The sequence below is a fragment of the Enterobacter sp. BIDMC 27 genome, assembly GCF_000534415.1.
Classification (GTDB): Bacteria; Pseudomonadota; Gammaproteobacteria; order Enterobacterales; family Enterobacteriaceae; genus Enterobacter; species Enterobacter hormaechei_C.
Genome location: NZ_KI973178.1, coordinates 1,586,736 through 1,644,406, shown reverse-complemented (window position 1 = coordinate 1,644,406; position 57,671 = coordinate 1,586,736). Strand labels below are relative to the sequence as shown.

General features: G+C 55.8%; 49 protein-coding genes and 1 riboswitch (2 of these 50 cut by a window edge). Of the genes, 22 read left to right on the top strand and 27 right to left on the bottom strand.

Annotated elements, in window-relative coordinates; genetic code table 11:
• The 18 genes from ftsA to leuO all read right to left on the bottom strand — a co-directional run.
• Positions 1 to 457 carry the beginning of a cell division protein FtsA gene (gene ftsA / locus L463_RS14760; protein ID WP_003856340.1) on the bottom strand. The gene continues 800 nt to the left of window position 1, outside the view, so only the first 457 of its 1,257 coding nucleotides appear in the window; its start codon is at positions 455 to 457; its stop codon lies off the left edge, out of view.
• A complete protein-coding gene (ftsQ, locus tag L463_RS14765; protein WP_003856342.1) occupies positions 454 to 1,296 on the bottom strand; it encodes a cell division protein FtsQ in 843 nt (280 codons plus the stop codon). The genes ftsA and ftsQ overlap by 4 nt, the downstream gene beginning before the upstream one ends.
• Before the next feature lies 1 nt (position 1,297).
• Positions 1,298 to 2,218, bottom strand: coding sequence for a D-alanine--D-alanine ligase (locus L463_RS14770; protein WP_032673120.1), 921 nt, complete (start codon positions 2,216 to 2,218; stop codon positions 1,298 to 1,300).
• Positions 2,211 to 3,686: a UDP-N-acetylmuramate--L-alanine ligase gene (gene murC, locus L463_RS14775; protein WP_003856345.1), complete on the bottom strand. Its 1,476-nt coding sequence runs from the start codon at positions 3,684 to 3,686 to the stop codon at positions 2,211 to 2,213. Before murC ends, L463_RS14770 begins: the two co-directional genes overlap by 8 nt.
• A gap of 59 nt (positions 3,687 to 3,745) precedes the next feature.
• Positions 3,746 to 4,810, bottom strand: a complete 1,065-nt coding sequence (gene murG, locus L463_RS14780) for an undecaprenyldiphospho-muramoylpentapeptide beta-N-acetylglucosaminyltransferase (protein ID WP_017383783.1) — start codon at positions 4,808 to 4,810, stop codon at positions 3,746 to 3,748.
• Complete coding sequence (gene ftsW / locus L463_RS14785; protein WP_006810115.1) at positions 4,807 to 6,051, bottom strand: cell division protein FtsW; 1,245 nt, start codon at positions 6,049 to 6,051, stop codon at positions 4,807 to 4,809. Before ftsW ends, murG begins: the two co-directional genes overlap by 4 nt.
• Positions 6,051 to 7,367 (bottom strand): UDP-N-acetylmuramoyl-L-alanine--D-glutamate ligase, encoded by a 1,317-nt coding sequence (murD, locus tag L463_RS14790; RefSeq protein ID WP_017694517.1) that lies wholly within the window; start codon positions 7,365 to 7,367, stop codon positions 6,051 to 6,053. The genes ftsW and murD overlap by 1 nt, the downstream gene beginning before the upstream one ends.
• Positions 7,368 to 7,369: 2 nt before the next feature.
• The gene (gene mraY, locus L463_RS14795) at positions 7,370 to 8,452 is read right to left on the bottom strand and encodes a phospho-N-acetylmuramoyl-pentapeptide-transferase (RefSeq protein WP_003856353.1); all 1,083 of its coding nucleotides are present in this window, start codon (positions 8,450 to 8,452) and stop codon (positions 7,370 to 7,372) included.
• Positions 8,446 to 9,804, bottom strand: coding sequence for a UDP-N-acetylmuramoyl-tripeptide--D-alanyl-D-alanine ligase (gene murF / locus L463_RS14800; RefSeq protein ID WP_017383785.1), 1,359 nt, complete (start codon positions 9,802 to 9,804; stop codon positions 8,446 to 8,448). The genes mraY and murF overlap by 7 nt, the downstream gene beginning before the upstream one ends.
• Positions 9,801 to 11,288, bottom strand: a complete 1,488-nt coding sequence (gene murE, locus L463_RS14805) for a UDP-N-acetylmuramoyl-L-alanyl-D-glutamate--2,6-diaminopimelate ligase (RefSeq protein ID WP_017694519.1) — start codon at positions 11,286 to 11,288, stop codon at positions 9,801 to 9,803. Before murE ends, murF begins: the two co-directional genes overlap by 4 nt.
• On the bottom strand, positions 11,275 to 13,041 hold the full coding sequence (gene ftsI, locus L463_RS14810; protein ID WP_003856361.1) for a peptidoglycan glycosyltransferase FtsI: 1,767 nt from the start codon (positions 13,039 to 13,041) through the stop codon (positions 11,275 to 11,277). The genes murE and ftsI overlap by 14 nt, the downstream gene beginning before the upstream one ends.
• Before the next feature lie 15 nt (positions 13,042 to 13,056).
• Positions 13,057 to 13,422 carry a cell division protein FtsL gene (gene ftsL, locus L463_RS14815; protein WP_032673118.1) on the bottom strand — a complete coding sequence of 122 codons (366 nt, stop codon included), beginning with the start codon at positions 13,420 to 13,422 and terminating at the stop codon, positions 13,057 to 13,059.
• Complete coding sequence (rsmH, locus tag L463_RS14820) at positions 13,419 to 14,360, bottom strand: 16S rRNA (cytosine(1402)-N(4))-methyltransferase RsmH (RefSeq protein WP_003856366.1); 942 nt, start codon at positions 14,358 to 14,360, stop codon at positions 13,419 to 13,421. The genes ftsL and rsmH overlap by 4 nt, the downstream gene beginning before the upstream one ends.
• Positions 14,361 to 14,362: 2 nt before the next feature.
• A complete protein-coding gene (gene mraZ / locus L463_RS14825; protein ID WP_006810119.1) occupies positions 14,363 to 14,821 on the bottom strand; it encodes a division/cell wall cluster transcriptional repressor MraZ in 459 nt (152 codons plus the stop codon).
• Positions 14,822 to 15,412: 591 nt separating this feature from the next.
• Positions 15,413 to 16,417: a catabolite repressor/activator gene (gene cra / locus L463_RS14830; RefSeq protein WP_003856369.1), complete on the bottom strand. Its 1,005-nt coding sequence runs from the start codon at positions 16,415 to 16,417 to the stop codon at positions 15,413 to 15,415.
• 179 nt (positions 16,418 to 16,596) lie between these two features.
• On the bottom strand, positions 16,597 to 17,088 hold the full coding sequence (ilvN, locus tag L463_RS14835) for an acetolactate synthase small subunit (protein WP_003856371.1): 492 nt from the start codon (positions 17,086 to 17,088) through the stop codon (positions 16,597 to 16,599).
• A 1-nt stretch (position 17,089) separates the two neighbouring features.
• Positions 17,090 to 18,814, bottom strand: a complete 1,725-nt coding sequence (ilvI, locus tag L463_RS14840) for an acetolactate synthase 3 large subunit (RefSeq protein WP_015572665.1) — start codon at positions 18,812 to 18,814, stop codon at positions 17,090 to 17,092.
• 376 nt (positions 18,815 to 19,190) lie between these two features.
• Positions 19,191 to 20,135: a transcriptional regulator LeuO gene (gene leuO / locus L463_RS14845; protein WP_017383788.1), complete on the bottom strand. Its 945-nt coding sequence runs from the start codon at positions 20,133 to 20,135 to the stop codon at positions 19,191 to 19,193.
• A 628-nt stretch (positions 20,136 to 20,763) separates the two neighbouring features.
• Between leuO and leuL the strand changes: the two genes are divergently transcribed.
• The 5 genes from leuL (at position 20,764) to leuD (ending at position 25,623) form a co-directional block, all read left to right on the top strand.
• Positions 20,764 to 20,850 carry a leu operon leader peptide gene (gene leuL / locus L463_RS24715; RefSeq protein ID WP_057979999.1) on the top strand — a complete coding sequence of 29 codons (87 nt, stop codon included), beginning with the start codon at positions 20,764 to 20,766 and terminating at the stop codon, positions 20,848 to 20,850.
• Positions 20,851 to 20,941: 91 nt separating this feature from the next.
• Complete coding sequence (gene leuA / locus L463_RS14850; protein ID WP_032103177.1) at positions 20,942 to 22,513, top strand: 2-isopropylmalate synthase; 1,572 nt, start codon at positions 20,942 to 20,944, stop codon at positions 22,511 to 22,513.
• Entirely contained in the window at positions 22,513 to 23,604 is a 1,092-nt protein-coding gene (gene leuB, locus L463_RS14855) for a 3-isopropylmalate dehydrogenase (protein ID WP_023295916.1), read from the top strand. Before leuA ends, leuB begins: the two co-directional genes overlap by 1 nt.
• A gap of 2 nt (positions 23,605 to 23,606) precedes the next feature.
• Positions 23,607 to 25,007: a 3-isopropylmalate dehydratase large subunit gene (gene leuC, locus L463_RS14860; protein WP_003856382.1), complete on the top strand. Its 1,401-nt coding sequence runs from the start codon at positions 23,607 to 23,609 to the stop codon at positions 25,005 to 25,007.
• 10 nt (positions 25,008 to 25,017) lie between these two features.
• On the top strand, positions 25,018 to 25,623 hold the full coding sequence (gene leuD, locus L463_RS14865; protein WP_023295915.1) for a 3-isopropylmalate dehydratase small subunit: 606 nt from the start codon (positions 25,018 to 25,020) through the stop codon (positions 25,621 to 25,623).
• Positions 25,624 to 25,714: 91 nt separating this feature from the next.
• Here the strand turns inward: leuD and L463_RS14870 are convergent, their stop codons facing one another.
• The 3 genes from L463_RS14870 to sgrT form a co-directional block, all read right to left on the bottom strand.
• Positions 25,715 to 25,867, bottom strand: a complete 153-nt coding sequence (locus tag L463_RS14870; protein WP_010427008.1) for a Hok/Gef family protein — start codon at positions 25,865 to 25,867, stop codon at positions 25,715 to 25,717.
• Between the two features lie 216 nt (positions 25,868 to 26,083).
• Positions 26,084 to 27,262 (bottom strand): sugar efflux transporter, encoded by a 1,179-nt coding sequence (locus L463_RS14875; protein WP_015572661.1) that lies wholly within the window; start codon positions 27,260 to 27,262, stop codon positions 26,084 to 26,086.
• 121 nt (positions 27,263 to 27,383) lie between these two features.
• Complete coding sequence (sgrT, locus tag L463_RS14880) at positions 27,384 to 27,536, bottom strand: glucose uptake inhibitor SgrT (RefSeq protein ID WP_003856388.1); 153 nt, start codon at positions 27,534 to 27,536, stop codon at positions 27,384 to 27,386.
• Positions 27,537 to 27,624: 88 nt separating this feature from the next.
• Between sgrT and sgrR the strand changes: the two genes are divergently transcribed.
• The 4 genes from sgrR to thiQ all read left to right on the top strand — a co-directional run bounded on the left by sgrR (position 27,625) and on the right by thiQ (position 32,700).
• Positions 27,625 to 29,280 (top strand): HTH-type transcriptional regulator SgrR, encoded by a 1,656-nt coding sequence (gene sgrR, locus L463_RS14885; RefSeq protein ID WP_023295914.1) that lies wholly within the window; start codon positions 27,625 to 27,627, stop codon positions 29,278 to 29,280.
• 36 nt (positions 29,281 to 29,316) lie between these two features.
• Positions 29,317 to 29,417: riboswitch (TPP riboswitch) on the top strand.
• Between the two features lie 31 nt (positions 29,418 to 29,448).
• Positions 29,449 to 30,432, top strand: a complete 984-nt coding sequence (thiB, locus tag L463_RS14890; protein WP_017694523.1) for a thiamine ABC transporter substrate binding subunit — start codon at positions 29,449 to 29,451, stop codon at positions 30,430 to 30,432.
• The gene (thiP, locus tag L463_RS14895) at positions 30,408 to 32,018 is read left to right on the top strand and encodes a thiamine/thiamine pyrophosphate ABC transporter permease ThiP (RefSeq protein WP_032103037.1); all 1,611 of its coding nucleotides are present in this window, start codon (positions 30,408 to 30,410) and stop codon (positions 32,016 to 32,018) included. Before thiB ends, thiP begins: the two co-directional genes overlap by 25 nt.
• Complete coding sequence (gene thiQ, locus L463_RS14900; protein WP_032103038.1) at positions 32,002 to 32,700, top strand: thiamine ABC transporter ATP-binding protein ThiQ; 699 nt, start codon at positions 32,002 to 32,004, stop codon at positions 32,698 to 32,700. The genes thiP and thiQ overlap by 17 nt, the downstream gene beginning before the upstream one ends.
• A 28-nt stretch (positions 32,701 to 32,728) precedes the next feature.
• On the opposite strand, the gene L463_RS14905 is transcribed toward thiQ, so the two are convergent.
• Together L463_RS14905 and araC are read right to left on the bottom strand one after the other, a co-directional pair.
• Entirely contained in the window at positions 32,729 to 33,496 is a 768-nt protein-coding gene (locus L463_RS14905; RefSeq protein ID WP_017383796.1) for a DedA family protein, read from the bottom strand.
• Positions 33,497 to 33,614: 118 nt separating this feature from the next.
• Positions 33,615 to 34,460, bottom strand: a complete 846-nt coding sequence (araC, locus tag L463_RS14910) for an arabinose operon transcriptional regulator AraC (RefSeq protein ID WP_003856402.1) — start codon at positions 34,458 to 34,460, stop codon at positions 33,615 to 33,617.
• A 337-nt stretch (positions 34,461 to 34,797) separates the two neighbouring features.
• Here araC and araB point away from each other — a divergent pair, with 337 nt between their 5' ends.
• The 6 genes from araB (at position 34,798) to rluA (ending at position 45,022) form a co-directional block, all read left to right on the top strand.
• Entirely contained in the window at positions 34,798 to 36,507 is a 1,710-nt protein-coding gene (gene araB, locus L463_RS14915; protein ID WP_023295911.1) for a ribulokinase, read from the top strand.
• A 10-nt stretch (positions 36,508 to 36,517) separates the two neighbouring features.
• The gene (araA, locus tag L463_RS14920; RefSeq protein WP_015572656.1) at positions 36,518 to 38,020 is read left to right on the top strand and encodes an L-arabinose isomerase; all 1,503 of its coding nucleotides are present in this window, start codon (positions 36,518 to 36,520) and stop codon (positions 38,018 to 38,020) included.
• 86 nt (positions 38,021 to 38,106) lie between these two features.
• A complete protein-coding gene (araD, locus tag L463_RS14925) occupies positions 38,107 to 38,802 on the top strand; it encodes an L-ribulose-5-phosphate 4-epimerase (RefSeq protein WP_023295910.1) in 696 nt (231 codons plus the stop codon).
• Between the two features lie 156 nt (positions 38,803 to 38,958).
• Positions 38,959 to 41,316, top strand: coding sequence for a DNA polymerase II (gene polB / locus L463_RS14930; protein ID WP_032673117.1), 2,358 nt, complete (start codon positions 38,959 to 38,961; stop codon positions 41,314 to 41,316).
• A gap of 127 nt (positions 41,317 to 41,443) precedes the next feature.
• Positions 41,444 to 44,350, top strand: a complete 2,907-nt coding sequence (gene rapA, locus L463_RS14935; protein WP_032103039.1) for an RNA polymerase-associated protein RapA — start codon at positions 41,444 to 41,446, stop codon at positions 44,348 to 44,350.
• Between the two features lie 12 nt (positions 44,351 to 44,362).
• Entirely contained in the window at positions 44,363 to 45,022 is a 660-nt protein-coding gene (rluA, locus tag L463_RS14940) for a bifunctional tRNA pseudouridine(32) synthase/23S rRNA pseudouridine(746) synthase RluA (protein WP_003856412.1), read from the top strand.
• 31 nt (positions 45,023 to 45,053) lie between these two features.
• On the opposite strand, the gene djlA is transcribed toward rluA, so the two are convergent.
• On the bottom strand, positions 45,054 to 45,869 hold the full coding sequence (gene djlA / locus L463_RS14945; RefSeq protein ID WP_015572652.1) for a co-chaperone DjlA: 816 nt from the start codon (positions 45,867 to 45,869) through the stop codon (positions 45,054 to 45,056).
• Between the two features lie 239 nt (positions 45,870 to 46,108).
• Between djlA and lptD the strand changes: the two genes are divergently transcribed.
• The 6 genes from lptD to apaH are packed head-to-tail and all read left to right on the top strand — an operon-like array spanning position 46,109 to position 52,838.
• A complete protein-coding gene (lptD, locus tag L463_RS14950) occupies positions 46,109 to 48,460 on the top strand; it encodes an LPS assembly protein LptD (RefSeq protein ID WP_017383802.1) in 2,352 nt (783 codons plus the stop codon).
• 53 nt (positions 48,461 to 48,513) lie between these two features.
• On the top strand, positions 48,514 to 49,800 hold the full coding sequence (gene surA, locus L463_RS14955) for a peptidylprolyl isomerase SurA (RefSeq protein ID WP_017383803.1): 1,287 nt from the start codon (positions 48,514 to 48,516) through the stop codon (positions 49,798 to 49,800).
• Positions 49,800 to 50,786, top strand: coding sequence for a 4-hydroxythreonine-4-phosphate dehydrogenase PdxA (pdxA, locus tag L463_RS14960; RefSeq protein ID WP_015572650.1), 987 nt, complete (start codon positions 49,800 to 49,802; stop codon positions 50,784 to 50,786). Before surA ends, pdxA begins: the two co-directional genes overlap by 1 nt.
• Positions 50,783 to 51,604 carry a 16S rRNA (adenine(1518)-N(6)/adenine(1519)-N(6))-dimethyltransferase RsmA gene (gene rsmA / locus L463_RS14965; RefSeq protein ID WP_003856423.1) on the top strand — a complete coding sequence of 274 codons (822 nt, stop codon included), beginning with the start codon at positions 50,783 to 50,785 and terminating at the stop codon, positions 51,602 to 51,604. The genes pdxA and rsmA overlap by 4 nt, the downstream gene beginning before the upstream one ends.
• A 3-nt stretch (positions 51,605 to 51,607) precedes the next feature.
• On the top strand, positions 51,608 to 51,985 hold the full coding sequence (apaG, locus tag L463_RS14970) for a Co2+/Mg2+ efflux protein ApaG (RefSeq protein ID WP_003856425.1): 378 nt from the start codon (positions 51,608 to 51,610) through the stop codon (positions 51,983 to 51,985).
• Positions 51,986 to 51,989: 4 nt separating this feature from the next.
• Positions 51,990 to 52,838: a bis(5'-nucleosyl)-tetraphosphatase (symmetrical) ApaH gene (gene apaH / locus L463_RS14975; protein WP_015572649.1), complete on the top strand. Its 849-nt coding sequence runs from the start codon at positions 51,990 to 51,992 to the stop codon at positions 52,836 to 52,838.
• Between the two features lie 39 nt (positions 52,839 to 52,877).
• On the opposite strand, the gene folA is transcribed toward apaH, so the two are convergent.
• From folA to kefF, 3 genes are all read right to left on the bottom strand, one after another.
• On the bottom strand, positions 52,878 to 53,357 hold the full coding sequence (gene folA / locus L463_RS14980) for a type 3 dihydrofolate reductase (RefSeq protein WP_003856431.1): 480 nt from the start codon (positions 53,355 to 53,357) through the stop codon (positions 52,878 to 52,880).
• Between the two features lie 114 nt (positions 53,358 to 53,471).
• Entirely contained in the window at positions 53,472 to 55,337 is a 1,866-nt protein-coding gene (gene kefC, locus L463_RS14985) for a glutathione-regulated potassium-efflux system protein KefC (protein WP_023295908.1), read from the bottom strand.
• Positions 55,330 to 55,860, bottom strand: coding sequence for a glutathione-regulated potassium-efflux system oxidoreductase KefF (gene kefF / locus L463_RS14990; RefSeq protein ID WP_017383806.1), 531 nt, complete (start codon positions 55,858 to 55,860; stop codon positions 55,330 to 55,332). Before kefF ends, kefC begins: the two co-directional genes overlap by 8 nt.
• 371 nt (positions 55,861 to 56,231) lie before the next feature.
• Between kefF and L463_RS14995 the strand changes: the two genes are divergently transcribed.
• A protein-coding gene (locus L463_RS14995; RefSeq protein ID WP_180255695.1) for an autotransporter family protein crosses the window boundary here: on the top strand, positions 56,232 to 57,671 show its start. 1,572 nt of this gene lie beyond the right edge of the window; only the first 1,440 of its 3,012 coding nucleotides appear in the window; its start codon is at positions 56,232 to 56,234; its stop codon lies beyond the right edge, outside the window.

Genomic DNA, 57,671 nt, shown 5'->3' with positions numbered 1-57,671 from the left:
GCACGCCCGACAGACCGACCGGATTCTTGATGCCTTCCTGGTAGTCGATCGCGTATTCCTGCGGGATCACATGCAGCACACGGTGCTCGTCGCGAACACGCACGGATTTCGCCGTGTGGACAACGTTCTCAACGTCTTCCTGCGTCACCTCTTCTTCAGAAATCGGCACCATACCGATTTCATTCTGGCAGCTGATGTGCTTACCAGACAGGGCCAGATAGACAGAGGAAATCTGGCAATCTGCCATCAATTCAGCCTGGTCGATGGCGCGCTGAACGCATTTCACCACCGACTCAAGGTCGTTTACCCCACCTTTATCCATACCACGGGAGGGGCAGCTGCCCACGCCAATGATATTGACCATACCGTCGGGCAGAACTTCCCCTACCAAAGCGGCAACCTTCGCGGTGCCAATCTCCAGTCCTACTACCAATTTTCTGTCCGTCGACTTGATCATTGTTGTTCTGCCTGTACCTGTGCCTGATTTTGTTGCTGATTAGGTTCCTCGACCGGAGCCGGCTCCCAACCGACTGCTGCGCCTGAGTCATAGCGCAAATCAACGTAGCTTATCCGTTTGCCATCCGTCTGCGCCTGCTGCTGTAAAACCGGGTAAAGTTCTACAAAACGCGCCAGACGTTTCATTGTGTCGCCGCGGCCAAGATTGAGCTTAATGCCATTCGTTAGGGTCAACTGCCAGGAACGGCGCGCCGTCATCGCAGCATCTTTTAACGTAAAGCGATCCTTAGCCAGCACCTGCCCCATCTCACGAAAACCCTGCAATACTTCGTTTTCGCTGCCTTCCGGGCCATACAACATCGGTAAATTCTGCTTGTTGACACGATCGCTCGGGACGCTGAACGAATTTCCGTCTACGTCAACCATATGCTGATCATTCCAACGCGCAATCGGCACATATTCAACCAGATGAATCTTCAATTCATCTGGCCATTGTTTTCTGACACTCGCCTGTTTTATCCACGGCAGACGTTCAATCTGACTCTGGATAATGTTGACGTCCTGCGTCATAAAGGTGCCAGGCGACCCAAGCGCCAGAATCGACTGGCGAATGTCATCGTTACGCGTGTAGTGTCGCTCCCCGGTCACCACCAGCTTCGACAGCGGCAACCGCTGCGCGTCTTCCATCCAGCCCAGCACCATCCAGCCGCTGATAAACACGGTGCACAGCACCCCGAGCAGGAAGATGATCCCTGCAAGACGCGTTCCATTACTCCGGCGCGAAGAGGAATATTCTTCTTCGTCATCGCGGTTGCGCGTGTTCAATGCAGCCTGAGACATATCAGCCCGCCAGGTCCAGAATACGTACGACTAACTGCGAGAAGCTCATTCCCGCCTGACGCGCCGCCATCGGCACAAGGCTATGGCTGGTCATACCCGGAGACGTGTTTGCTTCCAGCAGATAAAATTGCCCGTCACCGTCAAGCATCACGTCAATGCGTCCCCAGCCACGACATCCCAGCACATTCCAGGCTTTAAGCACCAGAGACTGTAATTCGGCCTCACGCTCTGCTTCAAGACCCGCTGGGCAGAAATATTGCGTCTCATCAGAGAGATACTTCGCCTCATAATCATAGAAGACTCCGGCGGGTTGGATGCGAATTGACGGTAAAATTTCTTCGCCAAGCATCGCGACGGTAAATTCCGGCCCGCTAAGCCATTTTTCAATCAGAACTTCTTCATCATGTTGAAATGCCAGTGCTAAAGCGTCAGCCAAATCTACAGCTTTATCGACTTTAGACATTCCCACGCTCGACCCTTCACGGCTCGGCTTCACAATAACCGGTAAGCCCAGTGCCGCAATGCGTGTATTAACGCTGTCCGACAGACCCATTTCATATTCACGACGCGTCAGTGCAACCCATGGCGCAACGGGCAGGTCCGCCCCCTGCCACAGCAGTTTGCTGCGCAGTTTATCCATGGAGATGGCGGATGCCATCACGCCGCTGCCGGTGTACGGCATACCGATCAGCTCCAGCAGCCCCTGCAACGTGCCGTCTTCACCGCCGCGACCGTGCAACGCGATAAAGGCTTTATCGAAGCCCATCGCTTTCAGCTGCGTGACGTCCACCTCTTTCGGATCAACCGGATGCGCGTCCACGCCACCTTCACGCAGGCCCGCCAGCACGGCAGCGCCCGAATTCAGAGAAACCTCGCGTTCGGCGGAAGTGCCGCCAAACAGGACAGCAATCTTATCAGCCATGACGCTCGTCCTCCTGAGTTTGCGGCTTCAGTTTGATTTCAGCTAAGGTACGGGCGATTTTGCCGATATTTCCCGCGCCCTGAATCAGGATCAGATCGTTACCCGTCAGGACCGGGGCAAGCATTTCAGCCACCTGAGCCGGGTCGGGAACCAGAATAGGATCCACTTTACCGCGTCCACGGATGGTACGACATAAAGAACGACTGTCCGCACCCGGAATCGGAGTTTCACCCGCTGCATAAACATCCAGCATCAGCAGGGTATCGACCTGCGAAAGGACGTTGGCAAAATCGTCATACAGATCGCGGGTACGCGTGTAACGGTGCGGCTGGAAGATCATGACCAGATTCTTTTCCGGCCAACCCGCGCGTGCCGCTTTGATGGTTGCGTCCACTTCCGTCGGATGGTGACCGTAGTCATCCACCAGCATCGCAGACCCTGGCTTACCGTTTACCGGCTCCAGCGGGAATTCACCGAGGAAGTCGAAGCGACGGCCCGTCCCCTGGAAGCTCTCCAGTGCGCGCAGGATCGCTTCATCGTCAATGCCTTCTTCTGTCGCAACAGCCACCGCCGCTGCCGCATTCAGGGCGTTGTGACGTCCCGGCGCGTTCAGGGTGACATGCAGCAGATCCTTATCCTGACGCGCCAGGGTGAAATGCCCCTGCGCACCGATCTGCTTGTAATCTTCTACGCGTACATCCGCGTCTTCGCTGAAGCCGTAGGTCGTAATTTGACGCCCGACGCGCGGCAGCAGTTCGCGAATAACCGGATCGTCCACGCACATCACCGCACGGCCATAGAACGGCAGGTTGTGCAGGAAGTTAATAAAGGTCTGCTTTAAGTTCTCGAAGTCGCCCTGGTAAGTGTCCATATGGTCAGCTTCGATGTTGGTGACGATCGCCACCATCGGCTGTAGATGCAGGAACGACGCATCGCTCTCATCCGCTTCCGCAATCAGATAACGGCTGTGGCCCAGACGCGCATGCACGCCAGCGGCTTTCACCAGACCACCGTTTACGAACGTCGGGTCGAGACCCGCTTCCGCATAAATGCTGGAGACCATCGCTGTTGTGGTGGTTTTACCGTGCGTACCGGCCACCGCAATGCCGTGACGGAAACGCATCAGTTCCGCCAGCATTTCCGCGCGACGGATCACCGGGATGCGCGCCTCATGCGCCGCAACGATTTCCGGGTTATCCGCGGAGATAGCGCTGGACACCACAACCACGCTCGCATCGCTCACGTTTTCCGGGCGATGATTGAAATAGATAGTCGCCCCCAGCGATGCCAGCTGCTGCGTAACAGGGTTTGGCGCCAGGTCAGACCCGCTGATCTGATAGCCTTCGTTAGCTAACACTTCGGCAATACCGCCCATGCCAGCACCACCGATGCCGACAAAGTGAATGTGCCGGACGCGACGCATCTCGGGCACGATAGAACGCAGTTTTGCCAGTTGTTGTGTATTCATTCTCTAAACGCCATCGACTACTTCAAAAAAATCGTGCAGCGCAACACGCACTGCGAGAATTATGCCTGGGCTGCCAGGCTCACTTCTTTTGCCACCCGTTCCGTTGCATCCGGGATAGCGGTCGCGCGTGCGCGTTGCGCCATCTCCAGTAATACATCCCGGTTCCAGCCCGCCAGGGTAGTGGCGACCGCATCAGCGGTAAATTGTGGCTGCTCAAAAATCTTCGCTGCGCCCGCTTTCTCAAGCGGCAGCGCATTCCAGTACTGCTGTCGGTCTTTGTGCTGGAACGGCACAAACAGCGCCGGTAAACCGGCGGCGGCGATTTCGCTCACCGTCAGCGCGCCCGAGCGACAGACCACAACATCGGCCCAGGCATAGGCTGCGGCCATATCATCAATAAATTCAGTCACTTTATGCTGCGGCTGACCTTCCTGCACGTAGGCCTGCTCAACGGTCTGCTGAGCGCCCTTCCCGCTCTGGTGCCAGATGGTCACCGCATCACCCAGTTTTGCCGCAACCTGCGGCATCGTCTGGTTTAAAATACGTGCGCCCTGGGAACCGCCGACGACCAGCACGCGCACCGGCCCTTCGCGACCCGCCAGACGCGTATCTGGCAGCGGCAGCGCCAGCACGTCCACACGTACCGGATTCCCTACGACATCCGCTTTCGGGAATGCCCCGGGGAAGGCCTGCATAACTTTGGTGGCGATTTTTGCCAGCCATTTGTTGGTCAACCCGGCAATACCGTTCTGCTCATGCAGAACAACGGGGATGCCCAGTGACCACGCCGCCAGTCCGCCCGGACCGGAAACGTAACCGCCCATGCCCAGAACGACGTCAGGCTTAAAACGCTTCATAATGGCGCGCGCCTGACGCCAGGCATTGAAAATGCGCACCGGCGCCAGCAGCTGCGCCTTGATCCCTTTGCCACGAAGGCCAGAAATACGAATAAAGTCGATCTCGATACCGTGTTTAGGTACCAGATCGGCTTCCATGCGGTCTGCGGTTCCCAGCCAGCGTACCTGCCAGCCCTGTTCCATTAAATGGTGCGCAACCGCCAGTCCCGGGAACACATGTCCACCGGTACCGCCTGCCATCACCATTAACCGCTTCGGTTGATTCATCGTGAACCTCGTGTAAACGCCTGAGCTTTCTCCAGACGCGTTTCATAATCTATGCGTAACAAAAACATGATGGCCGTCGACATGATCAACAGACTCGAACCACCATAACTGATCAACGGCAACGTCAGACCTTTGGTCGGCAGCATACCCGCTGCCGCCCCAACGTTTACCAGCGCCTGGAAGCTAAACCAGATACCAATTGAGCAGGCCAGGAAACCGGAGAAGCGGTGATCGATCTCCAGCGCTTTCCGGCCAATCGACATGGCGCGGAAAGCGACGAAGAATACCATTAATAGCGCCAATACCACACCGATATAACCCAGTTCTTCCCCAATAATGGAGAAGATGAAGTCGGTGTGCGCCTCCGGTAAATACTCCAGTTTTTGTACCGAGTTGCCCAGGCCTTGACCCCAGACTTCGCCGCGGCCAAACGCCATCAGCGACTGCGTCAGCTGGTAACCGCTGCCGAACGGATCTTCCCATGGGTTCCAGAACGAGGTCACACGGCGGATACGGTAGGGCTCGGCGAGGATCAGCAGCACCACCGCCGAAATCCCCATCCCGATGATGGCAATGAACTGCCACAGTTTTGCGCCCGCCAGGAACAGCATCGCCAGCGTAGTGACAAACAGTACGACTACCGTACCGAGGTCGGGCTGCGCCAGCAGCAGGATCGCGAGGACCAGAATCACGCCCATCGGTTTTAAGAAGCCACGAAGGTTGTTACGAACTTCGTCAACTTTACGCACCAGGTAGTTAGCCAGGTAGCAGAACAACGACAGTTTGGTGAACTCCGCGGGCTGAATACGCAGTGGGCCAAAGGCAATCCAGCGTGATGCCCCGTTAACGGAGCTCCCGACAACCAGAACGATCAACAGCATGATGATTGAGGCGATGAGCATGGCTGTACTGTGCCGCTGCCAGAACGACATCGGCAGGCGTAAGGTGATCATTGCCAGGCAGAACGCGAGAATGATGTACAGCCCGTCACGCTTGGCAAACAGGAACGGGTCGTTTGCCAGACGCTGTCCGACAGGCATTGACGCCGAGGTGACCATAATAAAGCCGATCGCCGCCAGCCCCAGCGTGAGCCAAAACAGCGTGCGGTCGTACATGATCAGGCTGTCGGAATCTTTATCCCGGGAAGCCATCACCCAGCCTTTCAGCGCCGTAAACAGCCATACCAGGATACCAAATCCTGGCAGGCGCGGCATTTTCAGGCGAGGGAGAGATAAACGCATCAGCCTAACTCCTTCGCCAGGCGGGTAAAGACATCACCCCGCTGTTCGAAACTCTTGAATTGATCGAGGCTGGCACAGGCTGGTGAGAGCAGTACCATATCGCCGGGCTTCACGCGTGGGGCGATGAGGCGCATCGCCTGCTCCATGGTCTCGGTTTGCTCGGCGACTTCAGGACGCAACGCTGCCAGCTCGCTGCCATCGCGGCCAAAGCAATACAGGCGCACGTTATCACCGTTGAGGTACTGCTTTAGCGAGGAGAAGTCAGCCGATTTACCGTCGCCGCCCAGCAGCAGGTATAGCGTGCCATCAACGTGCAAACCGTTCAGTGCCGCCTCGGTGCTACCCACGTTGGTCGCTTTGGAATCATTAATCCAGCGTACGCCGTTGTGCTCCAGCGCCAGCTGGAAGCGGTGCGCCAGGCCGGTAAAGGTGGTGAGCGCCTTCAGGCTTGAAGATCGCGGCAGGCCAACGGCATCCGCCAGCGCCAGCGCCGCCAGAGCATTGGTGTAGTTATGCTGGCCGGAGAGCATCATCTCTTTCACGTTCAGCACTTTCTCACCTTTCACGCGTAGCCAGGTTTCGCCCTGCTGACGATTAAGGTGATAGTCACCCATGTTAATACCGAAGCTAATGCAGCGTTCGTCTGCGCCGCGCACCGGCATGGTGAGTGCATCATCGGCATTCACTACGCAAACTTTGGCATTTTCATAAACGCGCAGTTTGGCCGCACGGTACTGCTGCAAGCCGAACGGGTATCTGTCCATATGATCTTCGGTGACGTTTAGGATCGTCGCCGCCGCCGCATGCAGGCTTGAAGTGGTTTCCAGCTGGAAGCTGGAAAGCTCAAGGACGAACAGCTCACACCCTTTATCAAGCAGCATCAGAGCGGGCAGACCAATGTTACCGCCCACGCCGACATTTTTGCCCGCCGCCTTCGCCATTTCCCCCACCAGCGTGGTGACGGTGCTTTTACCGTTTGAACCGGTAATGGCGACGATCGGGGCCTGCGCCTCCCGGCAGAACAGTTCGATATCGCCGACAATCTCAACGCCCGCATCCGCGGCGGCGCTCAGGGAAGGATGCGCCAGCGCCATACCGGGGCTGGCAACAATCAGATCGGCGGCCAGCAGCCACTCATCATTCAGACCACCCAGGTGGCGTTCAACCTGCTCCGGCAGCTTGTCCAGACCCGACGGAGAGACGCGCGTATCCATCACGCGCGGCGTCACGCCACGCGCAAGGAAAAAGTCCACGCAGGAGAGGCCGGTGAGGCCTAACCCGATGATAACGACTTTTTTGCCCTGGTAATCTGCCATGATTAACGTACCTTCAGCGTTGCCAGGCCAATCAGCACCAGCATCAGCGAAATAATCCAGAAGCGCACAATGACGCGCGGCTCCGGCCAGCCTTTCAGTTCATAGTGGTGGTGAATCGGTGCCATACGGAAGATGCGCTGACCGCGCAGCTTGAAGGAACCGACCTGCAAAATCACCGACAGCGTCTCAACCACAAACACACCGCCCATGATCACCAGCAGGAACTCCTGACGCAGCAGCACGGCGATAATGCCCAGCGCGCCGCCCAGCGCCAGTGAACCGACGTCGCCCATAAAGACCTGCGCCGGATAGGTGTTAAACCACAGGAAGCCCAGCCCCGCCCCGACAATCGCCGTACAGACGATCACCAGCTCACCCGCATGTCGCAGGTACGGGATGTGCAGGTAGTTTGCAAAGTTCATGTTACCGGTCGCCCACGCCACCAGCGCGAAACCGCCCGCGACAAACACGGTTGGCATGATGGCCAGGCCGTCCAGACCATCGGTCAGGTTGACGGCATTGCCGGTGCCGACGATCACAAAGTAAGCCAGCAGAATGTAGAACAGCCCCAATTGCGGCATCACGTCTTTGAAGAACGGCACCACCAGCTCGGTGGCCGGGGTGTCTTTTCCTGCCAGATAAAGCGCGAAGGCCACGCCCAGCGCAATCACCGACATCCAGAAATACTTCCAGCGGGCGATCAAACCTTTGGTGTCTTTGCGCACGACTTTGCGGTAGTCATCAACAAAACCGATGATCCCATAGCCAACCAGCACGGTCAGCACGCACCAGACGTAGGGGTTAGACGGATAGGCCCACAGCAGAACGGACACCACAATCGCGGTCAGGATCATGATCCCGCCCATGGTCGGCGTACCGCGCTTGCTGAAGTGCGATTCCGGACCATCGTTGCGTACAACCTGGCCGAAAGAGAGTTTTTGCAGACGGGCAATCATGCGCGGGCCCATCCACAGCGAGATGAACAGCGCAGTCAGCAGGCTGACGATGGCGCGAAACGTCAGATAGGAAAAGACGTTAAAGCCTGAGTAATATTTGACCAAATGTTCGGCCAGCCAAACTAACATGTCCCGTTCTCCTGTAATGCGTGCACAACCTCTTCCATGGCGGCACTACGTGAACCTTTAACTAAAACAGTCACAATCTGTTTTTCTGTAATCAATGCCTTCAGGCGTTCGATCAGTGCAGATTTATCGGCAAAATGTTCGCCAACTTCACTGGCATCGGAAATGGCCTTGCTCAGCGTGCCTGCGCTCAATACGCGGTCAAGCCCGGCGGCTTTCGCCGCTTCACCCACCTGAACATGGCAGGCTTCGCTTTCATCACCCAGCTCGGCCATATCGCCCACAACCATCACGCGATAGCCCGGCATCTCAGACAAGACCTGCACGGCCGCCGTCATGGAGCCGACGTTAGCGTTGTAGGAGTCATCCAGCAGAAGTTTGTTTTCAGCCAGCTGGATCGGGAAAAGACGCCCCGGCACGGCTTTTAAATTTGCCAGACCTGCTTTGATCGCCGCGTGTGAGGCACCTACCGCCATTGAGAGCGCTGTCGCAGCAAGCGCATTGGCAATGTTATGACGACCGGGCAGGGGCAGCAGCACCTCGATGTCGCCCGTTGGGGTCGTGAGGGTGAACTCGGTGCCGTGTGACGTCACATGAATGTTGGTCGCCGAAAAATCACTGTTTGCCGCATTCGGTGAGAAGCGCCAGGTTTTGCGTGAACCAATGATGCTCTGCCAGTTCAGCCAGTCGTTGTTATCGGCGTTCATAATGGCGATGCCGTCATCCGGCAGTCCGGTATAAATTTCACCTTTCGCTTTCGCCACACCGGCCAGCGAACCAAAACCTTCAAGATGTGCCGCCGCCAGGTTATTCACCAGCGCAGCTTCCGGACGCGTCAGGCTCACGGTCCAGGCGATTTCGCCCTGATGGTTAGCCCCTAACTCAATCACCGCATATTCATGCTCGTGGGTCAGGCGCAGCAGCGTCATCGGTACACCGATGTCATTATTAAGGTTGCCCGCCGTATAAAGCGTGTTACCGCACTGGCTAAGGATCGCCGCCGTCATCTCTTTAACGGAGGTTTTACCCGACGAGCCCGTCAGCGCCACGACGCGTGTTGGCACCTGCTGGCGAACCCATGCCGCCAGCTCGCCAAACGCCAGGCGCGTATCTTTCACCACAATCTGCGGCAAATCGATATCGAGCTTACGGCTGACCAGCAGCGCGCCCGCGCCGTTATCTTTAGCCTGTTGCGCAAAATCGTGGGCGTCAAAACGCTCGCCCTTCAGCGCCACAAACAGGCAGCCCGCCGTCACCTTACGGGTGTCGGTGGTCACAGCCTCAATGGTTAGATCCTGACCATGCAGCATCCCCTGCAATACCGCAGCGGCCTGGCTTAACGTAATGCTAATCATGCCACCACTCCCAGCAGACGCGCTGCCGTCACGCGGTCGGAGTAATCCAGACGACGATTGCCGACGATCTGATAATCTTCATGACCTTTACCGGCCAGCAGAACCACATCGTTCTCCTGCGCCTGCATAATGGCGTTAGTCACGGCCTCCGCACGGCCTTCGACCACGCGCGCACGACCCGCATCCAGCATGCCCGCCAGAATGTCATTGATAATGGCCCGCGGCTCTTCGGTACGCGGGTTGTCATCGGTTACCACGGGAATATCCGCGAACTGCTCAGCTATGGCGCCCATCAGCGGACGTTTGCCCTTGTCGCGATCGCCACCGCAGCCAAACACGCACCAGAGCTTGCCTGCGCAGTGCAGACGCGCCGCTTCCAGCGCTTTTTCCAGCGCATCCGGCGTGTGTGCGTAATCCACGACCACCGTCGGCTTGCCCGGCGCGCTGAACACTTCCATGCGGCCACAGACCGGTTGCAAACGCTCAGACGTTTTCAGCAGATCCGCCATCGGGTAGCCCAGCGCCAGCAGCGTCGCCAGCGCCAGCAGCAGGTTACTGACGTTAAAGGCCCCCATCAGGCGGCTTTCAATTTCACCTTCGCCCCAGGTGGAAGCGAAGCGGATCGTCGCCCCACTATCGTGGTAGTTCACCTCGACCGCCTTCAGCCAGCGGCCGCGGCAGTTCGGATTAATGCGATCTTCCATCGACACCGCCACCGCATCCGGCAGTTTTTCCAGCCAGCGGCGACCGACTTCGTCGTCGGCGTTAATGATCGCCTGCCCGTGGTGGTGAGTGGAATAAAGCAGCCATTTCGCCGCTTCGTAGTGCTCCATATCACCATGATAATCAAGGTGATCGCGGCTCAGGTTAGTAAAGACAGAGGCAGCAAATTTCAGGGCCGCCACGCGATGTTGTACCAGACCATGGGAAGAGACTTCCATCGCAGCGAAGGTCGCCCCCTGCTCAGCGAGGCCCGCCAGCACACGCTGCACGTCAACCGCCGAGCCTGTAGTGTTTTCCGTCGGGCTTACTTTGCCCAGAAGACCGTTCCCCACCGTGCCCATGACGGCACCGGCTTCGCCCAGCAGCTGCGCCCACTGCGCCATCAGCTGAGTGGTGGTGGTTTTTCCGTTGGTTCCTGTCACGCCAACCAGCTTTAACTGGTCGGAAGGTTCGTTGTAAAAACGTCCTGCCAGCGCGGAGAGACGCTCATTCAGCTGGCTGAGATAGATGACCGGCACGCCGTGCATTTCACGGATCTCACCGTCTGTTGCCTCATCTTTGGCCTCAGCAATAATGGCAGCAACACCTTGCGCAATCGCCTGCGGGATATAACGACGCCCGTCCGCCTGATGACCCACTACTGCCACAAAAAGATCGCCAGAAGCCGCTACGCGGCTGTCCAGTACCATCTCTCGCAGTGCTCGCGCAGGTAGCATAGGCACCCACGGAGCAAGAAGGTCGCGCAAATTACGATCTGCCACCTGTTCCCTCGCCTTGATTAATTACAAATTCACTTTTTTCGCCCGTCGCCAGCGCATCCGGTTCAATGTTCATGGTGCGCAACACGCCGCCCATAATAGCCCCGAACACAGGCGCGGAGACGGCGCCGCCGTAGTATTTACCCGCCTGCGGATCGTTGATGACGACCACCAGCGCAAAACGCGGATTGCTTGCAGGCGCTACGCCTGCGGTATAGGCAATGTATTTGTTGATATAGCGGCCGTCCGGCCCCACTTTTTTCGCTGTACCGGTTTTAATGGCGATACGATAGCCCTTAATTGCGGCCTTCACGCCGCCACCGCCAGGTAACGCGACGCTTTCCATCATATGCACGACGGTACGAACGATAGATTCCGGGAAAACACGTTCCCCCGGAACCGGTGGATCAACTTTGGTGATCGACAGCGGACGATAAATGCCATAGCTGCCAATCGTTGCGTAGACTCGCGCTAACTGTAAGGGAGTTACCATTAGCCCGTAGCCGAAAGAGAAGGTGGCCCTCTCTATGTCAGACCACCGTTGTTTTTGAGGATATAAGCCACTGCGTTCTCCGACCAACCCCAAATTGGTCGCCTTTCCCAGCCCAAAACGTGAGTAAGTATCTACTAACGCTGAGGACGGCATCGCTAACGCCAGTTTTGACACACCGACGTTACTCGACTTCTGTAAGACCCCGGTCAGGGTCAGTTCGCTGTAACGTGCCACGTCTTTGATTTCGTGACCGTTAATTCGATAAGGGATCGTATTCAGAACGGTATTTTCGTTGACGATGCCTCGCTGTAGAGCCGTCATCACCACCATAGGTTTTACGGTTGAGCCGGGTTCAAACACATCGGTGATGGAGCGGTTACGCATTGCATCTTTTGCTGTACCGGCAAAATTATTCGGGTTGTATGAGGGGCTACTGGCCATCGCCAGCACTTCACCTGTCGCCACATCCACCAGCACGGCGCTGCCCGATTCCGCCTTGTTAAACGCGACGGCGTTGTTCAGCTCACGATAGACCAGCGCCTGCAAGCGTTCATCAATACTCAGGGCCAGGTTGTGCGCGGCCTGGCTGTCTGTCGAGGAAATGTCTTCAATGACGCGACCATAGCGGTCTTTACGCACGATTCGCTCGCCAGGCTGGCCGGTAAGCCACTTGTCGAAGCTTTTTTCAACGCCCTCAATCCCCTGGCTATCCACGTTGGTAAAGCCAATCAGGTGCGCGGTGACTTCGCCCGAAGGATAGTAACGGCGGGATTCTTCCCGCAGATGAATGCCCGGCAGCTTCAGTTTCTTAATGTAGTCAGCCATGTCAGGGTTCACCTGACGGGCAAGATAGATAAAGCGCCCTTTCGGGTTGGCGTTAACGCGCGACGCCAGCTGATCCAGCGGCATTTTCAACGCGTCTGACAGCGCCTTCCAGCGGTTATCAAGGGTGATCCCGCCTGCATCGTGTAACTCTTTCGGATCGGCCCAGATCGCCTTCACCGGCACGCTCACCGCCAGCGGACGGCCGGAACGATCGGTGATCATCCCACGAGAGGTAGAAACTTCCTGCACGCGCAGAGAACGCATATCACCCTGACGTACCAGCATGTCAGGCGCGATGATTTGTAGCCACGCCACGCGTCCCAGCAGGAAACCCAGCGCCAGTAAAATGCAGCCGCAAAGCAACGCAAAACGCCAACTGACAAAGTTGGCCTGTTCTTCCTGGCGTTTTGGTTTTAGCGTTTTTGCCGCTGCTTTCATGCGTCGCGTTTTCCCTTATTTTTGTACTACGATATTTTCCTGCGAAGGATCAACATGCTGTAATTGCAGTTTTTCCGTTGCGATCCGCTCAACCCGGCTGTGATCGCCGAGCGCGTTTTCTTCAAGGATCAGATTTCGCCATTCAATATCCAGCGCATCGCGTTCCAGTACCATCTGTTCGCGCTGCGCAGTCAATAAACGGGTATGGTGAGCGGTGGTGACCACCATGACTGCCGTCACAATGATGCAAATGAACAAGCAGAGTGGCAGCTTCCCAAACCGCAAAAGATCGTCGCAGATCACGCCAGGCAAAGCATGGCGCTCGTTGCTTCCTAACGATCCCTTAACTTTGCTTAGGGTTTCTGTCACTCTGCTGATCATGCGTTCGTCCTCTCTGCAATACGCAGCACTGAACTACGGGCACGTGGATTCTCTGCCACCTCTTCTTCGCCCGGCATCAACTTGCCTAATGCTCGCAACTGACGGCCTCCCAGCTTTCTGAGTTGTTCTTCCGTCATCGGCAGCCCAGCTGGAACCTGCGGACCGCGGCTCTGTTCACGCATAAAGCGTTTTACGATGCGATCTTCCAGCGAATGGAAGCTGATGATGGATAACCGCCCACCCGGGGCCAGCACGTCGAGCGAGCTTTTTAGCGCCAGCTCTATTTCCTCCAGTTCACTGTTTACCCAGATACGAACCGCCTGGAAGGTACGGGTCGCAGGATGTTTGTGCTTGTCCTTCACCGGCGTTGCCGCCGCGATGACTTCTGCCAGCTCTTTGGTACGGGTCATTGGCTCAACGCGGTTGCGCTCCACGATGGCGCGCGCAATACGTTTGCCAAAGCGTTCTTCACCGAAGGTTTTGATTACCCAGGCAATATCCGCTTCGTCAGCAGTTTGTAACCATTCAGCGGCAGACTGGCCACGAGTGGGGTCCATACGCATATCCAGCGGCCCATCACGCATAAAGGAGAAGCCGCGTTCTGCATCATCAAGCTGTGGTGAAGAGACGCCAAGATCGAGGAGAATCCCGTCGATCTTGCCGGTCAGGCCGCGCTCAGCGACATAATCCGCAAGCGCAGAGAAAGGTCCATGCACGATGGAAAAGCGAGGATCATCGATGGTTTGCGCAACGGCAATCGCCTGCGGATCGCGGTCAATTGCCAGCAGGCGTCCTTCCGCTCCAAGCTGGGAGAGGATCAAACGCGAGTGACCACCGCGACCAAAAGTGCCATCAATATAGATGCCGTCTGGACGAATATTCAGGCCGTTAACGGCCTCATCCAGCAGCACCGTTGTATGTTTATAATTTTCCATCATATTTATAGAGACAAGTCCCGCAGCCGTTCCGATAATGTTGCGGAATCAGACTGCTCAGCGTCGATATCTTCCTTGACCTGTTGATACCAGGTCGTTTCGTCCCACAGTTCAAACTTGTTGAACTGCCCGACCAGCATCACTTCTTTAGTCAGACCGGCATGTTGTCGCAACACAGGCGCAATCAATAATCGCCCGGCGCTATCCATCTGACATTCACTGGCATGTCCCAATAACAACCGCTGCACGCGGCGTTCTTGCGGGTTCATGCTCGACAGTCGCGACAGCTTTTGCTCAATGATTTCCCATTCAGGCAAAGGGTAAAGCAGCAGGCAGGGGGAGTTGATGTCAATGGTGCAAACCAGTTGACCCGAAGCGTTCTCAATCAGCTGGTCGCGGTATCGGGTTGGTACCGATAAACGACCTTTGCTGTCGAGATTGACTAACGTTGCTCCACGGAACATGCCAGCCTCACCCCTCCTCACCACTTTAACCCACAAATTCCCACCTGAAGGAGTTTACGGAGCGAGGGAAAAGCTTGTCAAGCCAGGACTCTCTCTATACCGGCGCGAAAGCACCGTATTTACAGAGCAAGAGTGACCTGGCTAATAACTACACAACTGGCGAGGCAAAATTAACGTTATGAATATTTGTAAGAAAAAAACCGAATATGCACACGAGCGTTAAGACTCACTCAATATCATCGCAGGGAAATATAAAGTGTCAGTTTGCGACGCGGGCAGCATTTTAAGGCATATCGCCGGGGGATAACAGCACCAGATTAAGCGCAAGGCAATATGGATTCGTTCGTGTACATTGAGGGCTAAAGGGGAGAGTAAAAAATGGCTGAATATTCATCGGCTGGCGGCTGTTTGTAACAAAACAATACAAAAGAATGCCCGTTAAAAAATATAATTGCGCTTTTTAACGCCAAAACGGATTCAGAAAAATAGCCGGCTACGAATCTTAGAGATAAATCCTAATTTTTATCCGGGAATTATTTCCCGCAATAAATGCGCCGCAAAAGGGGCAGTTTTACCGCCCCTGTGGAAATATTAATGGCGGCTCAAAATCCCGCGCCGATAGAGATTACGTTTGATACGCGTAAGCCCGGGTTTCGGTTTGCGAGGTTCATCCAGGCTTGCCAGAACAATCTCAAGCACGCGCTCGGCGACGTCGCGGTGACGCTGAGCCACGGCCAGCACCGGACATTGCAGGAAGTCGAGCAGTTCGTTATCGCCGAAGGTCGCAATCGCCAGATCGGATGGCAGCTTGCCATCGCGACGTAACGTCACGTCCATCACCCCCTGCAACAGGGCAAACGAGGTGGTAAACAACGCCTGCGGCATCGGGTGCGTTTCCAGCCATTTCTCGAACAGCTGAGCAGCCGCTTCGCGCTCATAGCTGTTGGCATACAGATAATGAACGTCACGCGGATCGTCTTTCCACGCCGTACGGAACCCTTGTTCACGCAGGAAGCTCACGGATAGTTCAGGCAAAGCGCCAAGATAGAGCACCGTTTCCGCCGGGAAGGTACGCAGCTCGGCAGCCAGCATTTCTGCATCGTCCTGATCGGCACCTACGACGCTGGTGAAATGTTCACGATCCAAAGCACGATCCAGCGCCACAATCGGGAATGGATCGTTCGCCCAGCGCTGATAGAAAGGATGCTCGGGTGGTAAAGAGGTCGACACGATGATGGCGTCAACCTGACGTTGCAGCAGATGCTCAATGCAGCGCATCTCGTTGTCGGGCTGATCCTCGGAGCAGGCAATCAACAGCTGATAGCCCCGCTGACGAGCCTGACGTTCAAGATAGTTGGCGATGCGGGTATAGCTGGTGTTTTCCAGATCCGGGATCACCAGGCCAATCGAGCGGGTGCGTCCGGCACGTAAACCTGCGGCGACAGCATTCGGATGGTAATTATGCTCACGAACGACTGCCATCACTTTCTCAACGGTCTTATCGCTGACACGATACTGCTTTGCTTTACCGTTAATCACATAGCTGGCCGTGGTTCTCGACACGCCGGCGAGCCGGGCGATTTCATCCAGTTTCACAATTGCCCCTCAAAAAAAGAAAAAAGTCCATGGCCCTGTCAAGGTTATGGTTAAATATTTTAACATCTAAACGCAGAATAGCTTTCACGGCAACCGCTTTTGTCCGCGTTGTCGGCGGATTACGCAAAAAAAAGCCCGGCTTTGGCTACCGGGCTGAAAGAGGCGAACCTTTTGCGCAACTAACGCATGATTTTATCGCCGCGCGAGAGGCCAACAACGCCAGAGCGCGCAACTTCAACAATTTTTGCCACATCCCTGACGGAGGCCAGGAACGCATCCAGCTTATCGCTCGTTCCGGCAAGCTGCACAGTATATATAGAAGGCGTGACGTCAATGATCTGCCCACGGAAAATATCCGTGTTACGCTTGACCTCTTCACGGCCATAACCGCTGGCCTGAATTTTCACCAGCATCACTTCACGTTCGACGTAAGCCCCCTGCCCCAGCTCGCTGACGCGCAACACGTCCACCAGCTTGTGCAATTGCTTTTCGATCTGCTCAAGCACTTTCGCATCGCCGACAGTCTGGATCGTCATGCGGGAGAGCGTTGGATCATCGGTCGGCGCAACGGTCAGGCTTTCAATGTTGTATCCGCGCTGCGCAAAAAGCCCAATGACGCGTGACAGTGCGCCCGACTCATTTTCCAGTAATACAGATAATATCCGGCGCATATCAGGTTCTCTCCGTTTTGCTTAACCACATTTCATCCATACCACCGCCACGGATATGCATCGGATAAACGTGCTCTGTGCCGTCGACGATGACGTCCATGAAGACGAGGCGATTGTTTTTAACGTGCTCAAGCGCTTCGCCGAGCTTCGCTTCCAGCTCTGACGGATCGGTTACCCGCATGCCAATATGACCATAGGCTTCAGCCAGACGGACAAAGTCCGGAAGTGACTTCATATAAGACTGAGAGTGACGGCCGGAATAAATCATATCCTGCCACTGCTTCACCATACCGAGGTAACCGTTATTCAGGTTAAGCACCAGCACTGGCAACTCATATTGCAGCGCAGTAGAAAGCTCCTGAATATTCATCTGTATACTGCCATCACCCGTTACGCAGATAACCGTTTCGTTCGGCAACGCCAGCTTCACCCCCAGCGCGGCGGGCAGACCAAAGCCCATCGTGCCAAGCCCGCCTGAGTTGATCCAGCGACGCGGTTTATCAAACGGGTAATACAACGCAGCGAACATCTGATGCTGGCCTACGTCAGAAGTGACATACGCCTCGCCTTTGGTCAGATGCCAGATCGTCTCGATCACCGCCTGCGGCTTGATGTTTTCACTCTGCGTGTCGTATTTAAGGCACTGACGGCCGCGCCATTGTTCGATTTGCTGCCACCAGTCACGGATCTCATCCAGCGGTTGAGAGGCGGTCTCCTGCGCCAGCAGTTCCAACATTTGATCCAGCACCTGTCGTGCGTCCCCCACGATGGGCACATCCGCCGGCACCGTTTTAGAGATAGAAGTAGGATCGATATCAATGTGTAGCACCGTCGCATTCGGACAGTATTTCGCCAGGTTATTGGTGGTGCGATCGTCAAAACGTACGCCGACGGCAAAAATCACATCAGAATGGTGCATCGTCATATTGGCTTCATAGGTGCCATGCATACCCAGCATGCCCAGCGCCTGACGGTGGGTAGCCGGGAATGCCCCCAGCCCCATCAGCGATGACGCGACAGGAAGATTCAGCTTCTCAATCAGTTCGCGTAGTTGCGTTTCACAGGCTGCATTGACGGCGCCGCCCCCCACATAGACTACGGGCTTTTTCGCAGCCAGCAGCGTTTGCAGCGCACGCTTAATCTGGCCTTTGTGCCCTTGCGTCGTCGGATTATACGAACGCATGCTCACCGACTCAGGCCACAGGTAAGGCAGTTTATTCGCGGGATTGAGAATATCTTTTGGCAGATCGACAACCACTGGCCCAGGACGACCGCTGGCGGCCAGCCAGAAGGCTTTTTTCAGCACGCCCGGGATATCTTCCGTTTGCTTAACCAGAAAGCTGTGCTTCACCACGGGGCGTGAGATCCCCACCATGTCGCATTCCTGAAACGCATCATAGCCAATCAGTGACGTCGCCACCTGTCCGGAGAGAATGACCAGTGGAATAGAGTCCATATACGCAGTCGCAATGCCGGTGATGGCATTGGTCGCTCCCGGCCCCGAAGTGACCAGCACTACACCCACTTCTCCCGTGGCGCGGGCCAGGCCGTCAGCCATATGCACAGCAGCCTGTTCATGACGAACCAGAACATGATCAATACCGCCTACCGTGTGCAGCGCGTCATAAATATCGAGAACCGCGCCTCCGGGATAGCCAAACACTTGTTTCACGCCCTGATCGATAAGCGATCGGACGACCATTTCCGCGCCAGACAACATCTCCATGCTTTGCCTCCAGGCTTTTGTTATAGACGGTCAACAGAATTCATTTCCGCGCCGACTTCTGACAGGGTAAACCCATCTTATAATGTGCAGAGTGAGGGATACCTTAACCGCTCGTTATGAGGCAGGCAATTAGCAAACGGAATGCGGGAATGGGCAATAAAAGCAGAAAAAATAGCTGTCAGACACGAATATGGTGAATTCGTCTGGTATGAGGGGAGACGCTAATAATTCATCTCTTAAAAAGAGGATGGATCAGGAAATCATCTATTTTTAAGCCGCCCTGAGCGTCTGAAAAAATGCGCACAGAACAAAATATTGCCTGCATAAAAAATCACAGAATAAACCGCATGTCACCATGCGGTTTATTCACCCTGACTTATCGACGACAAATATTGATCAGCAACTCTTCCATCCACTGGTGCCCTTTATCCCGCCCCGCCGCTTCATGCCAGGAAAGATAACAGGTACGGCTATTCAGCTTGAGCGGCAGAGGTAAAATTTGCAGGCTCAGCGAATCGGAGAACTCTTCAGCAAGCCAGCGCGGTGCAATAGCGACTAGCTGCGTCTGAGAAACGACATTTAAAACGCTGACCATCGCCATCCCCTGATAGGCCACGCTGGCTTGTTTATCGGCAGTGTCATACCACGGCTGACTGAACGAAGCATATCTGTCCAGAGCAACAACGGCATGCTGCTCGCTGTAAACATCGCTTTCACGCAGCGGCGAATTCATGCGTGGATGTTTTTTGCTGGCGACTAACACCATTTCATCTTTAAACAACGGAACACAGGCAAACTCTGGACGGCGAAACTCTTCGTAGCCCAGAACGAACTCCGTTTCCTGATAACGAAGCTGGTGCTCAGTGTTTTGATTTAAAGATGATTTAAAAACGAGATGAATATTAGGAGCAATCTGTTCAACTTTATTATATATAACAGACGTCAAATAATTGTCTAACGGACTGCAAACACAGAGATGGAAAACCCGCTCACTGCTTAAAGGTTCAAACCCTGAGCCAGGAAGCTCATTTTGAACCAGCTGTAGCGCCTGACGAATCGAACCGAATAGCTGGAATGCACGCGCCGTGGGCTGGATACCTCTTCCATACCGGACGAATAACTCGTCGTTAAACATCACCTTAAGTCTGGCTACGGCATTACTCACGGCAGGTTGAGACATTCCCAGAGATTGCGCTGCTCGCGTAATATTCTGCTCCTGCATAACTGCATCAAATACAGTTAACAGGTTGAGATCCACTGTGCGTAACTGAGGCTTAACCCCATCATAAGGCTGTGGTTGGTTAATATTATTTTCTGGCATTTCTGACTCCACTGTCACGCTAAATTCCCTTTGCCAAAGTACAGTAATAACTTCGAAAAATATGATTTACCATGCATATACAACAAGCGAAAGGAAATTATTTAAAATTCAGAATATATAAAGAACCCTCATTCAAGAGATGCCATTAAGCATCCCCTGAATGAAGAGCTAAAAATCGTTCAAATGATATCTAAAACTTTAATGCAGGCATGAAACCATAAAGCTGGCAAATACACAATCACCGCCTTAGTTAATAATAACTTAAGTATTATTAAACTATGAAGGGCATACACCACGATTTCATTAACAAAATGATATCAATATTGATAACTTTCCCGCCCATGATTCATTCATAGAACTTATAACTCAATGAAATAAAACGCATTCCATTTCACAGCACATCGGTAAAAATACTGTGTTCAATTGCTACCAATTATATTCAAATTATTCCAGAGATGAATCTCAAGTCCAATAATAGACAATTAAATCGGTTAACAGCGTAAAAACCAGCACAATTAGCTAATGTGTTTATCCTGCGCTGAGTGGCCGTTTTGCCTGAGAGGGGTTGACATGAGTCAGCGTATCCAGTACCACTAAAAGCATATCGCATTCATCTGGAGCACGATTCATGATTCGCACCCTTCGTTTCACCGGTCTACTACTACTAAACGCATCCACTGTGCGCGGTAGACTGGCGGGCGAAATTCAGCGTTGAATCGTCTTCAGTAAAACTAAAAACCCGCGCCACTGCGCGGGTTTTTTTATGCTCGTAGCAAGGCGCCCTAAGACTGACAAGGACCTAACCCATGAGCCAGCAAGTCGTTATTTTCGATACTACTTTACGTGACGGTGAACAGGCATTACAGGCGAGCCTGAGTGTTAAAGAAAAACTGCAAATTGCGCTGGCCCTCGAACGCATGGGTGTAGACGTAATGGAAGTCGGCTTTCCCGTCTCCTCGCCGGGTGATTACGAGTCAGTACAGACCATCGCCCGCACCATCAAAAACAGCCGCGTATGCGGTCTGGCTCGCTGCGTTGAGAAAGATATTGATGTGGCCGCGGAATCCCTGAAAGTTGCAGAAGCCTTCCGTATCCATACATTCATTGCCACCTCCCCCATGCACATTGCAACCAAGCTGCGCAGCACGCTGGATGAAGTGATCGAACGTGCGGTGTATATGGTTAAACGCGCGCGTAACTATACTGATGACGTCGAATTCTCCTGTGAAGATGCAGGCCGCACGCCGATTGACGATTTGGCCCGTGTAGTGGAAGCCGCGATTAATGCCGGAGCCAGAACCATCAACATCCCGGATACCGTCGGCTACACCATGCCGTTTGAGTTCTCTAACATCATCACCGGCCTGTACGACCGCGTACCTAATATTGATAAAGCCATCATCTCTGTTCACACCCACGATGATTTGGGTCTGGCTGTGGGCAATGCCATCGCTGCCGTCCACGCCGGCGCGCGTCAGGTAGAAGGGGCAATGAACGGCATTGGTGAACGCGCCGGCAACTGCTCGCTGGAAGAAGTGATCATGGCGATCAAGGTGCGCAAAGACATTATGAACGTACACACTCGCATCAATCACAACGAAATCTGGCGCACCAGCCAGACCGTGAGCCAGATTTGCAATATGCCGATCCCGGCGAACAAGGCGATTGTTGGTACTGGCGCGTTCGCTCACTCCTCCGGTATTCACCAGGATGGCGTGCTGAAGAACCGTGAAAACTACGAAATCATGACTCCGGAATCCATCGGTCTGAACCAGGTTCAGCTGAACCTGACCTCGCGCTCTGGCCGCGCGGCGGTGAAACACCGTATGGAAGAGATGGGGTATCAGGACAGCGATTACAACATGGATCAGCTGTACGACGCATTCCTGAAACTGGCTGACAAGAAAGGCCAGGTCTTCGATTACGACCTGGAAGCGCTGGCATTCATCAACAAACAGCAGGAAGAGCCAGAACACTTCCGTCTGGACTACTTCACCGTTCAGTCAGGCTCAAGTGATATCGCTACCGCCTCCGTCAAGCTGGCCTGCGGCGATGAAATTAAAGCGGAAGCCGCCAACGGTAACGGCCCTGTGGATGCCATTTACCAGGCGATTAACCGCGTCACCGAGTACGACGTTGAACTGGTGAAATATGACCTGACGGCTAAAGGGCACGGTAAAGACGCCCTGGGCCAGGTTGATATCGTCGTCAACTATAACGGTCGCCGCTTCCACGGTGTGGGTCTGGCGACAGATATCGTCGAATCCTCCGCGAAAGCGATGGTGCATGTCCTGAACAACATCTGGCGCGCCGCCGAAGTCGAAAAAGAGTTGCAACGCAAAGCTCAGAATAAAGAGAACAACAAGGAAACCGTGTGATGTCGAAGAATTACCATATTGCTGTGTTGCCGGGTGACGGTATTGGCCCGGAAGTGATGACACAGGCGCTGAAAGTACTGGAAGCCGTACGTTCGCGTTTTGCGATGAAAATTACCACCAGCCACTACGACGTGGGCGGTATTGCGATTGATAACCACGGTACTCCCCTGCCGAAAGGGACTGTAGAAGGCTGCGAAAGTGCCGATGCCGTTCTGTTTGGCTCCGTGGGCGGCCCAAAGTGGGAACACCTGCCGCCAGCAGAGCAGCCGGAGCGCGGCGCGCTGCTGCCGCTGCGTAAACACTTCAAACTGTTTAGCAACCTGCGTCCGGCGAAGCTGTACCCGGGGCTGGAAGAATTTTGCCCGCTGCGCGCGGATATCGCGGCCAACGGTTTCGACATCCTGTGCGTGCGTGAGCTGACCGGCGGCATCTACTTCGGTCAGCCAAAAGGTCGCGAAGGCAGCGGTCAGCATGAGAAAGCGTTTGATACCGAGGTCTATCACCGTTTTGAAATTGAACGTATCGCCCATATCGCGTTTGAGTCAGCGCGCAAACGCCGCCGTAAAGTGACCTCGATTGATAAAGCAAACGTGCTCCAGTCGTCCATTTTGTGGCGCGAAATCGTCAGTGAAGTCGCTAAGCAGTACCCGGACGTTGCGCTGTCGCATATGTATATCGACAACGCAACGATGCAGTTGATTAAAGATCCGTCCCAGTTTGACGTGCTGCTGTGCTCCAACCTGTTCGGCGATATTCTCTCGGATGAATGCGCGATGATCACCGGCTCCATGGGGATGCTGCCATCCGCAAGCCTGAACGAAGAAGGGTTTGGTCTGTATGAACCAGCAGGTGGTTCTGCCCCGGATATCGCGGGTAAAAACATCGCCAACCCGATTGCGCAGATCCTCTCCCTGGCTCTGCTGCTGCGCTACAGCCTGGATGCAGGCGAAGCAGCAACCGCAATTGAAAACGCCATTAACCGGGCGTTAGAAGAAGGCGTCCGTACCGGTGATTTAGCACGCGGCACGGCGGCAGTCAGTACCGATGAAATGGGCGACATCATTGCCCGCTATGTCGCTGAAGGGGTGTAATCATGGCTAAGACGTTATATGAGAAGTTGTTTGATGCGCACGTTGTTTACGAAGCACCAAACGAAACCCCACTGTTGTACATCGACCGTCATCTGGTACACGAAGTGACCTCTCCTCAGGCATTTGACGGCCTGCGCGCGCACAAGCGCCCGGTGCGTCAGCCGGGTAAAACCTTTGCCACGATGGATCACAACGTTTCCACCCAGACCAAAGACATCAATGCATCTGGCGAGATGGCGCGTATCCAGATGCAGGAGCTGATTAAGAACTGTAACGAGTTTGGCGTGGAGCTGTACGATCTGAACCACCCCTATCAGGGCATCGTCCACGTAATGGGGCCTGAGCAGGGGATTACGCTGCCGGGCATGACCATCGTCTGCGGCGACTCCCACACCGCGACGCACGGCGCATTTGGCGCCCTGGCGTTCGGGATTGGCACCTCTGAAGTTGAACACGTTCTGGCGACGCAGACCCTGAAGCAGGGCCGCGCCAAAACCATGAAGATTGAAGTGAAGGGTAAAGCTGCGCCGGGTATCACCGCGAAAGATATCGTGCTGGCGATTATCGGCAAAACCGGCAGCGCAGGCGGCACCGGTCACGTCGTTGAGTTCTGCGGCGACGCTATCCAGGCGCTGAGCATGGAAGGTCGTATGACCCTGTGCAACATGGCCATTGAGATGGGCGCCAAAGCAGGCCTGGTGGCCCCAGACGAAACCACCTTCAACTATGTGAAGGGGCGTCTGCATGCGCCGAAAGGTCAGAATTTTGACGACGCGGTAGCGTACTGGAAAACCCTGAAAACGGACGAGGGGGCAATTTTTGATACCGTTGTGACGTTACAGGCGGAAGAGATCGCCCCGCAGGTCACCTGGGGCACCAACCCGGGCCAGGTGATTTCCGTCAACGACAGTATTCCTGACCCGGCCTCCTTCGCCGATCCGGTCGAGCGCGCCAGTGCGGAAAAAGCGCTGGCCTATATGGGGCTGAAGCCCGGCGTACCGTTGACCGATGTGAGCATTGATAAAGTATTCATTGGCTCCTGTACCAACTCCCGTATTGAAGATTTACGCGCTGCGGCAGAAATCGCTAAAGGCCGCAAAGTGGCGCCGGGCGTGCAGGCGCTGGTTGTGCCAGGCTCCGGTCCGGTGAAAGCCCAGGCGGAAGCGGAGGGTCTGGATAAGATCTTTATTGAAGCAGGCTTCGAGTGGCGCCTGCCCGGCTGCTCCATGTGTCTGGCCATGAACAACGACCGCCTGAATCCGGGCGAGCGCTGTGCCTCCACCAGCAACCGTAACTTTGAAGGCCGTCAGGGCCGCGGTGGGCGCACCCACCTGGTCAGTCCGGCAATGGCCGCCGCTGCGGCAGTCACCGGTCATTTCGCCGATATTCGCAGCCTGAAATAAGGAGACAATCATGGCAGAGAAATTTACCCAACATACGGGCCGGGTTGTCCCGCTGGACGCCGCTAACGTCGACACCGACGCGATCATTCCTAAGCAGTTTTTGCAGAAAGTGACGCGCACGGGTTTTGGTGCGCATCTGTTCAACGACTGGCGTTTCCTCGACGATAAAGGCGAAGTGCCCAACCCGGAGTTCGTCCTGAACTTTCCGGAATACAAAGGGGCATCCATTCTGCTGGCGCGGGAAAACTTCGGCTGCGGATCGTCGCGTGAACATGCGCCATGGGCATTGACCGACTACGGCTTTAAGGTGGTTATCGCCCCGAGCTTCGCGGATATCTTCTACGGTAACAGCTTCAACAACCAGCTGCTGCCGGTGACGCTGAGTGACGAACAGGTCGATGAACTGTTTGCGCTGGTGCAGGCGAATCCGGGGATTGCGTTTGAGGTGGATCTGGAAGCAGAAGTGGTGAAAGCCGGGGATAAGACCTACAGCTTCAGCATTGATGCGTTCCGCCGCCACTGCATGCTGAACGGTCTGGATAGCATTGGCCTGACGCTGCAACACGAAGAAGCTATCTCCGCCTACGAGAAAAAACAGCCAGCATTTATGGGCTAAAGGCAATGGCCCGCAGGGCGCGGGCCATTGATAAGGGTGCGTTGAGGCTCAACCACTCTGGAGAGGCGGGGAAAAACCCCCGCCAATACCGCTAACGTTTTGCTTCGTAAGCCAACACTGCTGCCAGCTCTGTTTTCTCCTGTCTGAAGTGCAGCTCACACAGCGAGTCGCGCACCATCCAGGTGAAGATCAACAGCGTCGTACAGATCAGAAACAAACCTAACAGCAGAGTACGTTTTGGCATTCCAGCCTCCTTATTGCTTTTCGGCAATGAAGAGACTAACCTCGCAATGTGGGTTGTGAAGTTAATCTCCCCATCAGTTTTTTGATGTGGGACTCTCCACTGTTTGCCTCTTGCGAAAGCCTGAGGCAAACAGCCTCAAGCACCCGTCACGCACTCTATGCGCCTTCTCTGTGCCTGTCAGAAAGTCGTTTCATTTCGTGAAGCCGCCTTCCAGAATCAAACGTCTTTTACCCGGCACGTCAGCATCAGCGTGACAAGCGAAATCGCTGCGATCACCCAGTACACGGATGCATGCCCATAGCTTTGCGACAGCGCCCCCTGAATTACCCCTGCCAGAATCACGCCGGTAGAGATACTGTTGGTAAACAGCGTGGTCGCGGAGCCTGCGCGCCCCGGCATTAAATCCTGGAACCAGAGCATGCCTATCCCGGCAACGATTCCGATAAACACCGCGTTAAACAGCTGTAAAGCCAGCAAGGCTTCACGCGAATGGAACAGGATCAGCCCCGCGTAGAACAGTACCCCGGCCGCCACGGCGACGACCATCATCCGACGCTTTCCGAAACGTTTGACGTAGTAACCCGCCAGAATCATCGCCGGGATCTCCAGCCCGGCAGCGGTGCCCATCAGAATACCCGCCAGCTTGTCGGGCAGTCCCAGATCGCTGCTGATCCACAGCGGCATATCAATAATGTACATGGTGTTGCAGGTCCACATCAGCGTGGAGGCGATAAACAACATGCGGACGTTTTTATCCTGCCAGCCGCTCACCTGCGTGATGGGCTTGTCCGTCACCTGCTCTACGCGCGCCACCGATGGCAGCGCAAAGGCTATCAGCGCCAGGCTGATGACAAAAATCCCCGCCGCGATGGAAAACATGGTGGTGAAGCCGTAGTTCAGCGCCAGCATAAACGCCAGCGGCGGACCGATGACCCACGCGAGAGAGAGCTGCGCACGCATCACCGAACTGAACATCACCACTTCCCTCGCCGAGCTGTCGGCGTACTCCCGGGCTAGGGCGAACAGTTGCGGCATGGCGGTGTTCGCCAGAGAGGCCAGCAGCACGCCGCAGGTAATGAGCGTCAGGTAATGGCGGTTGAAGGCAAACAGCAGCGCGTTGCCCACGGCCATGGCGCAACAAAAGAGGATCAGCTTACGGCGATCGCCCTGGCTGTCGGATCGTTTCGCCAGCCACAGGCTGACGAGGATCCCGGCAATGGCGTTGACGGTGTAGAACAGACCCACCCAAAACGGCTGCGCCCCCACCTCGCGGCTGAGAAACAGGCTCAACGTCGGCGCCTGTAGCGCGCCGGCCACACCCATCATGAAGGCCACCAGCATAAAAGCGGCGTACACGCCATTCAGGCGTCGCCCCATCGTCATCAACCAGAGCATGCGCAAGTCCTTATGAAAGCGAATCGAAATTGGGTGAAATAGTAAACGAAAAAAGCCAGCAAAAAACATTTTGCTGGCGGGTGATTAGCACCAATACTCAGTCACACATGATCGAGGCGAGTTAGCGAGAAGAGGTCGGTTTCGTAACGTCCCACTGCATCAGATCTTCCAGTATTCTCAGCCGCTGCTCTGCGCACTGGCGGGCCAGCCAGGACACTCCCTTTGTCGCTGAAAAATAGTGCTGATAAAACTGACGTGCGGTAGACCTCTTCATAATTTACCTCCTCGCTTCATCGAAAAGGATTATTGGCTTAATATAGGGATTAATAAATTGCTGATTTTTTGTCAGGAGTTCCCCTTTTATGCCTTCCGGTCGTCTGCAACAACAATTTATCCGCCTCTGGCAGTGCTGCGAGGGGCAATCGCAGGAGACCACGCTGAACGAGCTGGCCGAGCTCCTCAACTGCTCCCGGCGTCATATGCGCACGCTCCTTAATACCATGCAGCAGCAGGGCTGGCTAAACTGGGAGGCCGAAGCCGGACGCGGCAAGCGTTCGCGCCTGACTTTCCTTTATACCGGCCTGGCGTTACAGCAACAGCGGGCGGAGGATCTGCTGGAGCAGGACCGCATCGATCAGCTGGTCCAGCTGGTGGGCGACAAAGCCGCCGTGCGCCAGATGCTGGTCTCGCATCTGGGACGCAGCTTTCGTCAGGGACGCCACATTCTGCGGGTACTTTACTACCGCCCAATGAAAAATCTGTTGCCCGGTACGGCGTTACGTCGCTCTGAAACCCACATGGCCCGGCAGATTTTCAGCGGCCTGACGCGGATAAATGAGGAAAACGGGGAACTGGAAGCGGATATTGCCCATCACTGGCAACAGGTGTCTCCGCTGCACTGGCGCTTCTTTCTACGCCCCGGCATTCATTTCCACCATGGACGCGAGCTGGAGATGCGCGACGTTATCGCCTCTTTAGAGCGCGCCCGCACGCTGCCGCTCTATTCGCATATCGCACGGATCCACTCTCCAACGGCCTGGACGCTGGATATTGAGCTTTCGCAGCCGGACAAATGGCTTCCGTGGCTTCTGGGCTACGTGCCATCAATGATCCTGCCTGCCGAGTGGCGCTCCCTGAACAATTTTTCCAGCCAGCCGATTGGTACGGGCCCCTACTCCGTTACACGAAATAACAGTAATCAGCTGAAGATCCGCGCCTTTGATGATTACTTTGGCTATAGGGCGTTGATCGACGAAGTGAACGTCTGGGTGTTACCGGATCTCAATGAAGAGCTGAGCGCAGGCCTGACCCTGGAAGGACCAACAGCCGGTGAAAAGGCGTTCGAAAGCCGCCTGGAGGAGGGCTGCTACTACCTGCTCTTTGATGGCCGCAGCCATCGCGGGGCAAACCACGACGTCCGCAGGTGGATAAGCCATATTCTGGCGCCCGCTAACCTGATTTATCACGCAGAGGAGCAATACCAGACCTGGTGGTTCCCGGCCTATGGCCTGCTCCCACGCTGGCACCATGCGCAGCCCGTCCGCAGTGAAAAGCCTGCCGGACTGGAGACCATCACCCTCAGCTACTATCGCGATCACATTGAGCATCGTTTTCTGGCGAGGATCATGAGCACGCTGCTGGCAGCCGAAGGCGTGACGCTGGCGATACAGGAAGTCGATTATGATGAATGGCATCGCGGAGACGTCATCAGCGATATCTGGCTCAACAGCGCAAACTTTACGCTGCCGCTTGATTTCTCGCTCTTTTCTCACCTGTACGAAGTGCCCCTGATTCAGCACTGTATCAACCGGGACTGGCAGCAGGACGCCGCGCGGTGGCGCGCGGGAGAAATGGATCTGGCCGCCTGGTGTCAGGAATTACTGACCGGGCAGACGATCGTACCGCTGATTCACCACTGGCTGCTGATCCAGGGGCAACGCAGCATGCGCGGCCTGCGGATGAATACCCTCGGCTGGTTTGATTTTAAATCCGCCTGGTTTGCGCCGCCGGAGCCATAACGCTTTCGTAATATTCACCAAATCATTACAATAGCGCCGTTCTCAACGGGGTGCTGCATCACTGATGTGCGCTGAGATAATACCCGTCGAACCTGATCCGGATAACGCCGGCGAAGGGATTTGAGGCTGTCTCTCAAAATCCTTTGCCACTCAACCCTGAGGTGCAAAGTGTTAAAAAACGTTCTTCCTCTGCTGGCGCTGTTTGCGCTGCCTGTTTTTGCTAAGCCCGTTCTGACGGTCTATACCTACGACTCCTTCTCCGCCGACTGGGGCCCCGGCCCGGTGGTAAAAAAAGCCTTTGAAGCCGACTGCAACTGCGAGCTGAAATTCGTGGCGCTGGAAGATGGCGTCTCGCTGCTCAACCGTCTGCGCATGGAAGGCAAAAACAGCAAAGCCGACGTGGTGCTCGGGCTGGATAACAACCTGCTGGAAGCCGCCACCCAAACCAGACTGTTCGCCAAAAGCGGTTTGGCGGCAGATGCCGTCAACGTACCGGGCGGCTGGAAAAACGACACCTTCGTTCCCTTTGATTACGGTTACTTTGCGTTTGTCTACGATAAAAACAAGCTGAAGAATCCGCCCAAAAGCCTGAAAGAGCTGGTCGAAAGTGACCAGAAATGGCGCGTAATTTATGAAGATCCGCGTACCAGCACCCCGGGTCTGGGGCTGCTATTGTGGATGCAGAAAGTCTACGGGGATAAAACGCCGGAAGCGTGGCAGAAGCTGGCCGCGAAAACCGTTACCGTCACCAAAGGCTGGAGCGAAGCCTACGGCCTGTTCCTGAAAGGCGAAAGCGATCTGGTGCTGAGCTACACTACCTCTCCGGCCTACCACATTATCGCCGAGAAAAAGGATAACTACGCCGCCGCGAACTTTGCTGAAGGGCATTATTTGCAGGTGGAAGTGGCCGCCCGCACCGCCGCGAGCAAACAGCCGGAGCTTGCCGAAAAATTCCTGAAATTTATGGTCTCCCCGGCATTCCAGAATGCTATTCCGACAGGAAACTGGATGTACCCGGTCACTGACGTTGCGCTGCCGGCAGGCTTTGAGCAGCTAAACAAGCCGCAAACCTCACTGGAATTTACGTCGCAGCAGGTTGCCGCCCAGCGCGCCGCATGGATTAGTGAATGGCAACGCGCCGTCAGCCGCTGATCCCCGGCTGGTTAGTTCCCGGGCTGCTCGCCGCCATACTGATGGTGGTCGTCAGCCTGGGTGCATTCCTTGCGCTGTGGTTTAACGCGCCAGAGAGCGATCTGCTCGCCCTCTGGCACGACAGCTATCTCTGGCACGTCATCCGTTTCTCCTTCTGGCAGGCGTTTCTCTCCGCGCTGCTGTCGACGATCCCGGCCATTTTCCTTGCACGCGCCCTCTATCGCAGACGTTTCCCCGGCAGGCTTGCCCTGCTGCGGCTGTGCGCGATGACGCTGATCCTGCCCGTGCTGGTGGCGGTGTTCGGTATTCTGAGCGTCTACGGTCGGCAGGGCTGGCTGGCATCCCTCTTCAACCTGCTTGGTCTGGAATGGACCTTCTCCCCTTACGGCCTGAAAGGCATTCTGCTGGCGCATATTTTTTTCAATATGCCGATGGCGACGCGCCTCTTTTTACAGGCGCTGGAAAACATTCCCGGGGAGCAGCGTCAGATTGCCGCCCAGCTTGGCATGCGCGGCTGGTCGTTCTTCCGCTTTGTCGAATGGCCGTGGCTGCGACGCCAGATTGCCCCGGTGGCCGCGCTAATCTTTATGCTCTGCTTCGCCAGCTTCGCGACCGTGCTTTCTCTCGGCGGCGGGCCGCAGGCCACCACCATTGAGCTGGCGATCTATCAGGCCTTAAGTTACGACTACGATCCGGGCCGCGCCGCGCTGCTGGCGATGGTGCAGATGGTCTGCTGCCTGGCGCTGGTGTTACTCAGCCAGCGGCTGAGTAAAGCGATCCCCACAGGCAGCAATCACTTGACAGGCTGGCGCGATCCGCAGGACAGCCTGCACAGCCGCGTCGCGGATTTTATGCTGATCGCGCTGGCCCTCCTGCTTCTGCTGCCCCCGCTGCTGGCCGTTATCGTTGATGGCCTGAATCGCAATGTGTTGTCGGTACTGCAACAGCCTGTCCTGTGGCAGGCGACGTGGACCTCATTGCGCATCGCGCTGGCAGCCGGGCTGCTGTGCGTGATCCTGACCATGATGCTGCTCTGGAGCAGCCGCGAGCTGTACGCGCGTCATGCCCGTAAAGCCGGACACGCGCTGGAACTGACGGGTATGCTGATCCTGGCGATGCCGGGTATTGTGCTGGCGACCGGATTCTTTTTACTGTTCAACAGCACCATCGGCCTGCCGGAAAGCGCCGACGGCATCGTCATTTTTACCAACGCACTGATGGCTATCCCTTACGCGCTCAAGGTGCTGGAAAACCCGATGCGCGACGTCAACAGCCGCTACAGTTTGCTGTGTCAGTCGCTGGGCATGCAGGGCTGGCAGCGTCTGAAGGTGGTCGAACAGCGCGCGCTAAAGCGTCCGCTGGCTCAGGCGCTGGCGTTTGCCTGCGTGCTGTCGATTGGCGATTTTGGCGTTGTGGCCCTCTTTGGCAACGAGGATTTCCGCACGCTGCCGTTCTGGCTTTATCAGCAAATTGGCTCCTATCGTAGCCAGGACGGCGCCGTCACGGCACTTTTACTGCTGGTGCTGTGCTTTGCGTTATTTACCGTTATCGAAAAACTTCCGGGGCGTGATGTTAAAACTGACTGATGTAACCTGGCTTTATGAGCACCTGCCAATGCGTTTTACCCTCTCCGTTCGTCAGGGAGAGCGAATCGCAGTGCTTGGCCCCAGCGGGGCCGGAAAAAGTACCCTGCTCAATCTGATTGCCGGTTTTTTGCAGCCTGCCAGCGGGTCGATCGTCATTGATAATGGCGAATATACCTACGCTCCGCCGGCTACGCGCCCGGTGTCGATGCTGTTCCAGGAAAACAATCTGTTCAATCATCTTACGGTGTGGCAGAACATCGCGCTGGGTATGGATCCGGGGTTAAAGCTCAGTGTTGCGCAGCGTCAGACGCTGGAGGCGATCGCCGAACAAATGGGCCTGGCTGCGTTTATCAACAGACTACCGGGTGAGCTTTCCGGCGGCCAGCGCCAGCGCGTGGCGCTGGCACGCTGTCTGGTGCGCAAGCAGCCGCTGCTGCTGCTCGACGAACCCTTTTCGGCGCTCGACCCGGCCCTGCGTCAGGAGATGCTCTCGCTGGTTGAGGAGGTTTGCGAGCGCGAGCAACTGACGATGCTGATGGTTTCGCATAGCATCGAAGATGCCGCACGCATCGCGCCGCGATCGGTAGTGATCGCGGAGGGACGTATTTTGTGGGATGGAACAACCGACGCCTTAATGAGCGGGAAAGAAAGCGCGTCAGGATTACTGGGTATAAGACCGTAGGCCGGGCAAACGGAGTGCCGCCCGGCGTTTAACGGCTCACCACCTTCAACAGGATCTCACCGTACACCGGCATCAGCGGGTGGCGAATCAGCGCCACCAGCGCCACGACAGCCACTCCCAGCGTCAGCGGGGCCAGCCAGAGCAGGCGCGTGCGCGGAAGATAGCGCGTCAGGCGATCAACACTGGCTTTCGCGCTGCGCCACAGGCGCCAGCAGAGCCAGACCGCCAGCCACAGCAGGACCGCCGTTCCCAGCAGCAGCCACTTGAACTCGCCGCTTTGCATACCGTCAGGAATATCGATGGCCGCGCCCGCCAGGATCCCCGGCAGGAAGTAGAACGGCGGCCAGAAAACGCAGCCGATGATGTTCGGCACCACAAACTTCGCGACGGGCAGATCCAGCATCCCGGCCACCATCGGCACCAGCGGGCGCGTTGGGCCAACGAAGCGCCCCACAAGGATAGTGAACATGCTGTGCTGGTGCAGCGCGTGCTCGGTTTTATCCAGCAGCGCTTTGTTTTTTTTCATGAACGACCAGCGGTGCAGCGGCTTCTTAAAGCGCCAGCCCAGCCAGAAGGAGATCCAGTCCCCCAGCAAACAACCGATGATACCGGCCATCCACGCCTGCCAGAAATTGACCTCGCCGCTGCCGATAAGCGCCCCAAGCCCCGCCATCATCACGGTGCCGGGCAGGATCAGCCCGACCAGCGCCAGCGACTCCAGAAACGCCACCAGCGCCACGGCGATGAGCGAATACATAACGGACTGGGTAATAAAATGTTCCAGCAATGCCTGCATAACTATTCCGGTCAGAAAACGAATCAGCGATTCTGCTTAGCGCCCTGCACCGCGTCAAGGCATCAATTGTCTGAATAGTTTACAAGATGCGCCTGAAGTTCACCTGAATGTTTACCGATTATTCACATCCCGCACGGAATTCGCTCGGGCTGGCACCGGTGCACTTCTTAAACACGCGAGAGAAATAGAGCTGATCTTCAAAGCCGACGTTACGCCCGACGGTGGCGATAGGCATTCGGGTGGTGCTGAGCAGCAGCTTCGCCTGGCTGATGCGCTGATCCTCACGCCAGCTGAGTACGCTCACGCCAAGCTGCTGGCGGAACAGATGAGAGAGCCGTGACGGCGACAGGCACACATGCTGGGCGACGCTGGCAATATCAAACTGGCTGTCGGCAAGGTGGTCGCTGATGTACTGGCAGGCGTCGCGGACGCGGTTGTCCAGCGGCGGATTAAGCGACTCGTTGATGGCCTCCATGCGGCGCAGCAGCACCTGTTCAAGCAGGTTGATGGCCAGCAGTTCGGCGTAGCGCCCGCCCGCCTGCCCTGCCTCAATAATCTGTGCGAACAGCTCACGGAACTGCGCCAGATGCGCCTCATCCGGGCGATATAAACCGGTATGGGCGAAAATGGCCGGCCACGAGAGCCACTCCTGCCAGTAGGCGCGCGGACGGAAATAGACCCACTGGTGATACCACTCTTTGGCATCCGGATGGCGCCCGTAGTGGTGGATCTCCCCCGGCGGGAACAGCAGCATATCACCGGGGCGGCAGATAAACTGCTGATCCCCGTTTTTGACGACCCCTTCTCCGCGTACGGTCAGGTTGAGGATATATCCCTTCATGCCAAGAGGGCGATCGACGTAAAAATCGAGATATCCCTCGGCCTCAATTGGCGTCAGCCCCGCCACCAGATGGGCGTTAAATGAGTAGCCCGGCAGTAAGGGATCGTTTTGCGGTTCGGCCATAGATTCAGTTCTCCCAAGGGTCCTGAAGGAAACCAATTGTCCATATCGATAAAAGCAGTATAAAAATGGCCCGCGAAAAGATCCAAAAAGCATCACGCCTCTTTTACGTCCGCCATGTTTCAGCCTTTTCCCCTGATTTGTCCGCCAGTACGGGCAGATAAGCAGTAACAAAAGTGTCTATAAGTGCGGCAGAAATGTCCACATAGAATATTTGCACGGCGTCACACTTTGCGTGGCTACAGCAATTTAGTCCATAAGATTAGCGGATCCTGCCTGACGATTTTTGTCCCCAGTCTCTAATGTTCTTCCATACCTGTTTTTTGGATGGAGCAACACCATGGCAATTGCAATTGGCCTCGATTTTGGCAGCGACTCAGTTCGCGCGCTGGCAGTGGACTGTACGACTGGCCAGGAGATAGCAACCAGCGTTGAGTGGTATCCGCGCTGGCAAGAGGGGCGCTACTGCGATGCGCCGAACAACCAGTTCCGCCACCACCCGCGTGATTACATTGAATCAATGGAAGCGGCGATCAAAACCGTGCTGGCGGAGTTGACGGACGCCCAGCGGGCCGATGTCGTGGGGATTGGCGTCGACAGCACTGGCTCAACGCCTGCTCCTGTCGATGCCGAAGGCCGCGTACTGGCGCTGCGACCGGAGTTTGCCGACAACCCGAACGCCATGTTTGTGCTGTGGAAAGACCATACCGCCGTGGAAGAGGCGGAAGCCATCACCCGCTTATGCCATCAGCCGGGCAAAACTGACTACTCACGGTATATCGGCGGAATTTACTCCAGCGAGTGGTTCTGGGCCAAGATCCTGCACGTTACCCGCGCGGACGCGTCGGTCGCACAGGCAGCGGCATCATGGATTGAGCTATGCGACTGGGTTCCCGCCCTGCTCTCCGGTACCACTCGCCCGCAGGATATCCGCCGCGGCCGTTGCAGCGCCGGGCATAAATCGCTGTGGCATGAAAGCTGGGGGGGGCTGCCTCCGGCAACGTTCTTCGATGAACTCGACCCGATCATCAACAAAAACCTGACATACCCGCTGTTTATCGACACCTTCACCGCCGATATTCCGGTCGGCACGCTCTGCGAAGAGTGGGCGAAACGCCTCGGTCTGCCGCAAAACGTGACCATTTCCGGCGGCGCGTTCGACTGCCATATGGGTGCCGTGGGCGCGGGTGCGCAGCCCAACACGCTGGTGAAAGTTATCGGCACCTCCACCTGTGACATTCTGACGGCAGATAAAGCCAGCGTCGGCGACCGCGCGGTGAAAGGCATCTGCGGTCAGGTTGACGGCAGCGTGGTACCCGATTTTATCGGCCTCGAAGCGGGTCAGTCCGCCTTCGGCGATATCTACGCCTGGTTTGGCCGTGTGCTCGGCTGGCCGCTGGATCAGCTGGCAGCCGCGCATCCTGAACTGAAAACACAGATTACCGCGAGCAAAAAACAGCTCCTGCCGCAGCTCACCGAAGCCTGGGCAAAAAATCCGTCTCTCGACCACCTGCCGGTGGTGCTGGACTGGTTCAACGGGCGTCGTACGCCGTTTGCCAACCAGCGTCTGAAAGGGGTGATTACCGATCTCAACCTCGCGACCGACGCGCCCGCGCTGTTTGGCGGCCTGATCGCCGCCACCGCATTCGGCGCGCGCGCCATTATGGAGTGCTTCACCGGGCAGGGCATTGACGTGAACAACGTGATGGCGCTGGGCGGCATCGCCCGTAAAAACCCGGTGATTATGCAGGCCTGCTGCGACGTGCTGAACCGGCCGCTGCAAATTGTGGCCTCCGATCAGTGCTGTGCGCTGGGCGCGGCGATTTTCGCTGCCGTGGCCGCAGGCGTACATGCGGATATCCCGACCGCGCAACAGCATATGGCGAGCGCCGTCGAAAGTACGCTCCAGCCGCAGACTCAGCAGGCACAACGCTTTGAACAGCTTTATCAGCGCTACCAGCAATGGGCAAAAAGCGCCGAACTTCACTATCTCCCTGTCGCCGCCCCGGCCAAAAGCACCGCGGATACTACGGCAACCCTGACACATTAAGGACACGATAATGACCATTTTTAATAATTATGAAGTGTGGTTTGTGATTGGCAGCCAGCATTTGTACGGACCGGAAGCGTTGCAGCAGGTGACGAAACACGCGGAGCACGTTGTGAATGCGCTGAACGCGGAAGCCAAACTGCCGTGCAAACTGGTGCTGAAGCCGCTGGGTACCACCCCGGACGAAATCACCAACATTTGCCGCGATGCCAATTACGATGACAAATGCGCTGGCCTGGTGGTGTGGCTGCACACCTTCTCGCCAGCCAAAATGTGGATCAACGGCCTGGCTATCCTCAACAAACCGCTGCTGCAATTCCACACGCAGTTCAACGCCTCCCTGCCGTGGGACAGCATCGACATGGACTTCATGAACCTGAACCAGACCGCGCACGGCGGCCGCGAGTTCGGCTTCATCGGCGCGCGCATGCGTCAACAGCATGCCGTGGTGACCGGGCACTGGCAGGACGGTCAGGCACAAAAACGCATTGGCTCCTGGATGCGTCAGGCGGTATCTAAGCAGGATACCCGCCACCTGAAAGTGGTGCGTTTCGGCGACAACATGCGCGAAGTGGCGGTCACCGACGGTGATAAAGTGGCCGCGCAGATTAAATTTGGCTTCTCCGTCAACACCTGGGCGGTGGGCGACCTGGTGCAGGTGGTGAATGACATCAGCGATGGCGACGTTAACGCGCTGGTGGACGAGTACGAAAGCAGCTATCGCCTGACGCCTGCGGCACAGGTCAACGGTGACAAGCGCCAGAACGTGCTGGATGCCGCACGTATTGAGCTGGGCATGAAGCGTTTTCTGGAACAGGGCGGCTTCCATGCCTTCACCACCACCTTTGAAGATCTCCACGGCCTGAAACAGCTCCCGGGTCTGGCGGTACAACGTCTGATGCAGCAGGGCTACGGCTTTGCGGGCGAAGGCGACTGGAAAACTGCCGCTCTGCTTCGCATCATGAAGGTGATGTCGACCGGTCTACAGGGCGGCACCTCTTTTATGGAGGACTACACCTACCACTTCGAGAACGGCAACGATCTGGTGCTCGGCTCGCACATGCTGGAAGTGTGTCCATCCATCGCGGTTGAAGAGAAACCGATCCTCGACGTGCAGTACCTCGGCATTGGCGGCAAAGCGGATCCGGCCCGTCTGATCTTCAACACCCGTACCGGCCCGGCCATTAACGCCAGCCTGATTGACCTCGGCGATCGTTTCCGCCTGCTGGTGAACTGCGTCGATGCGGTTGAAACCCCGCATTCTCTGCCGAAACTGCCGGTCGCCAACGCTTTGTGGAAAGCACAGCCTGACCTGCCAACCGCCTCGGAAGCCTGGATCCTGGCCGGCGGCGCGCACCACACCGTATTCAGCCACGCGCTTGACCTGAACGATATGCGTCAGTTTGCCGAGCTGCACGACATCGAACTGACCGTGATTGATAACGACACCCGTCTGCCAGCCTTTAAAGACGCGCTGCGCTGGAACGAAGTCTATTACGGTTCAAAACGCTAAGCCCTGAATGCCCGGTGGCACTTCGTTTACCGGGCCTACGGTTCTGTAGGCCGGATAAGCGCAGCGCCATCCGGCAGGAGACGACAATGTTAGAAGATCTCAAACGTCAGGTACTCGAAGCCAACCTGGCGCTGCCAAAACATAACCTCGTAACCCTGACATGGGGCAACGTCAGCGCCGTTGACCGGGAAAAAGGGGTGTTCGTGATCAAGCCTTCCGGCGTGGATTACACGGTAATGACCGCAGAAGACATGGTGGTGGTCAGCATCGAAACGGGTGAAGTGGTTGAAGGCAATAAAAAGCCCTCCTCCGATACGCCCACTCATCGCCTGCTGTATCAGGCCTTCCCGACCATCGGCGGGATTGTGCATACCCATTCGCGTCACGCGACCATCTGGGCGCAGGCGGGCCAGCCTATTCCGGCCACCGGCACCACCCACGCGGACTACTTTTACGGCACCATTCCCTGCACGCGTCTGATGACCGATGCGGAGATCGGCGGTGAGTACGAATGGGAAACGGGGAACGTGATTGTCGAAACCTTCGAAAAACAGGGAATCGACGCGGCGCAAATGCCCGGCGTGCTGGTGCACTCCCACGGCCCGTTTGCCTGGGGTAAAAACGCGGAGGACGCGGTGCACAACGCGATCGTGCTGGAGGAAGTCGCCTATATGGGGATCTTCTGCCGCCAGCTGGCGCCGCAGCTGCCGGATATGCAGCAAACCCTGCTGGATAAGCATTACCTGCGTAAGCACGGCGCGAAAGCCTACTACGGCCAGTAAACCCTTACCCGGTGACGCTGCGCTTACCGGGCCTGCGGAACCTGTAGGCCGGATAAGCGCAGCGCCATCCGGCGGAACGGGCACTGTATAAAACCCCAGCAAACACCCCTCAACCAGGCTATAATCAGGCCTGGTTTTGTTTTATGGGATATCGGCGTGACGCAGGCGCAAGAAGGCTTTTTACTGACCAGACACTGGCGGGATACCCCTCAGGGTACTGAGGTTGAATTCTGGCTGGCAACGGACAACGGCCCACTAAACGTTACGCTCCCGCCGCAGGAGTCCGTGGCCTTTATTCCTGAAGCTCACGTCGAGAAAGTGAAACAACTGCTACGCGGCGAAAACAACTGGCGCCTTACGCCGCTCCAACTGAAAGATTTCCACCGCCAGCCGGTTTACGGCCTCTACTGCCGCGCCCATCGCCAGTTGATGCGCTATGAAAAGCTGCTTCGTGAAGCAGGCGTGACGCTTTACGAGGCCGACATTCGCCCGCCTGAACGCTTTCTGATGGAGCGATTTATCACCGCCCCCGTCTGGGTAGATGGCACCGCGCAAAACGGCAGGATCGTTAACGCGCGCCTGAAGCCTAATCCGCACTATCGCCCGCCGCTAAAGTGGGTGTCGCTGGATATTGAAACCACCCGCCACGGCGAACTGTACTGCATTGGCCTGGAAGGCTGTGGGCAGCGGGTTGTCTATATGCTCGGGCCGCCGAACGGCGATGCGTCCGCGCTGGATTTTAATCTGGAGTACGTCAACAGCCGCCCGCAACTGCTGGAGAAGCTTAACCAGTGGTTTGCCGAGCACGATCCGGATGTTCTGATCGGCTGGAACGTAGTGCAGTTTGACCTGCGCGTGCTGCAAAAACATGCCGAGCGTTACCGTATCCCGCTGATTCTGGGGCGCGGCAACAGCGAGCTGGAGTGGCGTGAGCACGGTTTTAAGAACGGTGTTTTCTTCGCGCAGGCTAACGGTCGCCTGATTATCGACGGTATCGAGGCGCTGAAATCCGCCTTCTGGAACTTCTCTTCCTTCTCGCTGGAAGCGGTCGCCCAGGCGCTGCTCGGCGAAGGTAAATCCATCGACAATCCCTGGGACCGAATGGACGAGATCGACCGGCGCTTTAATGAAGATAAGCCGGCGCTCGCTACCTATAACCTGAAAGATTGCGAGCTGGTGACGCTGATCTTCCACAAAACCGAGATCATGCCGTTCCTGCTGGAGCGGGCGACGGTGAACGGTCTCGCGGTCGACAGGCACGGCGGCTCGGTAGCGGCCTTCAGCCACCTCTATTTTCCGCGAATGCACCGGGCAGGGTACGTTGCCCCCAACCTCGGGGACGTGCCGCCGCAGGCCAGTCCCGGCGGGTACGTGATGGACTCCCGGCCAGGATTGTATGACTCGGTGCTGGTGCTGGATTATAAAAGCCTGTACCCGTCCATTATCCGCACGTTTCTGATTGATCCGGTGGGGCTGGTGGAGGGGATGGCCCAGCCAGACGATGCGCACAGCACCGAAGGTTTTCTTGGGGCACGCTTCTCGCGGGAAAAACACTGCCTGCCCGAGCTTGTGGGAAACATCTGGCACGGCCGCGACGAGGCGAAACGCCACGGCAACAAGCCGCTCTCACAGGCGCTGAAAATCATTATGAACGCCTTTTACGGCGTGCTGGGTACTAGCGCCTGCCGCTTCTTTGATCCCCGTCTGGCGTCGTCCATCACCATGCGCGGGCACGACATTATGCGCCAGACCAAAGCGCTGATTGAATCCCGGGGCTATGACGTGATTTATGGCGATACCGACTCCACCTTTGTCTGGCTGAAAGCCGCCCATTCGGAGGACGACGCCGCGCAAATCGGCAAAGATCTGGTCGCCTTTGTGAACGACTGGTGGCGCGAAACTTTGCAAAAAGAGCGGTTAACCAGCGCATTAGAGCTGGAGTTTGAAACCCATTTCACCCGCTTTTTAATGCCGACCATTCGCGGAACCGACCAGGGCAGCAAGAAGCGCTACGCCGGGCTGATTCAGGAAGGTGACACGCAGCGGATGGTCTTTAAAGGGCTGGAGACGGTGCGCACCGACTGGACGCCACTGGCGCAGCAGTTCCAGCAGACGCTCTACCTGCGGGTGTTTCGCAACGAGCCGTATCAGGACTACGTGCGCGACACCATCGCCAGCCTGATGGCGGGTGAACTGGATGACCAGCTGGTGTATCGCAAGCGCCTGCGCCGCCCGCTGGCCGAATATCAACGTAACGTTCCTCCCCACGTACGCGCCGCGCGGCTGGCGGATGAAGAGAATGTTCGCCGGGGCCGTGCGCCGCAGTATCAGAACCGGGGTACGATCAAATACGTCTGGACAACTAACGGCCCGGAACCCGTTGATTACCAGCAGTCTCCGCTCGATTACGATCACTACCTGACCCGCCAGCTTCAGCCGGTTGCGGAGGGAATTTTACCGTTCATCAATGACGACTTTGCTACACTAGTGACAGGACAACTTGGGCTATTTTGACGCGTGACGAAACCGTTGCCATCCAGTACCATAGCGCCCTTTCCATTCCCGGACCCATTTTTCGATGACCGTCTTTTTTGACGGGGTCGAACTATTGCCTGCAATTAAAGATTAGAGCCGAACAACTATGCCTTTTACACTTGGTCAACGCTGGATCAGCGATACAGAAAGCGAACTTGGATTAGGAACCGTCGTTGCCGTCGATGCGCGCATGGTTACCCTCCTTTTCCCTGCTACCGGTGAAAACCGCCTGTACGCTCGCAATGACTCCCCTGTTACCCGCGTAATGTTCAATCCGGGCGACACCGTGACCAGCCACGAAGGCTGGCAGCTGAAGGTTGAAGACGTAAAAGAAGAGAATGGACTGCTCGCCTACATTGGAACGCGTCTTGATACCGACGAGACGAATGTTATCCTGCGTGAAGTGCTGCTCGACAGCAAACTGGTTTTCAGCAAGCCGCAGGACCGTCTGTTTGCCGGGCAAATCGACCGAATGGATCGCTTCTCCCTGCGCTACCGCGCGCGTAAGTTCCAGAGTGAACAGTACCGCATGCCGTGGAGCGGCCTGCGCGGCCAGCGTACCAGCCTTATTCCCCATCAGCTGAATATCGCCCATGACGTGGGCCGTCGCCATGCGCCTCGCGTGCTGCTGGCTGACGAAGTGGGCCTGGGTAAAACCATCGAAGCAGGCATGATCCTGCACCAGCAGCTGCTCTCTGGCGCTGCCGAGCGCGTGCTGATTGTGGTGCCGGAAACGCTGCAACACCAGTGGCTGGTCGAGATGCTGCGCCGCTTTAACCTGCGCTTCTCCCTGTTCGACGACGAGCGCTATGCCGAAGCCCAGCACGACGCGGACAACCCGTTTGAAACCGAACAGCTGGTGATCTGCTCCCTGGACTTCGTACGCCGCAGCAAGCAGCGCCTGGAGCACCTGTGCGACGCAGAATGGGATCTGATGGTCGTCGACGAAGCGCACCACCTCGTCTGGAGCGAAGATGCGCCAAGCCGTGAATACATGGCGATTGAGCAGCTTGCCGAGCGCGTACCGGGCGTTCTGCTTCTGACCGCCACCCCGGAGCAGCTGGGTCTTGAGAGCCACTTCGCCCGTCTGCGCCTGCTCGATCCGAACCGATTCCACGATTTTGAGCAGTTTGTTGAAGAGCAGAAAAACTACCGTCCGGTGGCGGACGCCGTCGCGCTGCTGCTGGCCGGTAATCGTCTCTCTAATGATGAACTTAACACCCTCAGCGATCTGATCGGCGAGCAGGATATTGAGCCGCTGCTTCAGGCCGCGAACAGCGACAGCGATAATGCGGGATCTGCGCGTAAAGAGCTGATCGACATGCTGATGGACCGTCACGGCACCAGCCGCGTGCTGTTCCGCAACACCCGTAACGGCGTGAAAGGCTTCCCGAAACGCGAGCTGCACACCATCAAACTGCCGCTGCCGACCCAGTACCAGACGGCGATTAAAGTCTCCGGCATTATGGGCACCCGTAAATCAGCGGAAGATCGCGCGCGCGATATGCTCTACCCGGAGCAAATTTATCAGGAATTTGAAGGCGACACTGGCACCTGGTGGAACTTCGATCCGCGCGTGGAGTGGTTAATGGGTTATCTGACCGCGCACCGTTCCCGGAAGGTGCTGGTGATCTGCGCCAAGGCAGCCACCGCCCTGCAACTTGAACAAGTGCTGCGCGAGCGCGAAGGTATTCGCGCCGCCGTGTTCCATGAAGGCATGTCTATTATCGAGCGCGACCGCGCTGCGGCGTGGTTTAGTGAAGAGGACAGCGGCGCGCAGGTTCTGCTGTGCTCCGAAATCGGTTCTGAAGGCCGTAACTTCCAGTTCGCCAGCAATCTGGTGATGTTCGATCTGCCGTTTAACCCGGATCTGCTGGAGCAGCGTATCGGCCGTCTGGATCGTATCGGTCAGGCGCACGATATTCAGATCCACGTTCCGTATCTGGAGAAAACCGCCCAGTCCGTTCTGGTTCGCTGGTACCACGAAGGCCTGGATGCGTTTGAACATACCTGCCCGACGGGCCGCACCATTTATGACCAGGTGCATAGCGATCTGATCGGTTACCTCGCGGCGCCGGAAAACACCGAGGGCTTTGATGAGCTGATCAAATCCTGTCGAGAGAAGCACGACGCGTTGAAAGCTCAGCTGGAGCAGGGTCGCGATCGCCTGCTGGAGATCCACTCCAACGGCGGTGAAAAAGCGCAGCAGCTGGCCGAAAGTATCGAAGAACAGGACGATGACACCAGCCTGATCAGCTTCTCCATGAACCTGTTCGACATCGTCGGCATTAACCAGGACGATCGCGGCGAGAACATGATCGTGCTGACCCCGTCCGATCATATGCTGGTGCCGGATTTCCCGGGCCTGCCGGAAGACGGCTGCACCATCACCTTTGAGCGTGATGTGGCGCTTTCCCGCGAAGATGCACAGTTCATCACCTGGGAGCACCCGCTGATCCGCAACGGTCTGGATCTGATCCTCTCCGGCGATACCGGCAGCAGCACCATCTCCCTGTTGAAGAACAAAGCCTTGCCTGTGGGCACGCTGCTGGTGGAGCTGATCTACGTTGTGGAAGCGCAGGCGCCGAAACAGCTTCAGCTTAACCGCTTCCTGCCGCCAACCCCGGTGCGTCTGCTGCTGGATAAAAACGGTACGAACCTGGCCGACCAGGTGGAGTTTGAAAGCTTCAACCGTCAGCTGAGCGCGGTGAACCGCCATACCGGCAGTAAGCTGGTGAATGCGGTGCAGCAGGACGTGCATGCCATTCTGCAACTGGGTGAAGCCCAGGCCGAAAAAGCGGCCAGAGTGCTGATCGATGCGGCGCGTAGCGAAGCCGATGAGAAGCTTTCTGCCGAGCTGTCGCGTCTGGAAGCGTTGAAAGCAGTGAACCCTAACATTCGTGACGATGAGCTGGCCGCCATTGAGAGCAACCGCCAGCAGGTGCTGGAAAGCCTGAATCAGGCGGGATGGCGTCTCGACGCCCTGCGTCTTATCGTTGTGACGCATCAGTAAGCGGAGCGCAAGATGGTAATGGAGCCCTACAATCCCCCGATGGATCCGTGGCTGGTCATTCTGTATCAGGACGAGCACATTATGGTGGTTAACAAGCCGAGCGGCTTGTTATCCGTGCCGGGGCGTCTGGAAGAGCATAAAGACAGCGTGATGACGCGTATCCAGCGTGATTATCCCCAGGCCGAGTCGGTCCATCGTCTGGATATGGCGACCAGCGGCGTGATTGTGGTGGCTCTGAATAAAGCGGCAGAACGCGAGCTGAAGCGTCAGTTCCGCGAGCGCGAGCCGAAGAAACAGTATGTCGCGCGCGTCTGGGGCCATCCGGCGCAGGCGGAAGGGCTGGTGGATTTACCGCTGATTTGCGACTGGCCGAACCGGCCAAAGCAGAAGGTGTGTTACGAAACCGGCAAGGCCGCGCAAACCGAGTATGAAGTGCTGGAGTACGCGCCGGATAACACCGCGCGCGTCCTGCTGAAGCCGATTACCGGGCGCTCCCACCAGCTGCGTGTGCATATGCTTGCGATGGGTCACCCCATTCTGGGGGACAGATTCTATGCGCCGCCGGAAGCGCTGGCGTTAGCGCCGCGCCTGCAACTGCATGCGCAGACGCTCACCATCACCCACCCTGCTTTCGGCAACGCCATGACGTTCAAAGCCCCGGTGGACTTCTGAAAAAATGGCCCGACTGTGTCGGGCCATTTTTTTATTTAAAACCTTTCTGCTCTTTAATCAGCTCGTAGGCTTTCTGGATTTCCTGCGCTTTTTGTTTCGCCATCTCCATCATCTCTGGCGGCAGGCCTTTCGCCACCAGCTTATCCGGATGGTGCTCGCTCATCAGCTTACGATAGGCGCGTTTGATGGTCGTAACATCGTCAGACGGCTTCACGCCGAGGACGTTACAGGCATCTTCAAGCGTAGGGCCACGCTGCGCCTGCTGCCAGCCGCCGCCGGACGATTGCTGCTGATAACCGCCGCCAAAGTGCGCGCCGCCCTGCATCATGCGCAGGAACTGATCGAACTGCATGCGGGAAATGCCCAACTCTTCAGCAATCACATACAGGACGTCCCGTTCATTCGGATGCAGAGAGCCATCCGCGAAGGCGGCCTGGATTTGAATTTCCAGAAACATCCGAATTAAATCAAAACGCCCGAAACAGATGCTACGGAACTGCCGCATTTTTTCACGCAGCGGGTAGTGATCTGATTTACCAATCCGAAACGCATTCTGCGCCGCGATGCGGGATTCGCCGTGCAGATTCATGCGATCCATAAAGACGCTGGCCACCTGAATATCGGCTTCCGTTACGCGTCCTTTTGATTTGGTTAAGTGCCCCATCACCTCGAAGGTGGTGGAGAAAAAGAGTGACTGGCGCTCGCGCTGGTTGGCAAACCAGGCCATTTTGCGGCTGCGTGCTTTATCAAACATATGGCCGATAATGAGGCCAAGAACGACACCCCAGAATCCGGCACCCATAATAATTGCGAACGCAACGCCGATTATTTTACCCCAATACTGCATATACTCCCCGAATGGTCATGTTCCTGGCCGACGCAACGCCATCATTACAGTGGTCGCGCCACGGTCAATTGAGGGACATCGCCTATAATTTGCATTATCATACTCGTCATTCGATAGCGAGCCTAACACTCTGGCGCGCAAACGGGCAGGATTAACGCTGGTACTGCGCTGATGAGTAAGATAGTCTCTGAGCGTTTGTAAGCCGTAGCCACTGATGACGGAACAATAAAATACAACGTATGAAAAAACGTATCCCCACCCTTCTGGCCACAATGATTGGCACCGCCCTGTATAGCCAACAGGGGCTCGCAGCCGATCTCGCCTCGCAGTGTATGCTTGGCGTCCCAAGTTACAATCGCCCACTGGTGAAAGGCGATACGAATGACTTACCCGTCACCATTAATGCCGACAGCGCAAAAGGTAATTATCCTGACAATGCGACCTTTACGGGCAATGTCGATATTAACCAGGGAAACAGTCGCCTGCTTGCTGACGAAGTGCAATTGCACCAGAAGCAACCGGAAGGTGCTCAGGCGCCTGTCCGTACGGTGGATGCGCTGGGTAATGTGCACTATGACGACAATCAGGTCATCCTGAAAGGTCCGAAAGCCTGGTCGAATCTGAATACCAAAGACACCAACGTCTGGGAAGGTGATTACCAGATGGTCGGTCGTCAGGGGCGCGGTACCGCGGACCTGATGAAGCAGCGCGGCGAAAACCGCTACACCATTCTCGAAAACGGCACGTTTACCTCCTGTTTGCCAGGGTCAAATACCTGGAGCGTTGTGGGCAGTGAAGTGATCCACGACCGTGAAGAACAGGTTGCAGAGATCTGGAACGCCCGTTTTAAACTCGGCCCGGTGCCCATTTTCTATAGCCCTTACCTGCAACTGCCTGTGGGTGACAAACGTCGTTCAGGTTTCCTGATCCCGAACGCCAAGTACAGCACGTCGAACTACTTTGAGTTCTACCTGCCGTACTACTGGAACATTGCGCCCAACATGGACGCCACGATCACGCCGCACTATATCCATAAGCGCGGTAACATCATGTGGGAGAACGAATTCCGCTATCTGACCAAGGCGGGCGCGGGTCTGATGGAATTTGATTATCTGCCATCAGATAAGGTGTTCCAGGACGAGCATCCGAGCGAAGGTGATAAGCACCGCTGGATGTACTACTGGAAGCACGCCGGGGTATTGGATCAGGTGTGGCGTTTCAACATCGACTACACCAAAGTCAGCGATCCGTATTACTTCAACGACTTTGATTCTAAATACGGCTCCAGTACCGACGGTTACGCCACGCAGAAATTCAGCGTGGGCTACGCCATTGAGAACTTTGACGCGACGGTGTCGACCAAACAGTTCCAGGTATTTGATACACAATCGCGTAGTACCTATGGTGCCGAGCCGCAGCTGGACGTGAACTGGTACCAGAACGATGTGGGTCCTTTCGACACGCGCGTTTATGCTCAGGCGGTCCATTTCGTCAACACCAACTCGGATATGCCGGAATCAACGCGTCTGCATATCGAGCCGACGATCAATCTGCCGTGGTCAAACGACTGGGCGAGCCTGAATACCGAAGCTAAGCTGATGGCCACCCACTACCAGCAGAAAAATCTGGACTGGTATAACAAACGCTATGGCACCGATCTTGAAGAGTCGGTAAACCGTACGCTTCCGCAATTCAAAATGGACGGGAAGCTGATCTTCGAACGTGATATGGGCCTTCTCGCCGATGGATACACCCAGACGCTTGAGCCGCGTATGCAGTATCTGTACGTGCCTTATCGCGATCAGAGCAAAATTCAAAACTACGACTCTTCCTTCCTGCAATCAGACTACAGCGGCCTGTTCCGTGACCGTACCTACGGCGGGCTTGACCGTATTGCGTCTGCTAACCAGTTAACGACTGGCGTCACAACGCGCGTATATGATGATGCTGCCGTTGAACGTTTTAACGTTTCTGTTGGTCAAATCTACTATTTCACCGAGTCTCGTACCGGTGATGACGACATTAACTGGGAGAAAGACAACAAAACGGGCTCACTGGTATGGGCGGGCGACACCTACTGGCGCATGACGGATCGTTGGGGTCTGCGCGGTGGTGTTCAGTACGATACACGACTGGACAATATCGCGACGGGCAGCGCAGCCATCGAATACCGTCGTGATGAAGACCGCATGTTGCAGTTGACGTACCGTTACGCCAGCCCGGAGTATATCCAGGCGACGCTGCCAAACTATGCGAATACAGACCAATACAAAGACGGTATTTCACAGGTGGGTACCGCCGCGAGCTGGCCGATCGCCGATCGTTGGTCAGTCGTCGGGGCCTACTACTATGACACGAATGCCCAAAAACCTGCTGACCAGATGCTGGGTCTGCAATACAACTCCTGCTGTTACGCAATACGTGTCGGTTACGAACGCAAACTTAACGGCTGGGATACGCAAAACAGTCAGGGCAAATATGATAACGTGATCGGCTTTAATATCGAGTTGCGCGGCCTGAGTTCTAACTACGGTCTGGGCACGCAGCAGATGCTGCGCTCGAACATTCTGCCGTATCGTAGTTCATTGTAATGTGCTTGATTTACAACGTAATCCGCTTTGCGGTTAATTGAAATGGAAAAAGTATGAAGAACTGGAAAACGCTGCTACTCGGTGTCGCTATGGTTGCGAATACCAGCTTCGCGGCCCCACAGGTTGTCGATAAAGTCGCGGCTGTGGTTAACAACGGCGTCGTGCTTGAAAGTGACGTTGACGGTTTGATGAAATCTGTAAAGCTCAACTCGGGCGAAGCAGGTCAACAGCTTCCGGATGACGCTACGCTGCGCCACCAGATCCTGGAGCGTCTGATCATGGATCAGATTGTTCTTCAGATGGGCCAGAAAATGGGCGTGACGATCTCTGACGAGCAGCTCGATCAGGCGATCGCCAACATTGCAAAGCAGAACAACATTACCCCGGATCAGATGCGTAGCCGCCTGGCCTACGACGGCATCAGCTATGCCACCTACCGTAATCAGATCCGTAAAGAGATGCTGATTTCAGAAGTGCGTAACAATGAAGTCCGTCGCCGCGTCACCATCCTGCCTCAGGAAGTGGATGCCCTGGCAAAACAGGTGGGGAATCAGAATGATGCCAGCACTGAGCTTAACCTGAGCCACATCCTGATCCCACTGCCGGAAAACCCAACCTCCGATCAGGCGGCTGAGGCGGAAAGCCAGGCGCGCGCTATCGTTGAGCAGGCGCGTAATGGCGATGACTTCGGCAAGCTGGCGATCACCTATTCCGCTGACCAGCAGGCGCTGAAAGGCGGCCAGATGGGCTGGGGGCGTATTCAGGAGCTGCCATCCCTGTTTGCCCAGGCGCTGAGCACGGCGAAGAAAGGCGACATCGTCGGTCCAATCCGTTCCGGTGTGGGCTTCCACATTCTGAAAGTGAACGACCTGCGCGGCCAGAGCCAGAACATTTCGGTTACCGAAGTGCATGCGCGTCATATCCTGCTTAAGCCGTCTCCGATCATGACTGACGATCAGGCTCGTGCGAAGCTGGAACAGATCGCCGCAGACATCAAGAGCGGTAAAACCACCTTCGATAAAGCGGCAAAAGAGTTCTCTCAGGATCCTGGCTCTGCAAACCAGGGCGGTGACCTGGGTTGGGCGGCAGCGGATATTTACGATCCGGCTTTCCGCGATGCGTTAATGAAGCTGAATAAAGGCCAGATGAGCGCGCCGGTACACTCCTCCTTCGGCTGGCATCTGATCCAGCTGATGGACACGCGCAACGTGGATAAAACCGACGCGGCGCAGAAAGACCGTGCGTATCGCATGCTGTTTAACCGTAAGTTCTCTGAAGAAGCCGCAACCTGGATGCAGGAACAACGCGCCAGCGCTTACGTGAAAGTGTTGAGCAACTGATGAAACCGCATCGTGTTGTGATCACCCCCGGCGAACCCGCCGGGATTGGGCCTGACCTTGTGGTTCAGCTCGCCCAGCGCAGCTGGCCGGTAGAGTTGGTTGTCTGCGCAGATGCAACACTGTTACAAGACCGGGCAGCTTTGCTCGGTCTGCCTTTAACGCTCCTCCCTTACGTTGAAGGCCAACAGCCCGCACCGCAGCAGGCGGGTACTCTCACCCTGCTTTCTGTTCCGCTCCGTGCGCCTGTTGTCCCCGGTGAGTTACACACCGAAAACGGCCACTACGTTGTCGAGACGCTGGCGCGCGCCTGTGACGGTTGCCTTCAGGGCGAATTTGCCGCCCTGATCACCGGTCCGGTGCATAAAGGCGTGATCAATGACGCGGGCATTCCGTTTACCGGGCATACCGAATTTTTCGAAGAGCGTTCGCACAGCCCGAAAGTGGTGATGATGCTGGCAACCGAAGCAATGCGCGTTGCGCTGGTAACAACGCACCTGCCGATCAAAGCCATTCCGGATGCCATTACGCCTGAACTCTTGCGTGAGATCATTGGCATTTTGCATCACGATCTGCAAACCAAATTCGGCATTCCGCAGCCGCATGTGCTGGTTTGCGGCCTGAATCCGCACGCGGGTGAGGGCGGACATATGGGCACCGAAGAGATCGACACCATCATTCCGGTGCTTGAGGAGATGCGGGCGAAGGGGATGAACCTCAGCGGGCCTCTGCCTGCCGACACCCTTTTCCAGCCCAAATACCTGGATAATGCCGACGCCGTACTCGCGATGTACCACGATCAGGGTCTGCCCGTGCTAAAATACCAGGGCTTTGGCCGCGGGGTGAATATCACCCTCGGTTTACCCTTTATTCGAACGTCCGTTGACCACGGTACTGCGCTGGATCTGGCAGGCCAGGGAAAAGCGGATGTCGGCAGTTTTATTACGGCGCTTAATCTCGCCATCAAAATGATTGTTAATACTCAATGACTAATCGAGTCCATCAGGGCCACTTAGCCCGTAAACGCTTCGGGCAAAACTTCCTCAACGATCAGTTTGTGATCGACAGTATCGTTTCTGCCATTAATCCGCAGAAAGGTCAGGCCATGGTCGAAATCGGCCCGGGTCTTGCCGCACTGACCGAGCCGGTAGGCGAACGCCTCGACGAACTGACCGTTATCGAACTCGACCGCGATCTGGCCGCGCGTCTGCAAACGCACCCGTTCCTCGGGCCGAAGCTGACGATTTATCAGCAGGATGCGATGACCATGAACTTTGGCGAACTGTCAGAAAAAATGGGACAGCCGCTGCGCGTGTTCGGTAACCTGCCGTACAACATCTCCACCCCGCTGATGTTCCATCTGTTTAGCTATACTGATGCCATTGCCGACATGCACTTCATGTTGCAAAAAGAGGTCGTTAACCGTCTGGTTGCAGGGCCGAACAGTAAAGCGTATGGTCGTTTAAGCGTGATGGCGCAATATTACTGCAACGTGATCCCGGTATTAGAAGTACCGCCTTCCGCATTCACGCCACCGCCAAAGGTAGATTCTGCGGTTGTGCGCCTGGTGCCACATAAAACGATGCCGTACCCGGTCAAAGACCTGCGCGTGCTGAGCCGTATCACGACAGAAGCCTTTAACCAGCGCCGTAAAACGATTCGTAACAGCCTTGGCAATCTGTTTACCGTTGACGTATTAGCTGAGTTGGGCATCGACCCGGCAATGCGTGCGGAGAATATTTCCGTAGAGCAGTACTGCAAGCTGGCTAATTACATCAGCGACAATGCGCCGCCGAAGGAGAGCTAAGCCATGATTGATTCGCCCCGCGTCTGTGTTCAGGTTCAAAGCGTCTACATTGAGTCCCAATCCACACCGGATGAAGAACGTTTTGTCTTTGCTTATACCGTAACCATTCGCAATCTGGGGCGGATGCCTGTGCAACTGCTCGGGCGCTACTGGCTTATCACCAACGGCAATGGCCGTGAAATTGAAGTCCAGGGCGAAGGTGTGGTCGGTGAACAACCCCATATCGCCCCTGGCGAAGAGTATCAGTACACCAGCGGCGCGGTCATTGAAACGCCGCTGGGTACCATGCAAGGCCATTATGAAATGGTCGATGCCGACGGCAATGCTTTCCGCATTGCTATTCCCGTATTCCGTCTCGCCGTACCTACACTTATTCATTAATCTAATGTCTACATATCTGATTGGCGACGTTCACGGTTGCTACGATGAACTGATCGCATTATTAAAACAGGTCGACTTCACCCCCGGGCAGGACACGCTCTGGCTGACGGGCGACTTAGTGGCGCGCGGTCCCGGTTCCCTGGACGTCCTCCGCTATGTCAAATCGCTGGGTGACAGCGTGCGCATGGTGCTGGGCAACCACGATCTGCATCTGCTGGCCGTATATGCCGGGATCAGCCGTAATAAGCCGAAAGATCGCATTACCCCCCTGCTGGAAGCACCGGATGCCGATGAGTTGCTCAACTGGCTGCGTCGCCAGCCGCTGCTACAGATTGACGAAGAGAAAAAACTGGTGATGGCGCATGCCGGCATCACGCCTCAGTGGGATCTTGAGACGGCAAAAACCTGCGCGCGCGACGCCGAAGCGGTGCTGGCGAGCGACTCCTACCCGTTCTTCCTTGATGCGATGTACGGCGACATGCCAAATAACTGGAGTGATGACCTCAGCGGCCTGGCACGACTGCGTTTTATCACCAATGCTTTTACGCGGATGCGCTACTGCTTCCCGAACGGGCAACTGGATATGTATTGCAAAGATACGCCTGAAAATGCCCCTGCGCCGCTTAAGCCATGGTTTGCGATTCCGGGCCCCGTGACAAACGAATACAGTGTGGTATTTGGACACTGGGCATCGCTGGAAGGAAAAGGCACCCCGGAAAATATCTATGCGCTGGATACCGGATGCTGCTGGGGCGGGGATTTAACCTGCTTACGCTGGGAAGATAAAACTTACTTTGTGCAGCCATCCAACCGACAGCTGGACTTAGGCGAGGGTGAGGCAGTCGCCTCCTGAAGATGTTTATCCTCTCCCTTCGGGGAGAGGATAAAACCGTTAACGACGTTCCAGAATTTCGAAGCAGTAGCTGTGTGAGTTCTGCGCATCCGCATCGTGAAACTCACTGAATACGGACTCCCACTCGTCCGGATCGTAATCCGGGAAATGGGTATCCCCTTCCACTTCCGCATCAATGTGCGTCAGATACAGTTTCTGCGCTTTTGGCAGGAACTGCTCATACACACGCCCCCCGCCGATCACCATGATCTCTTCGGCATCGCCGCAGGCGGCAATGGCTTCATCTACGGACTTAACCCACTGAACGCGATCGTCAGTGCCCGGCTGGCTACTGATCACAATATTCTTACGACCCGGCAGCGGACGACCAATCGACTCCCAGGTCAGGCGGCCCATCACTACCGGCTTGTTTAACGTAGTACGTTTAAACCATGCGAGATCGGCAGGCAGGTTCCACGGCATGGCGTTTTCCATGCCGATAACGCGGTCTACCGCCAGCGCTGCAATCAGACTGATCATTGAAAATTTCCCGGATGCAAAAAATTGCCGCCACTATACGGAAAGCTTAATCTTTCGTCGACTGGCGGCAGGGTAAAGAATTAGAAATTTTTTAATATTGCTGGCAACTCCACTTCACGCAGAGGGTTTACTCTCCGGTTCATCCGCAGGATCACCAGTATGCTTGCCCTCTTCCGTTCCTTGCCAGCCGTGGCGCTGAACCAGCGACAGATGATTACGATCCTCGTTGATGATCTCCGTCAGCATGGTGCTGGTGCGTTTAAACACCGCAGCGCGTTCGGTTGCCGTACTGCTCGCCATCGCCACCATCTCTTCCACCATCTCATGATTAAAACGGCGGAACAGATCGGCACGCTCACGTGCCTCATACGCGCCAAGCCCCAGGCTTTCCAGCGCCATGCGGCCAGATTTGAGCGCCCCTTCGAAGGTTTCACGTTCAGGGGCTGCCACACCCGCCTGACGCAGCTGGATGTAGTGATCCACATCGCGCGCACGGGAGATAATGGTCAGATGCGGAAAATGCTCTTTGACCAGCTCAACCATCTGCATACTGGTCTCTGGATCGTCAATGGCATTAATCAACACCTCGGCTTTCGCCGCCCCGGCGGATTCCAGCAGATCGACGCGGGTCGCATCACCGTAAAACACTTTCATATCGAATTTACGCAGCGTATCGACATGGTCAGGATCGTGATCGAGAATGACCATTTTGACACCGCTGGAGAGCAGTAAACGGCCAGTAATCTGCCCGAAGCGGCCAAATCCGGCGATGATCACCCGCGGCTGCTCCTCGTCGATCTCATCGGCTTCTCGCTCCTGTTCGCTTCCCGTTTTCTCCAGACGCGTCAGCAGCACCAGCAGGATCGGCGTTGCGGCCATCGACAGCGCAACCGCCAGCGTCAGCGCTTTTGCCCATTCCGGATCAAGTACATTTGCCATCTGCGCTGCGCCAAAGACAACGAAAGCAAACTCACTCCCCTGCCCCAGCAGCACGGCAAACCAGCGGCGTTGCGGTTTTGGCACATTTAACGGGCGGGCAATCAGCCACAGCATCGCCATTTTAATGACCAGGAAACCCACCAGCAGAATGATGATGCGCAGCGGATGGGTTACCAGCGTCCCGAAGTCGATAGACATCCCGACGCCGATGAAAAACAGCCCCAGCAGCAATCCTTTAAACGGCTCGATATCGCTTTCCAGCGCGTGACGGTATTCGGAGCTTGCCAGTAAGACCCCCGCGAGGAAGGCGCCCATTGCCATCGACAGCCCGGCCTCTTCCAGCAGCAATCCAAAACCAAACACCAGGAATAACGCAACGGCGCTGAATACTTCGCGCAGGCCAGAGCGAGCAACAAAGCGCAGCAGCGGACGCGTTACGTAGCGACCAAGCAGAACAACCAGCGCCAGCGCACCGGCAACCTTCAGCGCTGATAAGGCAAATGCTCCCAGCGTCGTTGATGCGCCGCTGGCTGCCAGCAGCGGGATCATCGCCACCAGCGGGATGGCGGCAATATCCTGGAACAACAGTACGGAGAAGGTGCTGCGCCCCATTTGCGACACCGTCAGATTACGCTCGTTCATTGCCTGCATGGCAATCGCCGTCGAGGAGAGCGCCAGCGTCATGCCGATCAGCTCTGCGACTTTCCACTCCATCCCCAGCAGAATGCAGAACCCGCCCAACAGCAGACCGCAGGCCAGCATTTGCAGGGCGCCTCCGCCAAACACCGAGGCGCGCAGTTTCCACAGCCGCTGCGGATCCAGCTCCAGACCAATCACAAACAGCATCAGCACCACGCCGATCTCCGCAAAATGCAGGATCGACTCGGCATCCGTCACCAGCCGAAAGCCCCAGGGGCCAATCACACACCCGGCAATCAGATAGCCGAGCACCGAGCCCAGCCCCAGACGAACCGCCACGGGCACAATTAATGCCGCCGCGCCGAGGTAAATCAGCGCCTGTATCAGCGTATGGCTATCCATTGTGCGTCTCCTGCCACTCAAGTAAACGTTGTTTGTAGTGACGAGCCTGCGCCTGCAAGGTTTCATCGTCGCAGACAAAGGTACAGTGCATCGCAAAAGGCGGAAGCCAGTTCAGACCGCAGTAAAGGGCAGTAGCCTGGAGCGGCTGCGCCAGCACGTCAAATCCGGGGAAGGCGCCAATCTCAAAGTGGCTTTCCCCCCCGCCGGTGGTAACAGCCCACATCAGGCTTTTGCCCTGAAGCGCGTTGCCGTTGTGTCCATATGCCCAACCGTGGGAGAAAACTTTGTCGATCCACAATTTCAGCAGCGGAGGCGTGCTGTACCACTGCATCGGATGCTGCCAGACGATCAGATCGGCACGGGAGAGCGCCTCCTGTTCGGCGGCGACATCGATATTGAAATCAGGATAGAGTTGATAGAGGGAACGTATCTCTACGTTTTCAAGCGTCCTTGCCTGCTCAAGCATCCGCTTATTCGCATGCGAGTGCTGCGGATAGGGGTGCGCATAAATTATCAGAATCATGTATATGCCCGTCTTTTACTTTTCTTGTAGCAATGAGTGTAGACAGTTACCACCCCGACTTAAAGGGGTCATCTTACGCTTCAAAGTAAATCGCAAGTATTGGCAATCATCACCACCTTAACAGCGATTACGGCGCTAAAGAAAGAAAACGACGCGTACGACAAATTCATGCCGCAAAATAATAGTAACAACTCATATTGCCAACAGATATTTTTAGAGGACCTTAAGTCATTCTTTAATAAAACAGTCTGTACATAACCCATTGAAAAAATAATAATTTTACGCTCTTTGTTTTGAGCTCATTATTTAGGCGATCGATATACGTTTCACACACGTGTCGAATATTCCTTCTCACTCAAATGGATGTGTACATGAGCAACAAACCCTCCCAATTAAATAATACAACCAAAACTCTGGGAAAGATATTTCCTGCCTTGTTGATATGCACCCCTGCGGTTGCGTTTTCTGCAACGATTGACCAATCAACTTCTGTTCCTCAAGATTTCTCAGCCGATGCTGAATATGTTATTAATAAAGACGTGACGATATCTTCCGCAGATAGTGAAGCGGCGGTATCTGTCACTGGGTTTACTATCAATAATATCACTAACGAAGGGAATATTTCCGGTAGGGAAACTGGCCTGGATATAAATACTGCCGCGCAACGTGTTGTGGTGAATAACGAGGAAGGTGCCGCCATCACATCGAAATCGGCTACAGCTATTAGTATTGAATCAATGCAAGGTGAAATTAGCAACCGTGGGAATATAACCGCTTTTGAGGATGGTATATTCGTTAGTGAAAACTCATCGGCTGTAAGTATTTCAAATAGCACAACCGGAGTTATTAAAGGTAAAACTGGCCTGAACGCACTTGCAGGCGTTGCCATTAATAATGCGGGTACGATCACTGGCACAGCGAATGATGGAATCGCTCTGAGCGAGGGTAACACTAAGGTCATAAATACTGGTAACGTGCAGGGTGCGCAATACGGTTTTAATGTAACGAATAATGCAAAAGTAGATATCACGAATAGCGGAACGATTAGTGGTGATACAGCCGCTGTTATGTTTGCCAGCAATAAAAATAACACCCTGGTGCTTGATACGGGTTCCATTCTTATCGGTGACGTTATTTCCACCAATTCCACGGGAAACACTCTCACCCTGATCGGCACCGGTACGGAAGACAGTAACTTTGTGGGTCTGAACGAAGGCGACGGTTTTGCCAGTATAAAAATGATGGGCGAAAATTGGGCGCTGTCGGGCGATCTCGATATTATTGGCTCTGGCGATTCCTTGCTGATAGACACGGGCGCGTTAACCCTGTCAGGCGCGGTATCGAATACCGGTAATACACGGGTGGCCAAAGATGCTTCGTTGCAACTGGGCGATGGCGAAAAAACCGCGACCCTCAGCGGTGGGCTCACCAACAACGGTACCGTCATTTTTAACCAGGGAAGCGATTTCACTTTCGCCACCGACATGACCGGTAGCGGTAACGTCGAAAAAGTTGATTCCAACACCCTGACCCTGACGGGCAAAAATAGCTATACAGGGGATACGGTTCTGCACGGCGGCACCACGCTGGTCTCCACCGGCGCAACGCTCGGCGTCAAGGGCAGTAACGCCACCGTTACCGTTGAAAATGGCGCGACCTTTGCCACCGCAGGCGAAGTGAACAACAACATCGCGGTTCTTAGCGGCGGTACGCTGGCGGCATGGAATGCAGTCCAGGGTAACTCCACGCTCAGCGCTTCCGGCGTCGATACCATCAACGGCAACGTGACTAATGGCGGCACGCTGTTACTC

Excerpts from the sequence above, each read along its gene's own strand:
- ftsQ (WP_003856342.1), bottom strand. The coding sequence starts at position 1,296 with ATGTCTCAGGCTGCATTGAACACGCGCAACCGCGATGACGAAGAAGAA.
- L463_RS14770 (WP_032673120.1), bottom strand. The coding sequence starts at position 2,218 with ATGGCTGATAAGATTGCTGTCCTGTTTGGCGGCACTTCCGCCGAACGC.
- murC (WP_003856345.1), bottom strand. The coding sequence starts at position 3,686 with ATGAATACACAACAACTGGCAAAACTGCGTTCTATCGTGCCCGAGATG.
- murG (WP_017383783.1), bottom strand. The coding sequence starts at position 4,810 with ATGAATCAACCGAAGCGGTTAATGGTGATGGCAGGCGGTACCGGTGGA.
- ftsW (WP_006810115.1), bottom strand. The coding sequence starts at position 6,051 with ATGCGTTTATCTCTCCCTCGCCTGAAAATGCCGCGCCTGCCAGGATTT.
- murD (WP_017694517.1), bottom strand. The coding sequence starts at position 7,367 with ATGGCAGATTACCAGGGCAAAAAAGTCGTTATCATCGGGTTAGGCCTC.
- mraY (WP_003856353.1), bottom strand. The coding sequence starts at position 8,452 with ATGTTAGTTTGGCTGGCCGAACATTTGGTCAAATATTACTCAGGCTTT.
- murF (WP_017383785.1), bottom strand. The coding sequence starts at position 9,804 with ATGATTAGCATTACGTTAAGCCAGGCCGCTGCGGTATTGCAGGGGATG.
- ftsI (WP_003856361.1), bottom strand. The coding sequence starts at position 13,041 with ATGAAAGCAGCGGCAAAAACGCTAAAACCAAAACGCCAGGAAGAACAG.
- ftsL (WP_032673118.1), bottom strand. The coding sequence starts at position 13,422 with ATGATCAGCAGAGTGACAGAAACCCTAAGCAAAGTTAAGGGATCGTTA.
- rsmH (WP_003856366.1), bottom strand. The coding sequence starts at position 14,360 with ATGATGGAAAATTATAAACATACAACGGTGCTGCTGGATGAGGCCGTT.
- mraZ (WP_006810119.1), bottom strand. The coding sequence starts at position 14,821 with ATGTTCCGTGGAGCAACGTTAGTCAATCTCGACAGCAAAGGTCGTTTA.
- ilvN (WP_003856371.1), bottom strand. The coding sequence starts at position 17,088 with ATGCGCCGGATATTATCTGTATTACTGGAAAATGAGTCGGGCGCACTG.
- ilvI (WP_015572665.1), bottom strand. The coding sequence starts at position 18,814 with ATGGAGATGTTGTCTGGCGCGGAAATGGTCGTCCGATCGCTTATCGAT.
- leuO (WP_017383788.1), bottom strand. The coding sequence starts at position 20,135 with ATGCCAGAAAATAATATTAACCAACCACAGCCTTATGATGGGGTTAAG.
- leuL (WP_057979999.1), top strand. The coding sequence starts at position 20,764 with ATGATTCGCACCCTTCGTTTCACCGGTCTACTACTACTAAACGCATCC.
- leuA (WP_032103177.1), top strand. The coding sequence starts at position 20,942 with ATGAGCCAGCAAGTCGTTATTTTCGATACTACTTTACGTGACGGTGAA.
- leuB (WP_023295916.1), top strand. The coding sequence starts at position 22,513 with ATGTCGAAGAATTACCATATTGCTGTGTTGCCGGGTGACGGTATTGGC.
- leuC (WP_003856382.1), top strand. The coding sequence starts at position 23,607 with ATGGCTAAGACGTTATATGAGAAGTTGTTTGATGCGCACGTTGTTTAC.
- leuD (WP_023295915.1), top strand. The coding sequence starts at position 25,018 with ATGGCAGAGAAATTTACCCAACATACGGGCCGGGTTGTCCCGCTGGAC.
- L463_RS14870 (WP_010427008.1), bottom strand. The coding sequence starts at position 25,867 with ATGCCAAAACGTACTCTGCTGTTAGGTTTGTTTCTGATCTGTACGACG.
- L463_RS14875 (WP_015572661.1), bottom strand. The coding sequence starts at position 27,262 with ATGCTCTGGTTGATGACGATGGGGCGACGCCTGAATGGCGTGTACGCC.
- sgrT (WP_003856388.1), bottom strand. The coding sequence starts at position 27,536 with ATGAAGAGGTCTACCGCACGTCAGTTTTATCAGCACTATTTTTCAGCG.
- sgrR (WP_023295914.1), top strand. The coding sequence starts at position 27,625 with ATGCCTTCCGGTCGTCTGCAACAACAATTTATCCGCCTCTGGCAGTGC.
- thiP (WP_032103037.1), top strand. The coding sequence starts at position 30,408 with ATGGCAACGCGCCGTCAGCCGCTGATCCCCGGCTGGTTAGTTCCCGGG.
- thiQ (WP_032103038.1), top strand. The coding sequence starts at position 32,002 with ATGTTAAAACTGACTGATGTAACCTGGCTTTATGAGCACCTGCCAATG.
- L463_RS14905 (WP_017383796.1), bottom strand. The coding sequence starts at position 33,496 with ATGCAGGCATTGCTGGAACATTTTATTACCCAGTCCGTTATGTATTCG.
- araC (WP_003856402.1), bottom strand. The coding sequence starts at position 34,460 with ATGGCCGAACCGCAAAACGATCCCTTACTGCCGGGCTACTCATTTAAC.
- araB (WP_023295911.1), top strand. The coding sequence starts at position 34,798 with ATGGCAATTGCAATTGGCCTCGATTTTGGCAGCGACTCAGTTCGCGCG.
- araA (WP_015572656.1), top strand. The coding sequence starts at position 36,518 with ATGACCATTTTTAATAATTATGAAGTGTGGTTTGTGATTGGCAGCCAG.
- araD (WP_023295910.1), top strand. The coding sequence starts at position 38,107 with ATGTTAGAAGATCTCAAACGTCAGGTACTCGAAGCCAACCTGGCGCTG.
- rapA (WP_032103039.1), top strand. The coding sequence starts at position 41,444 with ATGCCTTTTACACTTGGTCAACGCTGGATCAGCGATACAGAAAGCGAA.
- rluA (WP_003856412.1), top strand. The coding sequence starts at position 44,363 with ATGGTAATGGAGCCCTACAATCCCCCGATGGATCCGTGGCTGGTCATT.
- djlA (WP_015572652.1), bottom strand. The coding sequence starts at position 45,869 with ATGCAGTATTGGGGTAAAATAATCGGCGTTGCGTTCGCAATTATTATG.
- lptD (WP_017383802.1), top strand. The coding sequence starts at position 46,109 with ATGAAAAAACGTATCCCCACCCTTCTGGCCACAATGATTGGCACCGCC.
- surA (WP_017383803.1), top strand. The coding sequence starts at position 48,514 with ATGAAGAACTGGAAAACGCTGCTACTCGGTGTCGCTATGGTTGCGAAT.
- pdxA (WP_015572650.1), top strand. The coding sequence starts at position 49,800 with ATGAAACCGCATCGTGTTGTGATCACCCCCGGCGAACCCGCCGGGATT.
- rsmA (WP_003856423.1), top strand. The coding sequence starts at position 50,783 with ATGACTAATCGAGTCCATCAGGGCCACTTAGCCCGTAAACGCTTCGGG.
- apaG (WP_003856425.1), top strand. The coding sequence starts at position 51,608 with ATGATTGATTCGCCCCGCGTCTGTGTTCAGGTTCAAAGCGTCTACATT.
- apaH (WP_015572649.1), top strand. The coding sequence starts at position 51,990 with ATGTCTACATATCTGATTGGCGACGTTCACGGTTGCTACGATGAACTG.
- folA (WP_003856431.1), bottom strand. The coding sequence starts at position 53,357 with ATGATCAGTCTGATTGCAGCGCTGGCGGTAGACCGCGTTATCGGCATG.
- kefC (WP_023295908.1), bottom strand. The coding sequence starts at position 55,337 with ATGGATAGCCATACGCTGATACAGGCGCTGATTTACCTCGGCGCGGCG.
- kefF (WP_017383806.1), bottom strand. The coding sequence starts at position 55,860 with ATGATTCTGATAATTTATGCGCACCCCTATCCGCAGCACTCGCATGCG.